The organism is Fictibacillus barbaricus, assembly GCF_014635025.1.
Classification (GTDB): Bacteria; Bacillota; Bacilli; order Bacillales; family Fictibacillaceae; genus Fictibacillus; species Fictibacillus barbaricus.
In genome coordinates, this window is sequence record NZ_BMCE01000001.1 from 461,372 (window position 1) to 519,042 (window position 57,671).

Consider the following 57,671-nt stretch of genomic DNA (forward strand, 5'->3'; position numbering starts at 1 on the left):
GGCATCAAATCCATCATCAAGCACGCTTATATAATAATAAGGTGTTGTGAATCCGGTGGAACGTACGTTTTGAATCGCTTCCTCTTGCATGCCTGTAACGGGTTGTTTGGATGTGAAATCCTCTAAGTAAGAATCAAGCTCCTTTAGTTGATCTTCATAAATCATGGCGTAAAGACCGCTTTTAATGGCGGCTTCCACTTGGCCTTCTTGTGTCCAAATGCCGTCTGTCATAACTTTTTCCTGACTGTCTATAGGAACGATTGCAAATGTATGAAAGTGGGGTTCTCCAACAGATTCTACGAAAACGGAAGCTCCGTCTTTATTGCCCACTATGTTATGTACGTTTACTTCTGTTTTATAGGTATCCAAAAAGAACTTCTTGGTTGCTTCGGTAATCTGATCACGGTTGGCTTCGGCGACTTTATCTGTCTTTTTGCCATTGGGAAGCTCATATCCTTCACCGTTATAATTATCAATGCTCACAAACGTGTTTGAAGGTTTGCTCACTTTTTCCTCACCACCCTTATTCGAGTCGCCATTTGTATTCGAGCACCCTCCTAATAGAAGGGCAGCACTTAGAAGTGTTCCGGTTATCAGCTTTGCTTTATCTGAGTTACGGCTGTTTGTATGCATAAGGGAGAACCTCCTTGGTTCAGCTCACTGTAAAATTAATCATCTGTCTTATTGTAATACCCCATCTAAATAAAGTGCCACTAGCTTTTTACCCAAAAAAAGTAAAAAAGTAACAAATCATAGGACGCCTAATGTGTAAGAAGTCCCGGAAAAAGATAGAAAAAGGAAATCACCTTCTTCACGGAAAGATTTGTAAGCTTTATAATAAAGGATACGTGAAAAAAAAAGGGACAGGGAAGCATGACAGACATCTTATGGACGATTTACTTAGGAATTTTAGGGGCATTTGCGATAGGTTATCTGATAAAAGGTGGTTATAAGACCCATTCAGCAAAACTAGATTTTGTAATCTCCATCTTTACTTGGATTGGATTATTCGGGTTTGTTACCGAAAAAGAGATCTTAACTCCATTTGTATGGAAGATCGTTTTTGTCGGCGGACTTGCTTGGGATCTCTTATATGGACTAAAAAAGTTCAACGAGGAAGCGGAAGAGGTTCCGAAGGCTGCTCGACCATTCGTTTTCGGAACAACAGTGCTTATTTTAATCGGCCCGCTTTATTACGGGTTGTATCAGTATGCATTTTAGCATGAATGAAAGGTAGATGTTCAATATAAACACAAACCAGAAAGCCATTGATCAGCTTGAAAAGAACAATTTGCAAGAAGCTATGAAACTTTTTAAAAAAGCTGTACTTGAAAGAAGAGATGTTCAATCGTTAACTAATCTTGCATGGATGTATCTTCATGAAGAAGAGGATGTTCAAGCTGCGCTGGTTCTTGTCACAGAGGCGATTGAATTAGAGCCATATTCTCATTTTCCCTATAGCTTATATGGTGAGCTCTTGTTGAGATACGAAAGATTTGAAGAGGCGTTAAAATATTTGCTCATCTCGATCTCGATTGAGCCAACGCCGGAAGCCTATCATAATGTTGGTGTGGCAAAATACTACCTTGGCGATTCTGCTGAGGCTGCAAAGTACTTTGGATTGGCGGCAGGGAAATCAGACTTTACGTTATATAACCAAGTTGAATGTTTGATAGATTCTGGTCAGACTGATGAAGCAAAACGTATACTCGGTACATTTGATGAAAATGATGAGGATTTTATCGGTGAGATCGATTTGGCTGAACTTTATGCTGAATTGGGGCTTTTTGAAGAAGCGATCATTTGGTTTGAAAAAGGATGGGAAAGTTATTATAAGACCCCCGACTGGATCGTGCGGTTCGTAAATGCTCTTTTTAAGACCAATCAATTAAACAAGGCTCAAATCCTCATAAAAGAAGCCATCCAACTGAAAGAAGAAGAGCTTTGTAAAGTTCGTGAAGATGAAACGGATGAAGATTGGACCGAACTAGACAAGCAAGAACAGGTTAGAGAGCTTATGGATGAGATCAAAGAATATGAATCTATGATAGAGCGGGTAACAGAAGGAGTCTTGCCCGCGTTAAAAATAGAACCTTCTATAGAGGGCGGCTGTTATCTCTTTGGCTGTCAGCGACATGAACATGATGAATATAAGCATATATAATGAAAAAGAGAGAGGCGAAAAATACTCTCTCTTTTTATTATTTACTTCCCAATTTATTGAACAGTCATGTACTCAACAATGAGCTGTGAAACATCACCGATGGCGAGACTAGCTTGGTTCAGTCGATCCACACACTGCATGATCAGATCATAATCCATTTTTTCAACAGCTGGGAGGTAGTTTTGAGCAACGAACTCAAAGTGATCCATTACTTCTAGATACTTATCTTGTATGTGAGCTGCATCCGCTGGCGGCTGAATGCTCCGCGCCTCTTTAATCAACGCGTTCATCTTATCGATGTGGACTTTTCCATCGGTTATAAATTGATCAGACATCATATAGTCAGGGTCGTTTGAGCCATCCATATTATATTGAGAAAAATCGATTAAAACCGTTGACCACTCATCTAGATTAGCGGCTAAAGCTTCTCCGTAAGCAGCTGTGTCTTCATTAACAGCGGGTTCTGCTGGCTCTGGTTCTGGAGCAGGTTCAGCTTTCGTTTCTTTATCCGTTTCTTTTTCAGTCACTTCCGTCTTCTGTTCCTTCTCCTTCTTTTCTGTCTTGGATTCAGCTTCACTGCTGCATCCTATCAGTAAAAACAACATCAAAGCAAACCACAAACCATTTTTCCAGACGCTCTTCATCATCCATCCTCCCAAGTATGTAAATTCATGCTGCCTTCTTAACCTATTCAGGGACTTTTGGAGGACATCCATTATTTTGAAATATTTTTTTATGGTAATTTTCCAATGCTGCAGGACAATCCGATAGAAAAACGTCATGTATCGGATAAGCTCTCCATATAGTAGTAGTAATCATCATACTAGTGGCTTCTTAAAATAGAATTGCCTTTGATTAGAGGAGGGATCGAATGCTTCATATTGTGGCTTGCATCAAGCAGGTGCCGGATACGAAGATCATCAAGATGAACCCGAAGACAAATACGATGGACCGGGCGAGTGCACCGGCCATTCTGAATCCGTATGATGCACATGCGGTGGAAGAGGCAGTACGTTTGAAAAAGCGTTATGGGGGAACCGTTTCCGTTTTAACGATGGGACCGCCGCCAGCGGTTAAAGCAATTAAGAAGTGCATCGAGATCGGAGCGGACGCGGGCTACATGATTTCAGACCGTGCTTTTGCGGGGGCAGACACGCTTGCAACGAGCTATGCGCTCACGAAAGCGATTGAGAAGATTTCAAAGATCAAGCCCGTGGACCTCATTATCTGCGGAAAGATGACCATTGATGGTGACACCGGACAAGTAGGTCCTGGTATCGCTCGCCGGCTAGACATGCCGCCACTCACCTCAGTAAATAAGGTAAAAGAGATCAACGTTAAAGAAGGGTATGCGGTCGTTCACCGGAAGCTTGAAGACGGGTACGAAGTGATTCAGTCTACCATGCCTTGTTTAATGTCGGTAGAAAAAGAAATAAACGAAGTGCCGTATTCATCGATGAGCAATATGCTGAAGGCTGCTCGTTATCAGCCGATTATCTGGGCGGTAGCGGACTTAGAGGATGTGGATCGTCCTCAGCTCGGATTGAAAGGTTCACCAACAATTGTTTCAAAAGTTTGGGCGCCAACGAAACCAAGTGGCGGCACGATGCTAGAAGGAGATGCGGCTCAGCAATCTCAGCAGCTTCTAAATATTCTGCTCGAGAAAAAAGAACTTTTTGCAGTGAAGGGAGGGTCTGGCGTTGAGTTTTGAGGATTATTCAGGCATTTGGGTGTTTATTGAAGTGAAGGACGGGGAGGTTGTTCCGGTTTCCCTTGAGTTGCTTGGAGCTGGAAAAGAACTTGCAGACAAACGGGGTACGGAGCTTGCAGGTGTTTTAATCGGAGAGAACGTGACACATCTAGCAGACTATCTTTATGAATATGGAGCGGACGCTGTCTATGTGTATGATGATGTGATTTATAAAAACTATCGAACAGAGTCCTATATGAAAGCTTTGCTGGAGTGCTGCCAGAAGTACAAGCCAGAAGTGATTCTATACGGTGCTACTTCAACGGGTAAGGACCTTGCGAGTGCAGTCGCAACTGACCTTCCAACAGGACTCACGGCAGACTCTACTATTCTAGATATTGAAGAAGACACGGGATTGCTGCTTGCGAGCCGGCCAGCGTTTGGCGGTAATATCATGGCTACGATTCTATGTAAAAAGTATCGTCCGCAAATGGCGACTGTCCGGCCTAAAGTAATGAAGGCACTTACCCCTGAACCTGGCCGAACCGGTAGATTGATAGAAGAAACAGCTTCTATTAAAGAAGATGATATTCGCACGAAGGTGCTCGAGATCGTGCAGCACACGACGAAAAAGGTCCGGATTGATGAAGCAGATATAATTGTCGCTGGCGGAAAAGGGTTGGGAAGTGCAAGCGGGTTTCAGCTTATTCATGATCTCGCTGAAACGTTAGGCGGAGCAGTTGGAGCCAGCCGGGATGTGGTTGAAGCGGGATGGGTGGAGCATCATCACCAAGTCGGACAGACCGGTGTGACGGTTACGCCAAAAATTTATTTTGCCATCGGAATTTCAGGAGCGATTCAGCATATCGTAGGGATGCAAAACTCTAGTCTCATCATTGCAATAAATAGTGATCCAGCAGCTTCGATTTTCCAGTCCAGTCACTACGGAATCGTAGGCGATGCTTTTGAGATCGTACCGTTGTTGATCGAGCAATTTAAACAAGCGTTTAACCAGGAGGTGATCGACCATGTCTGAGAAATTTGATTGTATCGTTGTCGGGGCAGGCCCTGCCGGAATTTCTTGTGCCTATGAACTCGCAAAAGCAGGCGTAAACGTTTTGCTCATAGAACGCGGTGAATATCCAGGCTCTAAGAATGTAATGGGCGGGGTGCTTTATCGCAAAATGATGGAAGATGTGATCCCGGATTTTTGGAAAGAAGCACCGCTCGAGCGTCCGATCGTGGAGCAGCGGTTCATGATGATGGATAAGGAGTCGGCGATCACGTTCGGATATAAAGGGATGGAATGGGGAAAAGAACCTTACAACAACTTTACGGTGCTTCGTGCAAAGTTTGATCAATGGTTTGCGGGGAAGGCTGTTGAACAGGGCGCTTTACTCGTGAACGAAACTGTTGTGCTCGAATGCATCGTGGAGAACGGAAAGGTAGTCGGAGTGCGGACGGATCGCCCTGATGGCGACCTTTATGCGGATGTAGTGGTTTTGGCCGATGGCGTAAATTCTCTTTTAGCCAAGTCGCTCGGCTTTCATAAAGAGTTCCGGCCGGATGAAGTCGCACTTGCCACAATGGAGATCATCAAGCTCGATAAAAAGATCATCGAAGACCGATTTAATCTAGAAGAGAACCAGGGTACGACGATTGAGCTTTTTGGAGATGCCACAAAGGGGATCCTTGGCACCGGATTCCTCTACACGAATAAAGACACGCTGAGTCTTGGTGTCGGTTCACTTCTATCTGGATTAATCAAGCATAAAATTAAACCATATGAATTGCTGGAATATGTAAAAAACCATCCGATGATCCGGCCGTATATCGCTGGGGGAGAGCCAGTCGAGTACTTAGCGCATATGATTCCTGAGGGCGGCTATAAATCGATGCCTAAAGTGGCAGGGAATGGGGTGCTAGTTGTCGGGGATGCTGCTCAGCTCGTGAACGCCATCCATCGTGAAGGGTCAAACCTGGCGATGACATCAGGACAGCTAGCGGCCGAAACGGTCCTTCTAGCAAAAGAACGAGATGATTATTCAGAGTCCACTCTCAACCATTACAAAACAAGGCTGATGAGCAGTTTCGTTGGGCAGGACATGAAGAAGTATAAAGATTCGACTCATCATTTTGATAAATTCCCGCAGTATTTTGATAAGTACATTCCAATGATGAACAAAGCAGCGAGTCAGATGTTCACAGTCGATGGTTCCTCCAAATGGGAGAAGCAGAAGAAGATTTGGCGTGATGTTGGATCAGCTGGTGAGAAAATTAAATTAGCTCGTGACGCATACCGGGCGTGGAAGGTGATGAAGTAAATGAGCGAAAAGAAGTGTCAGACAATCGAAGAAAAACAGTATCTCGTTCGTTTTAACGCAGACACAAAGTCACATCTCACCGTCATGGATGCCGATATCTGTTTAACGAAATGTCCTGATAAAATTTGTACGATCTTCTGCCCGGCAGAAGTGTATAAGTGGGAAGAAATCCGCATGCATGTAGGGTATGAAGGCTGCCATGAATGCGGAAGCTGCAGGATTGGGTGCCCGCATCAAAACATCAAGTGGGAATATCCAAAAGGCGGACATGGGATCGTGTTTCGGTTGGGGTAAGATGGAACATAAAAAAGGGGGACTCGGATGAGCCCTCTTTTTTTCTGTATATCGATTGAACGACTCTTAAGCGTAAGTTACTCCCATTTCGTACATCTTCTTAAGAGCTTCAATAGTTAAATAGTAGTATTTACTAGCGTTTTTATATTTTTGATGGCTCTCATAATATTTACCGATGATCGGATAATACTCTGTTAGGTGGATCCACTCATTTCTCTGTTCGAAGTATGGAATAAGTTCATGAACCATAAAGTGTATTTTCTCTTCTTCATTGTTCTCGGGAGCAAATACATGTTTGTAGTACATAAAATGCAGTTCGTATCCACGATACAATGGATTCTGCTCAGTTAGGTTAAGGCCTTCTTCTATAAGAGCCAATCCCTGTTTGGGACGGTTCGTCTTTTCGTATTCTTTGGCTAACGTAACAATCGTCGAAAGTTTAAAAGAATTTGGCTGGTTGCGCTTTGCTTGCAGACTCATTGCAAAAAGTTGGATTGCTGTTTCTGAGTCATCTTTTTTTGTCGCAATGATCCCTAAATTCTGATAGATAGCGCCTCTTAGCAGGTCATCATCAAAAGCGTTCGCGATGGTTTCAGCGAGCCCAAATTGATTGGTCGCTTCCTCCAAATTTTTTATCCGGAGATAAATGATCCCAAGAAGAATCCTGCAATCTGCGCTTCTCTTAAAGATATACGTCTTATCAAAAATTTCTAAAGCCTTATTTGTGTATTCCAGAGCGACAATATTTTTATAGAGCTGATTTGCTGTGAGTCCGATCAGGTACAACAGATATCCTTTTTCCCATTCCTGAAAACGGTTGTGCTCTAAGCGGGTCTCAGCTTCTAATAAATAGCCGAAAGCTCCCTTGTATTCTTTTTTATAATAGCTGAGAAGTCCTCTTGCAATAAAATAATAGAAGCCTTTTTCTCCTCTTATGACGTTGCCTATATATGCTACCTCATCCAGCAATACTTGAGCTTCCCTTGTTTCTTGTTTAGCCATTAATAGATAGATGCTTTTAAAGATCTTATGATAGATATCCTCATCTACATATTGGAAGGGTGATTTTGTGAGAAGCTTGAATTTTTGTTCAGCTAATTTATAGTCTCTTAGATAAAGTTGCTGGAAAAGATTTACGTATCGTTGAAGGATCTCTTTTTCGTTCACGGGACCTAATCCTATTTGCAATCGATTGGCTAGATGCTGCTGTATTTCCTCTGAGGGTTCGGTTACTCCATTTTCAATCTTGCTCAAATAGGGAACCGAACAAATCCCGGATGCAAGTTCTTGCTGAGATAAGTTTTTGACTCTTCGGAAGTAACGAATCCTTTCTCCTAGATTCATTGTTTCACCTCGCCTTTTTTCTTTGATTCTATCATTTGTTAGGGATGAATTCAGGTCAAGCTCTAATTACTTATCTAAATATACAAGAACTTTAACTGTGAGAGGAAACTAGTATTGAATTATTGAAGTTAGCACCCTAAAACGCTGCATGTTTCCCAATTTTCTATACTCTTTTTTTAGTTATAATTAACTATAGAAACTAACATCTAGGGTGAGGACATGACTATTGCAAGAGGTACTATCGTTACGTATCAAAACGAATTACATAAGGTACTTCACATCTATTCATCTGGCTTTCTTGAGATCAGGAAAGTGGATGAAAAATATTTGACGCGTGTTATTTTGGTCCATCAATCAGAGGTTGCAGCCTATCATTCTTAATACATGCTATCAGTACCAATATAACAAGACTCAAAAGTCAAAATAAACGCTTATGAGTCTTTTTTGTGTACATGGATGAAGGATCGAGTGCTGGAAAAGAGCAAGAAGAAACTTGGTTGTTCTTATTTCATCCATAAGTATCAGAATTTTTTGAAATCGATTATAATGGAAGTATTAAACGACAAGGAGGAAATGTACATGAAAAACATGACAACTCAAACCGTACAAACATATAAGGGTGGAACACGTTCTTAAATTGTAACGGTGTGTCCCCTTATGTGTGTCTAGTCAAAAAACACAAAAAGGGGTAAATCATGCATTTTCCAGTAAAAAGATTTCTCTCATACTACAAACCATATTTGCCGTTGTTTTTGATGGTTCTGGCAACAGCCATTATTGTATCTGGTGTGACGTTGGTTCTTCCGCTGCTTGTTCGGTATATTACGAAAGATGTGTTAGAAGGAGACTTATCCATTGCGCTCGACAAAGTGTTTAGAATTGGGGCACTCATGCTCGTTTTAGTGGCCATTCAAAATCTCGGAACCTACTTTGTCGACTATAAAGGCCATGAGGTCGGTGCGCGCATGGAAAGTGATATACGCAGCGAGCTGTTTCAGCACTTACAAAAGCTTTCTTTTGGTTTTTACGATAAAGAGAAGACCGGCCAGCTCATGTCTCGGGTAACAAACGACTTATTCTTGCTTGCAGAACTGTATCATCACGGACCAGAAGACTACGTCAAGTATTTCGTGCGCTTTGTAGGAGCCTTCGTGATTTTATTTTTTATAAACACTCCCTTAACGCTCGCCGTCTTCTTTTTCATGCCGATCATCGGTTTTCTTTCACTGTATTTTAATAAAAAGGAGAACGAAGCCTTACGGAGGAACAAAGAGCGTATTGCAGATATTAACGCACAGCTTGAAGATACGCTATCAGGTATCCGAGTCGTAAAGTCGTTTGCGAACGAACACGTGGAGATCGAGAAGTTTAACCGCGAAAATCTTCGGTTCTTAGATAGCCGAAGAAACACGTACAAGGTAGAAGCAACCTTTTTTAACAGCATTCAAACCCTTATCCAGCTGATTACGATCACAGTGGTTGTGTTCGGAAGCGCTAGTATCGTCAATCAAACGTTGGATCTCGCGGATCTGATCACATTCTTGCTGTATATCGGCTATATGGTTGAGCCCATTCAGCGGATGACTCATATGAGCACACAGTTTCAAGAAGGCATCACAGGTTTTCAACGCTTTATGGAGATCATGAATTTGAAGCCATCGATTGAAAATAAGCAAGATGCGGTGACTCTGCCTATGCTTCAAGGTGACATCGAGTTTAAGGATGTATCCTTTCGTTACGAGGAGCATTTGGTCCCTGTCTTTACAAACCTGTCACTTCACATACGACCAGGAGAGTTTGTTGCCTTAGTGGGTCCTTCGGGTGCTGGAAAAACGACGTTATGTTCGCTCATTCCTCGCTTTTATGATGTGACAGACGGGGAAGTGATGCTTGATGGCATCAACGTATGTAATATTGACTTGAATTCACTGAGAAATCACATTGGTATCGTTCAGCAAGATGTTTATCTGTTTGCGGGAACGGTTATGGAAAATATCCGCTACGGAAAACCTGGGGCGACCGATGAAGAAGTGATTGAGGCGGCAAAGTATGCAAACGCCCATGACTTTATCATGAGTTTACCAAACGGCTACCACTCTGAGATCGGACAACGGGGAGTTAAGCTGTCAGGCGGTCAAAAGCAGCGGCTCAGTATCGCTCGCGTTTTTTTGAAAAATCCGCCTGTACTGATTTTAGATGAGGCAACGAGTGCGTTGGATAACGAGTCTGAGAGCATCATCAAGGAATCGCTTGAATCGTTAGTGAAAGGGCGAACTACGATCGTAATCGCTCACCGACTCTCTACAATCCGTAACGCTGAACGGATCCTCGTTCTAACGAAGGACGGAATCATGGAAGAAGGGACGCATGACGAGTTGCTTGCGAGTAAAGGAGCATACGCTCATCTCTATGCCAAGCAGTTTGAAGTCCACATATAAGTTGGAAAAGGCTCTCTCTTTTTTAAGGGAGGGCTGTTTTTTTCTTTTTTAGTGGGTGTAACAATTGTTTTCTGAAACCGTCTATTTATTTGAGGGGGTAAGAAGATGAAAAAGTCTTTCGTTCTAGTTTTAATATTGCTTTTGAGTTTGTCAGCATGTTCAGAAACTAAAAGTAAAAGTAAGTTAGATGTTTCGAAACTTAAGCAGTCATCATTCGGCGAATTGCCTAATGCGATAACGGAGGAGAACAGCAAGATCGAAGTGAAAATTGAAAAGCAAACCTATAAAGAATCAGACAAAATTAATCTACTCCTTAAAAACAAAGGGAACACGAAGATTACCTTTGGATATCCTTATCAGTTGGAGTTCTTCAAAGGTGGTTCTTGGTATGAAGTGCCCCTTGACGAAGGAATCGATTTTAAGATGGTTGGTATCATTTTAGAGCCGAATTCCCTTCATATTGATGTAGTCAATTTAAAAAATCGTAAATATAAGATAAAAGCTGGGAAGTATCGTGTCGTGAAATCATTTAATTTAGATGGAACCGAAATAACACTAGCTGCTGCATTTTATTTAAAGTAATATTTTAAAAAGGTACAGAAAAACGGAAATGATTATTATCGTGCCTATTGTGTAGAGATAGATTATTCCGGTCTCTTCAAATTTTCCTTGCCCCTTTTTTATTCTAAAAAGTAACCACATATCAAACATCGCAAATAAAAGAGCAGACCCGCCTCCCAAAATTGCATATAGCCCCCACATACGAAAGATTAGCCTTCCTATGAAAAGTCCCGACACTCCATGCAATATTATGTACACAGGAACGCTGATTTTATAGTTCACTCCAATTTTACAGATGAAATATTCTATCATGGCTGAAGTTATAAGCCCCAAAAATACGATGGCTGCTGCCGCAATAAAGGCAGAAAAGATGGGAATCATGATAAACTCTACACCCATATCAGGAGAATTTTTTTCTAATCCTGACAGAAGTGTAAAAACTAGAGAAAAGGTTAGACTTGTCATGATCGTTGCAAAGATCTTACGCTTTCCAAATGCTTCTTCCATTGCAAGTACTCCTTTGTTTTTTGCGATTTCTTGATATATCTCCAGATTTCTTGATATCCGTATGCGAATTCTTGATATATCTCCAGATTTCTTGATATCCGTATGCGAATTCTTGATATTCGACAAATTTGTCTTGATATATGTAGTAGAAGTCTTGATATCTGCCTTCGCAGTCTTGATATCCCCACTTTCCTCTCTCGTAGCCTCGTTATCTAAAATAACTATAATAGAATTAGCCCGAATGACAGCAAAAAAACATAAAGAGGCGATGTCGAAAGGAGCAACGCAATAATTTCACTATTAATATATCTGCCTGAAAAGTAGTATACCAAGCTACCGACTGTTAATAATGGACTGATTAAGATCAAGAATCTAATATCTTTGTAAATTAGTAAATTAAAAAAAATACTAAGTATGACTGCAATAAGCAATAATAGAGATAGTTTGAATACGAGACTTTTATCGTGGAAGAACTGAAGGATCTTTTCAGCTAAGTAACAAATTACATAGATGAAGAACACGAAAAAAGGAATGAGGTTTGGGAGGCCATCAAATCCTCCTTCAAAACCTATGCTGAGGAAAAAGTAAAAAATGGTGAATAAAAATGTGGCACCAGCGCCGATGTAAAAGGGATTGCTTTTAAGTTTTGTAAGCATCTAAATCTCAACTGCTTTCTGTACTATTTAACCTTATTTTTGCTCTACCATCATAGAACTATTATTATCGTTTCAAAAAGCTTTTGTTTAAGGGTAACTTATATAAGAACGAGATGTTTTTAAGGAGTGGTAAGATGTACGGTTCACCGCAGATGGTATCAGTTATATTTTATGGAGCCTCACCAATGCACTCGCATCATCATAATCGAGCTGCGCTGCAAGCAGCGATCGCTGATGTTGATAGCAGGGGCAGGGGTGTAGTTTTTGTGCCTCCTGAAATAGATTACGGCTATAAAAGAGGAATACCAAGTACATATCCTGATTTTTCTGCAACATGCCATGACATTCTGATCCATGATTATTCTCTCAGTACTCGTTATGATGGGTGTGAGGGAGATGGCATGCAATACAGGATTATTACGAAGACGCACCATGAAACGGCTGGCAAGCATGACGGTAACACACAATGGCTGAATGGGGCATGGCATCCTGCTTTCATGTTAATGCATGATGGTGAGAACACGAACAATCGAAGAGCTACATATTTTACTGGAATCAAAGGAGAAGTTGCCTGGGGAGTAGGCCAAGGAATTAATACGGCGGGTGTTTCCAGCGGTGTGTCTAAGCACGCGACAGATGATGAGTTAGCGCATTTTAAAATAATCGGCAACAAAGTAGCTGGTGGCAAGGGACTCGAAACAATGCTGGCAATTAACAAAACAAATGGTTATTGGGGATTCGGCGGAATGGCGAATCCTGACAAAGAGTTTCACTTTAAGACAAAGCGCGGCTGCAAAGGTGAAATCAAGTTCCAGTCACATACGGACAACTTAGAAATCAGTTTTAGCACGCCGAAGAGAACGCGAAAATGGACAATTCGCGATGACAACGGAAGTCTGAACATTACCGATTTAAACGGAACCTCCAATGTTGTGACGTTTACGGATACAGGGGAAGTTATAGCGAGAGACGGAATAAATATAAACGTAGCGAGGTTACCCAAAAATCCCACCGCCGGAAGAATGGTTTTTTATAAAGGAGAGCTGAAGCTGTACACGGGTAGTTCATGGCGAACAATTTAGATTTCTCTTTAACTTTACATATCTATTAAATGAGTTTCTTTAAAGGAAACCCCATGCTTGATGGAAAATAGAATTGTAGATACAAAAAAAAGAGCTGTACATGCAGCCCTTTTTTAGTACCAGGAATTATCCTCGATATACAGCTCATAATCTTCTGCATCTACTTCGTTAAGCTTTTTCCCGTTAATGTAGATGTCGTTCCATTCATACATGTATTTGTCCAGATAAACATAGAATATGATACGGACGTCTTCTTTCTCGGTATAATCATAGCCTGTAAATTCCACGACATGGTGACGGCCGTCTTCGTTTACATACTTCCATTCAGGGTTATCCATAAATACTTCTAACGTTTCTGCTTCACCGCTAATTCGGACAACATCTTTAATATTCGTTTCTGTCGGTAACAAGGATAAACCAAAATCTACTGCAAAAAAGAGTGCAATTAGCAGTGCTTGCAGGCCAAGCATAATTCCGATGTGTGTTCCGCCTTTTGTCTGAATATAAGAATCTTGCACTGACGCCGGAAAAGCTCTAGCCTGTTTTAGAATATGAGTGGTATGGTTATAATACCAGCGATTTCCGTACCAACCTACGAGTAGAGAGATTGCAGCATAAAAGGGAAAATCTAACCATGCCGGCAGATCCACTAAATAAAAGGGAACGGCCCATAAGAGCTCAATGGCAGCAATAATAAAAAATGGCTTATACATTTTTCGATAGGCGAGCCAAAACGTAGAAAAGAAGAAAGCTAGCCAATTCCATGTGTTGTTGTTTACGGGATCTTTTACCAATCTCCATTTTAAGTCGTAATACGCTATGTTTTTCTGTACAACTTTATGTTGCTCCTCAAATGAGATAAGTTCTTCTTGGTGTGATTCGTTCATTGCTATTCTCTTTCTATTAAATTACTATTTTTTAAACAAATGTTTAATTTTCTTCATCATCGTAACAACTATATTCGGTGTCATCTAACTTGATTTGGTAGTACTTCTTTAACCGTTCCAAAAAACGATGTAGGACATCAAGATTTAGAGCTCTCAATAAGCCAACTCTTTTTATCTATGAGTTTTTTCATCCTACACCTCTTTTTCTTACTTAATGACAGGTTTTTCTTTTCCAGATAGAAAATCTTGGATTATCTCTAAATGATCTGTAAACAAATTCTCTGGCAGCTGATCGATAGGGAAGAACACGTTATCTATGGACTCCGAATTAGACGTAAGTAAATCACCTGTGAACTCATGACAGGTAAAAACATGGTTGACCATTGAAACTTGGTCTCCGTTTTGGAACGTTTTATCAAAGGTTGGTCCTGAATAAATACCAAACAGCTCGAGTTTGCCGAGCTTGAGTCCTGTTTCTTCAAAAACTTCTCTTCTCGCTGTCTCCTGCACGGTTTCTCCGAGTTCCATAAAACCGCCTGGAAGGCCCCATTGTCCGTTGTCACTGCGTTTTTGCAGCAACAACCGATTATTTTTATCAAAAACGAAAGCCCCGGAGACCATCATGATGACTTTTGCTTGTCCCACCATAGACCTTATATATTTTATGTAGTCCATTTACATCCTCATCTCATTATATTTCCTTATTTTTCTACTATACCTTTATTATGTAAGACAGTCTCTAAGTTTTTTTGAAAAAAGACATAATAAAAATGAACTGGTTTTGATCCACTTCATTGCATTAAAACTATGTAGTCATTGGAATTTATGTACACTATTTCACAATCCAGGGTAAAAAGAAAAGCGAGGGTAAATCGGGTCATGCTTCTCTTTGTAGGGTAGGTTCATTGAGTGTGCTCAGAAGATCTTCACGTGCTTTTTGGCTTAATTCATTTGAGTAATTAATTGCGTCATATATGGATGCAAAATGCTGTGATGAATAGTAGGGTGATTTATAGCAGTGCACTCTTTTTGTTTCAGATGGATATACAAGAACCTTCCAGTGATAAACGTCTGGTTGTTTTTCACTGCCTTCCATCGCGATAAGCCAATGTGTGGAACTTTCGACTGCTGCGTCTTCCTCCACTTTTCTTAAAAGGGCTGTACGATCATTCTCACCGATTAAAATGGGCACCTTTTCATAAAACTCCCTCAGGTTTGGGTAGCTGCTCATACCATCTCTCCTCTCAACATGATTTGTCCATTTCACAAAGTTCATGTTTTGTTATTAGGACATTATATGAAAGAAGAGAGGAAAAGATGATAGTTAACTTGTAAAAAGTAAGGCCATTTTTTTTGTAGAGCTATCATATTTACCCATTGAATTCACTTGTTAGCGTTTCTGATCCCCAAATGGCTAGCTGCATGGTAACAGCATCCTTAAAATGCCTAGGGTTATAACCAGTGTCTTCTACGATTTTATTCAGCCGGTACAGTAAGGTATTCCGGTGAATAAACAGTTCTTCTGCTGTCTGCTGAATATTGAAGTTGTTTTTAAAAAAACATTCAAGCGTTTCTTTGTAATTGATTAATGTTTCATGGAGAACTCTTTTGGAGAAACGTTCTGCGACTTCTTTATTTAGTTGATAGATCAGCGCTTTTGATTCTATATCTACATAGTAGATTACGAGTTCTTTTGGATCGCTGATCGCCAATGAAAGATCACAATCAATATAGGATTGGCTGAATTGATCAAAAGAGTCAAATTGCGTGCTGACACCAATTCTGAAATTGAGCTTAAATTGTTCAAATGCCCGTACTATTTCTTCTGTCTTTTTTAACAACTCCTTTTGTGAAATGCCAGACAATGCAATGAAAATACGGTTTATATTAATAAAACCTAAAATGCCATTTTGGCTTCCGATAATCTCCTCAAGCTTGCTGATTATGGTTTGATTTGAAACCGATCTTTCTGACATCTGTATGATCAATGTGGAATAAGGCGGATTTAAGTTTATATTCAGCAGATTGAGTCCCCGCTCGATGTTTTCATAGTTCGGGATGGTTTTTAATAATTCTTCGATAATCATTTCTTTTGTACGTTGTTTCCATTCAAGCTGTGAATATATATACTCCTGTTTAATCATCAATTCAGTTGTCATCTTTACAATTTCACCGATATCTGCTAATTCATCAGAATTTCCGGTAATGCCAAGAACACCGACTATTTTTTCTTGAAAAACAATCGGCAGATTAACTCCCGGCTGTGCACCCCGCCATTTTCCTCTTTCATCTTCCGTAATCCTTAGTGTTTCTCGGGTTCTTAAGACTTCAAGAGCTCCTTCGTGTATATCATCAACCCGTGAGTTGTCACATGAAGCCATGATGACTCCCTGGTTATTCATGATATTTATGTTTCTTTTAAGTTTAAAAGCAGTCTCTTTAACGATTGAATTGGCTATTTCCCTAGTTAACATAAAAAAACCCCATTTAGTCAAAATGTATAAAATTTTCTGATTTTTAATCTATTAATTTATACATTATATACGAAGATATTCTACGTCAAGTTCTGTATAGTGAAAATAAACATGAAAGCGTTTCCAGAGAGGGGTAATTATGAAGATTGTTATAGCACCGGACTCATTTAAAGGAAGCTTAAGTGCAGTAGAAGCAGCCAGGTCGATTGAAAGGGGAGTGAGTAAAGGTCTTCCGGAAGCAGAAATCATTTTAAAGCCAATGGCTGATGGCGGTGAAGGAACGATGGATACACTTGTCGCCGTAACAGCTGGCCAAAAGAGAAGAAAATGGGTTACTGGTCCTCTTGGCCAAAAGGTTGAAGCAGAATACGGCGTGCTGGGAGATGGCGAAACATGTGTAATTGAGATGGCCAGCGCCTCAGGTCTATCACTTATACCAAAAGATCAGCTTGATCCCTTAAAGGCTACAACTTATGGTACGGGAGAATTAATAAAGCAAGCATTAGATGACGGTTATACTTCTTTCATCTTAGCTGTTGGCGGTTCTGCAACAAATGATGGCGGAGTCGGAATGCTGCAAGCCTTAGGTTTAAAGATTCTCGATGCCGAAGGAAATCAGATTTTTTTTGGAGGAGCAGAGCTTAGGAAAGTTAAGTCAATAGATATGAGTGAGTTTGACAAAAGGATCAAGACAAGCCAGTTTCTCATTGCTTCGGACGTAGAAAATCCTTTAATTGGCCCACATGGAGCATCACATGTGTTTGGTCCACAAAAGGGAGCGACTCCCGAGATGGTTCTAGAATTAGATGCGTGTCTAGCTCATTGGGCAAATGAAGTTGAAAGAGTAATTGATGTTCATCTCCATGATTTACCAGGTTCTGGTGCAGCTGGTGGAATTGGTGGAGCATTTCAAGCTTTTTTTCCTTCTAGAATGAGAAGGGGCATCGATGTGGTTATAGAATATACAGGCCTTCAGACAGCTCTAGAGGGAGCGGATCTTGTCATAACAGGAGAGGGACAAGTAGATTTTCAAACTGCTTCAGGTAAGACGCCGATGGGAGTCGCCCAGGCGGCATTATTGAAAAATATTCCGACAGTCATATTGGCGGGTTCAGTAGGAAAAGGAATAGATGTACTTTATCAATTTGGAATTGTAAGCGTTCAAAGCATTATTAACAAGCCCATGGAGTTAAAAGAAGCTATGGAAACTGCTGGCGAATTGCTTGAAAAAGCTGCCGAACAAGAGGTCCGTTTATTTTTTTATCAACGAAATAAAATAGAACTTCCCACAGTTTAATAAAATTCGAAAAGGATTTTTACGGTTATTGCCCATTTTGTTAAAACAATAATGATTATTGAGAGGAGCTACACCGTTATGAAAATTAAAGCAACACTTGATAGAATTCCTGGGTCAATGATGCTATTTCCACTTCTCCTTGGTGCAACACTAAATACGTTATTTCCTGGAACACCTACTTACTTTGGTTCCTTTACTGGTGCCCTTTGGACAGGCGCTCTCCCAATTTTAGCTGTATTCTTTTTCTGTATGGGTACAACATTAAGCTTCAAAGCCACACCTTATATCATGAAAAAAGGTGGCGCGTTATTATTCACAAAGGTTGGCGTGGCTGCAATAGTTGGTATAATTGCGGCACAGTTCATAGGTACTGGAACGGTTCTTGGCGGATTGTCTGTACTTGCCATTGTTGCTGCTATGAATGACACGAATGGTGGTATGTACATGGCTCTGATGGGGCAATTTGGTAAGCCTGAGGATGCAGGTGCTTACTCAATAATGTCTCTTGAATCCGGTCCATTCCTTACAATGATTACTCTAGGTGTTGCTGGTCTTGCTGGTTTCCCTTGGCAAGCAATGGTTGGTGCAATTCTTCCATTAGTTTTAGGAATGATTGCAGGTAATTTGGATAAAGATCTCCGTGAATTTTTTGGAAAAGCTGCTCCTGTTCTAATTCCTTTCTTTGCCTTTGGTCTTGGTTGTGGTCTGGATTTCAAAAAAGTGGCTTCTTCCGGTTTGACTGGAATCTTGTTAGGAGTTGCTGTCGTAGTTATTACTGGTGCTGCTCTGTTTCTTGCAGACCGTTTAACAGGCGGGAATGGAATTGCAGGATTATCTGCTGCAACCACTGCTGGTAACGCCGCTGGAGTTCCTGCAGCTGTGGCTGCAGCAAATCCTGCCTATGCTGAAGTTGCGGGATCTGCAACAATAATGGTGGCTGCAAGTGTTATTGTTACAGCAATCCTATGTCCAATAATAGTTGCATGGTATGCAAACAGGCTTCAGCGACAAGGGAAATTAATCCTGAATGAGCGACAAGCAAGTTAAGATTTAACTAAGTAAATAATTTGTAAATTATGCCCCTGAGAGCATTTTCAGGGGCATAATCCTTAATTAATTGTAGTTATTAACATACTTAAAGTTGCAGTGTTTTTTTCTAAAATTACCTATTCATTAATATAAAAAAATGGAAAGAAAGTGATTGGAATGAAAACAACATTATTATATGGAAATGACGGATTAGAGCTAAATCTGCCGGACAATGCGTTTTTAGTCGAACCCAAAAACCTGCCAGGCTTAGAAGATGATAAGGAAGCAGTAATGAATGCATTAAAAAATCCGATTGGCTCAGCGCCGTTAAAGGAAATAGTTAAATCAACAGATACAGTCGCAATCGTGATCAGTGACATTACAAGACCAACCCCGAATCATAAGTTAGTTCCATGGCTTATCGAAGAGTTAGATCATGTTCCACACGAAAATTTTGTCATCATTAATGGTACGGGTACTCACCGTGACCAGACGCAGGAAGAGTTTGTTCAGATGCTGGGTGAGTGGGTAGTGAATAATATTCGCATTATTAACAACCATTGCCATGAAAAAGAAACATTAGTCAACCTTGGGGAGAGTAAGTTCGGTTGTGATGTTTACCTAAACAAGGATTATGTAGAAGCAGACTTTCGTATCGTCACAGGATTCATCGAACCGCACTTTTTTGCAGGGTTTTCAGGTGGACCTAAAGGGATCATGCCTGGAATAGCTGGTATTGAAACGATCATGACGTTTCATAACGCAAGAATGATCGGTGATCCAAGAGCAACATGGGGGAACATGGAGGATAATCCTGTCCAGGACATGACGAGAGAAATCAATCGTATGTGCAAACCTGATTTCATGCTGAACGTGACATTGAATAGAGAAAAAGAGATAACGGCAGTTTTTGCAGGTGAATTGTACGAAGCACATGATAGAGGATGTGCTTTTGCAAAAGAACATGCCATGATTCGCTGTGATAAACGATTTGATGTTGTGATTACCTCGAACTCAGGTTATCCGCTAGACCAGAACTTGTACCAGGCCGTAAAGGGAATGAGTGCAGCGCACAAAATTGTAAAAGAGGGCGGAGCTATTATTATCGCTTCGGAATGTTCAGACGGACTCCCAAGCCACGGGAATTATTCTAAAATCTTCGAGATGGCGAGCAGCCCGCAAGAGCTCTTGGACATGATCAACAATCCTGAATTCAAGATGTTTGACCAGTGGCAAGTTCAAAAGCAGGCAGTCATCCAGGTTTGGGCGGATGTGTATGTATATTCAAAACTGACGGAAGATCAAGTAAATGGAGCTATGCTGAAGAGTACTCAAGATATTGAACAGACGCTAGAAGAGCTGAAGAGTCAATTTGGAGAAAATATGTCAGTAGCCGTTATGCCATTAGGGCCATTAACAATACCATATGTTGAGGAATAGGACAGGGGAAGGCTCATTATGAAAAAGATGATCATGATAGCAGATGACCTGACAGGTGCTTGTGATGCTGGTGTACAGTTTACTCAGAAAGGCTTTAAGACAGTTGTCTGTTTTGATAAAGAATCAGCGAACGGAATTCAAGCTGACGTAATCGTGCTTGATACAAACAGCCGTGCTTTGCCGCAACATGAAGCATATTGTGCTGTCAAAGATACTGTTGCACATTTAAAAGCAGAGGAGTTAGGGTTGATCTATAAAAAGATTGATTCAACTCTTCGAGGCAATTTAGGCATAGAGTTAGATGCTTTAATGGACAGCCTTGCTTTCGATTTTGCGGTGATCGCACCTGCACTGCCTTCTCTTGGGAGAACTACTAAAGAGGGTATACATTACCTGCATGAAGTCCCAATCGAATTAACGGAGATTGCAAATGATCCGAAAACACCGGTCAAAGATTCTACAATTATAAACCTATTATCGATGCAATCACGGAGGGGGGCATCTTTATTTCCTAAGTACCTTCTAAAAGAGAACAAAAATAGCGTGCTCGATCACGTAATTGAACGTTTAGAAAAGAAGGATTCCTTGTTTGTATGTGATGCAGAAAGCGAAACTGATCTTAAGGAAATCGTAAATGCGTTCAGCAGGCTTCCCTATAAAATCTTATGGATAGGTTCTGCCGGATTAGCAGAATGGCTTCCGGCAGGTCAGAGACAAATAAGCCGTTCTCCAAACTTTGAACCAGACAAAAAACAGCTCCCTGTACTAGTCGTTGCAGGCAGCCGATCAGGTGTAGCAAAAAAGCAGGTTGATACACTATTACGTTCATCAGATATAAAGCAGGTTCTGCTTTCTGTTGAGATGCTGCCAGAGGAAGATAATAGAGATTCAGAGATATATAGATGTCAGGAAGAATTAAACCGTTATTTAATAAAGGGTCTTGATGTTGTTTTACATGTGGATCAGGGCAGCTCAGTAACAGATGATTTGCCATCATTGATCGAGGCAAGTTTAAGCCAGATAGTGTCAGTTGCCAGCAGAGATATAAAATTGAATGGAATTGTACTTACGGGCGGAGACACAGCAAAAGCGATTTGCAAAGAGCTTGGAGTAACAGGGATTGAGCTTATCGATGAAGTAGAACGAGGATTGCCTCTATCAAGGATGATAGGAGGTCCGGGATTGCTTACTGTAACGAAAGCAGGTGCTTTTGGTACGGATTCTTCTCTTCATCATGCTGTAAAACGATTAAAAGGAGACTTGTAAAATATGAGACCTGTTATAGCGATTACGATGGGAGACGCCGCTGGTGTTGGACCGGAAATTATTATTAAAGCTTTTGAAAATGAAATGGTCCAAAAAATATGCCGGCCAGTTGTGATAGGAGATTCCACGATTTTAAACCGTGCATTAAACTATGTAAATTCAAACCTTCAAATAAATTCGATTACAAGAATTAAAGACGCAGTATATGAGCAAGGAACGATAGATTGCTATGACTTGAACCTATTAGATGAACAGCTGCCAGTAGGAAAGGTTTCAAAAGAAGCTGGAAATGCGGCGTTTCATTATTTAGAGAAAGCAATCACTCTTGCGAAAGATAAGGCAATCGACGCCATCTGTACAGCTCCTCTGAATAAAGAAGCGCTTCATCTTGCAGGTCATATTTATCCTGGACATACCGAGATATTGGCTGAACTGACGGACACATCCGATTATGCGATGATGCTTTCTGCTCCAAATCTAAAGGTCATACATGTGACAACACATGTTGGATTAATTAAGGCAGTCGAACTTATTAATCCAGATCGTGTCTATCAAGTTATTAAGCTAGCAGATGAAACATTGAAAAAGGCAGGTATTCCTTCACCGAAGATTTCGGTGTGCGGGATCAATCCACATGCCGGTGAGAACGGTCTGTTTGGTAACGGAGAGGAAGAAGAGAAAATTGTACCTGCTGTTAAAAAGGCACAGGATGAAAAGATAGACGTTGTAGGACCGCTTCCGGCCGATACGCTATTTTTTAGAGCGACCCGCGGCGACTTTGATATTGTAATCGCCATGTATCATGATCAGGGGCACGGGCCAATCAAGGTGTTGGGATTAGAATCAGGCGTCAATATTACAGTAGGGCTTCCTATTATCAGAACAAGTGTTGACCATGGGACAGCTTTTGACATTGCAGGAAAAGGAATAGCAAGTGAAGAAAGCCTAGTAGAAGCGATCAGACAAGCTGTTGAGCTTGCTCCGAAAATCGAGGAAAGGGATGGTTTACAGTGCTGAACGCTAAATTTAAAAAACTTCAGGAAATCTTGACTGAAATGAAAACAGTCGTTATTGCCTTTTCTGGGGGAGTAGACAGCACTTTTTTATTGAAAGTCGCTGTTGATACGCTTGGGAGAGAAAACGTTCTTGCCGTTACAGCTGATAGTGAGACCTATCCGTTTGAGGAATTAGAAGAAGCCAAGAAACTGGCTGTTCAGCTAGGTGCAAGACACGAAGTAATCGAGACTTCTGAATTAAATATTCCGGGATACTCTGAGAATACCCCGAACCGATGCTATTTTTGCAAGAAAAGTCTGTTTGAACACCTTGTTCCAATTATGCATGCCCATCAATATAAAAACATCGCCTTTGGCTTGATCGCCGATGACCTTGGTGAGCATCGTCCAGGCACAAAAGCAGCAAGAGAATTCAATGTACGGGGGCCACTACAAGAGGCGGATCTTTATAAAAACGAGATTCGTGAATTATCTCAAGAGATGGGTATACCAACCTGGGACAAGCCCTCTTTTGCCTGCCTCTCCTCAAGGATTGCGTATGGTGAAAAAATTACGATGGAAAAGCTCAGAAAAGTGGACTTTTCTGAACAGGCGATCAGGGCTATCGGTATTCGTCAGGTAAGGGTCAGGACCCACGGGGAAATGGCGAGAATAGAAATTGAACCTTCAGAGATGCCAAAACTGATGGAACATCATCAAGAGATTACGGAAAAACTAAAAAGTTTTGGCTATACCTATGTAACGATGGACCTTACAGGGTATAAGAGCGGAAGCATGAATAAAGTACTTCAAGGAATTGAATTAGCATAGGCAGTTGATGCGGTTTCGTACAAATATAAACAAGTCAGCAGGTGATAGTGTGGAGAAATTTGAAGATTTAGGATTCAGTAAGGTTGATTTTGACAGAGAAAAACGAACAGGATATCCAGAAGTCATATATGGAGAAGGAAAAACAGCGGTTCAAATTCAACAGATCATGACTAAACTCATTGAAAAACACGGAAAAGTGCTTGTAACAAGAGTAGATGAAGAAAAAGGCAGAGCTTTGATTGAAGCTTTTCCCCTTGCACAATATGACTGTACCTCCCGGATTCTGCAGTACGGAGTCGCAAAACAGCAATATGGCGGAGAAGTTATGGTGTTATGCGCTGGAACATCCGATTTGTTCGTTGCGGAAGAGGCAGCCATTACGGCAGAGTGGATGGGCTGTAATGTAAAACGTTTATACGATGTGGGGGTAGCTGGAATAGACCGGCTGTTAGCCTATCGGGAAGAAATTACAAAGGCAAGCGTGCTTATCGTGGTGGCGGGAATGGAAGGAGCATTGCCGAGTGTAGTAGGAGGAATGGTGCGTCGGCCGGTTATTGCAGTCCCAACTTCTGTCGGATACGGTGCCCATCTTCAGGGCTTAACCCCTCTGCTTACCATGCTGACTTCCTGTGCATCGGGCATGAGTGTAGTAAATATTGATAACGGATTTGGGGCTGCCTATCAGGCTGCGCTTATCTTAAAGCTTGCTTCAGAGGGGGTTCATCATGAAGATCCTGTATCTTGATTGCCAATCTGGAATCTCGGGAGATATGACACTTTCAGCATTAATCGACCTTGGTGCAGACATTGATTATATCAGGGAACATCTAGAGAAGCTTCCGATCGATCCTTTTTCATTAAATGTAAAACAGGTCGATAAGAAAGGAATCTCTTCTAAGCAGCTGGTTCTTCACTTTGATGAACATGCTGAGCACCATCATTATGATCATAATGAGCAACATCATTACCATGAGCATGATCATACAGGCGGCGACCATACGCATCATCACCATCATGAACATGAGAATGAGCATCATCACCATCATGAGCATGAGAATGAGAATGAGCATCATCACCATCATGAACATCGAAAAGCTTCAACTATTTTGGAGATGATCGAGAACAGTCATCTGCCAATACGGGTGAAAAAAAGAAGTTTGTCTGTTTTTCAGGTTATCGCTGAAGCTGAAGGAAAGATTCACGGCATGGATCCAAAAGATGTCCACTTTCATGAAGTAGGTGCAATGGATTCTATTATCGATATCATTGGTGTTTGTCTAGCACTTGAAAGTTTGGGGGTAGAGAAAATAATCGCTTCACCCGTTCCAACTGGTCATGGAAAAATAATGATGGCTCATGGACTCTATCCAATTCCAGCTCCAGCAACTGCTGAGATTTTAAAAGGAGTTCCATTAGCTGATTTTCACGTTAAAGGAGAGTTGACCACCCCAACAGGTGCTGGATTTCTAAAAGCATTAGCACATGAATATGGTAATATTCCTCCTCTTGCAATAGAAAACATTGGGTATGGGGCAGGAAAAAAAGATTTTAAGCACCCCAATGTTTTGAGAGCTATCCTTTTCAATGCTGATGAAACAGAGAAGCGTGAACAAATCTCTGTCCTAGAATGCCAACTGGATGATTTCACTGGTGAGGCATTGGGCTATTTAATGGAAAAGTTGTTGAATCAGGGAGCACTTGATGTCTATTTTACCCCTGTCACGATGAAAAAAAGCAGACCGGGAACGCTTATCACGGTTTTGACTAAACCTGAAATGGTCTTATCATTAGAAGAGCTATTACTGCGTGAAACAAGTACCTTTGGCGTTCGAAAGTCCGAGTGGTCAAGACGAATTTTATCAAGGGAATTTAAAGAGATTGAAACGGTTTACGGAACAATAAATGTTAAAGTAGGAAAATTAGAAGGAAATATCATAAAAGTAATTCCAGAGTATGAGGATGTAAAAAAAGCTTCTTATCAGCATAATGTTTCGTTTGTTGACGTCTATTCGGAAGTAGAGCATGCGTCTAAAACACAAATAGGCCTATAATTTACCTTATATCCATCTGAGTTACGTATATTTTATAGCAGCAGTGGAGGTTCGTTAATGAACGAAATTGAATTAGTGTCCATACTTACTTTAGGTTTCATGCTTGGAATTAAACATGCGCTAGAACCCGACCATATAATAGGGGTATCAACGATTGCAAGCCAGAGCAAAAAGTTATCGAAGTCAGCATTAGCTGGTGTTTTTTGGGGTGTTGGACATACAGCGACCTTGCTTACCGTTGGAATGGGACTTATTTTTCTGAAAAGTGATGTTCCGGAAAAGTATGCTATGAGTTTGGAGTTTCTAGTTGGGATCATGCTTGTCTATTTTGGGCTCTCAGCAATTTATTCCCATAAGAACAAGACTCACTCAGAAGCTCATGGACGATCATTTGTAAAGTTTTCCTATGGAAAAGCATTATTTATGGGATTCATTCATGGATTGGCAGGAAGTGCAGCTCTCGTTTTGCTGACGATGAGTACGGTTGATAATCTTCTAGAAGGCGGTCTTTATATTGTCGTTTTTGGAGCAGGAACAGTAGTAAGTATGCTTTTCTTTACCACCATCATAGGGATCCCGTTCATAATGAGTGCAAACAAAAAGACTTTTCATAAACCGCTTATTCAACTTACAGGCGTAATAAGTACCTTATTTGGAATCTACTATATGTACAACCTAGGTGTTACTGAAGGATTGTTTAAACTTTGGATTTAAGTGTTATTCCAGTTAGGGCAATAATAAGAAAAAAGAGCCTGCAAGCTTCTTAGCTTGCGGGCTCTTCTTAATTTTTATAACTCATTACTATTTTCGCCGTATTCGGCAGGGTGTGTCTTCCGATTTTAAAACCGTCTTCTTTTGTTGCGAGGCTTGCGTCTTTTTCTAATAATCTTGATCTCTTTTACTTTAATGAACCTCACGCTAATGAATAAGAAATAAGTTAGGAGTGCGACATAAAAGAAGATCGGTACGCTTTCGAATTGATTCTTGGCAACCAGGTAAAACATATAGAATAAAAACAATGTGATGATCGTCCCGTATCTTGGCAATGGAATATCTTTTAAACTTGGAATCTTAATCGTGCTGACCATCAAGAGCGCCAATCCGTAAAAAATCAAAACGAACACCCATAACGGGATCATTTTAACAAAAAAGACTAAAAAGACCACGATGCCACCAGCTGGAGGGATTGGAATGCCCTTGAAGTATTTCATGGATTCTTCCGTGTCAGTGATATTAAAGCGCGCTAAGCGATAGGCGCCGAATAGCGGGAAAAGTCCGGCAAGAACATACCCCCACATACCTAGATGCACAAAGTAGGAATTGGCGGCAATAAAGGCAGGAGCTGCACCGAATGAAACGACGTCTGCGAGGGAATCCAGTTCCTTGCCAAGCGTGCCTGAAACACCTAATATTCTAGCGGCTCGACCATCAACAGCGTCCAGCATCATCGCGATAAAAATCAGCATCGCTGCATTTCGGAAATCGCCATGGGCAGCATATCCGATAGAAAGAAAACCACAAAACAAGTTCCCTAAAGTTAATAAATTTGGAATATGTTTTTTCATTGTACACGTCCCTTAAAAAAGTACTCTACCATCTATGATAGACCATTTACTGTAAAAACGTTAATCTTTTTCGTTAAATAATTAGCTTAACAAAGTTTGGGGAAAGAAAAAAGAGATTCTTTCAGCGTGAAATGTTCCTAAGGTGTGATTCGACGTGCGTGGAACTTGATAGATTTAGCGTAAAACGAAAGACTTTTGGAGTGAAAAATAGCTTTTTTTGCTTGAAACCTCCTACATTTTGAGCGAACGTGTAACAAATATATGAACACGTACCGTAAAATTCAAATAATGAAGAGAACTGACTCAATGAGCCAGTCTATTTAACACTTTTCTTCAAATAACTCTCGAACAGAAGATCAATCAGAAGCATCAGCGTTGACCGGGCTGTGATATCATACCCTGCGAACTTCACGCGATCGACGGTCATGCTTAAGTTGGTTTTGACCATTTTACCGAGTGTGGAATCTGACGAGTTCGTGATAGCAGCTGTATCTACAACTTTATAAGTTAGTTTTTCTGCGGCTTGCACCAGCGTTTTTGTTTCACCGCTCGATGAGATGAAGAACACCAAATCATTAGGCTCCACCATGTTTGGCAGCAGATCAATCATGTGTGATTCATATGTATAATGAGTTTGTTTGTTCGTCTGCATCAAAAGCTTACTAAAGTACTCGGCCATCATTTTAGACAAGCCGACTCCGACCACGATTACTCGTTTCGCGTTCACCATTTTCTCACTTAATTTTTCAAGCTCAGCCGTTTGAATCGTTTCGAAGGCTGAGACGAACTCCTCTTTATATCGGTCAACCGGATGGTCATTACGCAACAATTGCTGGTTTTCAATCGTCTTCAAAATAAACTTTAGCTCCGAAAAACCCTCTAAACCTAGTTTGTGAGACATCCGTACGATCGTGGTCGTACTTACGTTGTTTACTTTTGCGATCCCGGTCAATGAATGTTTTTTTGCTTCATCTAAATTCTGGTCGATATAATAAAGCACTTGCTTTTCAGTTGGTGTGAGCTCGGCTAAATGACTTCCGAACTGATCCAAGACTTTCCCCATGAGTAACTTCCTCTTTTCCGCACATATCTTTCCCTTAGTATAGCTGATTTTTCATTCTGTACAAATATACAGCGTCTGTACAAAGACAACGCTTACTTTTGTGTTACAACTTAGGTATAGAGAGTTGGAAGTGCTTTCATACTAAAGAAAGATTGGAGTGAACGTCATGGAACTTAGAAACATGACCCATCCGAATTTAGTGATGTTCGATGTGGATGCTCAAAGTAAAGAGCAAGTCATCCGGCAGCTAATTTCTAAAATAAAGAAGCAAGGTTTCGTAGAATCAGAAGACGCTTTTTTGGAAGCGGTTTTAAAACGTGAAGAGCAATCTCCAACAGGAATGGAGAGAGGCCTTGCGATTCCGCATGGTAAGTCTTCAACTGTTAAAGAAGCCGTTTTTGCGGCGGCACGTTTGAAGACACCTCTTGCTGATTGGGAAAGCATCGATCCGAACAACAAAGTTCAGCTTGTTTTCATGATCGCGATTCCAGAAAGCGAAGCAGGCACAACTCACTTAAAAGTATTGTCTACATTGAGCACAAACTTAATGCGCGACGACTACTTAGAGGGCTTGATGGCCGCAGAATCACCTGAAGAATTTTTAAACAGACTGGATGTTGAAGAGAAACCGGAAGCTCCAGCTGAAATAGAATTCACAAAAACTGTTGTGGCGATTACTGCTTGTGCAACAGGGATCGCGCATACGTACATGTCGGCTGAAGCTCTAGAAAAAGCGGGTAGTGAACTTGGCGTAAGAGTTCTTGTTGAAAAACAAGGAGCGAATGGAATCGAGGACGAGCTTACAGCAGATGTCATTAAAAACGCAGACGCAGTAATATTCGCTACTGACATCGCTCCTAAACGCTTAGATCGTTTTGCAGGGAAAGCTTATGTACAAACACGTGTCGCTGAGCCTCTTCGCAAAGGTAAAGAAATAATTCAAAAAGCAATAAACAATCCAGATGGAGTTGTTGAACAAGGTGACGAAGATGAGTCACCAACGACGTCCTCAAACGGCGGTGGATTCTTTAAAGATATGGTTCAAGCCGTAATGACGGGAATCTCGTACATGATACCGGTTATTGTTGCCGGTGGTCTGATGATGGGGATCGCGAAGCTTGGTGCAATGCCGTTCGGACTTGTAAACGAACTTGCAGATCCAAAATATGCAACACACTCAAATGAACTTTTCGTTATTTTGCATCACTTAGACAAATTGGGTGGACTGATCTTTAAGTTCATGTATCCGATATTTGCGGCGTTCGTGGCCTATTCACTGGCTGACCGTGTTGGTCTTGTTGCCGGATTTATCGGTGGAGCTTTTGCAGGAGGACTTCATTACACATTCTGGAACAATCCTGAAGGCATTCCGTCCGGTTTCTTAGGCGCATTGATTCTGGGTCTGGCAGCCGGTTATATAGCTCGTTTCTTGAACCAAAAGATTCAATTGAACAAGAACCTAGCTGCGATGAAGCCTATGTTCATCATTCCAGCGGTTTCAATTTTATCTATTTTCTTCTTAAACTTTTATATTGTTGACCCATTGTTTGGCGGGTTGAATGCTGTTTTACGCAACTGGATTGAAGCAGCACAAGGTACTGGCGATGTTGTTTTAGCATCAATCATCGCATCTGCAACTGCCTTTGACTTAGGTGGACCGATTAACAAAGCAGCCGGTGCGATTGCGATTGGACTTGCGGCTGACGAAGTGTATCCGTTGACGGCTCGTGTACTTGCAATTGTTATTCCACCGATCGGACTTGGACTAGCTGTAATCATTGATAAATATATTGTTGGACGCCGTGTGTTCCCGGCTGACCTTCGTATCACAGGTAATACTTCATTATTATTAGGATTCCTCGCGATCTCTGAGGGTGCGATTCCGTTTATGCTTCGTAACCCGTTGATCACGATTCCGATCAACATCATCGGTGCAATCCTCGGCGCAAGTACAGCAGTTCTTTTAGGAGCAGTACAATGGCTGCCGCTTCCGGCAATCTGGGGCTGGCCTCTAGTTGAAAACCTATGGGCATACCTTCTAGGACTCGTTGTAGGTGCAGGCTTTATCGCATTTGCAAACATCTTTATCCGTTTTGCGATTTTAAAGAAAAAAGAACGACAAGCATAAATTTAAAAGGGGCGCATCTTGAAAAAGGTGACCCCTCTTTCTATTAATGACAGTCAACTTTGGGAGGGAACCAGCATGAAACAGAAAAAAGTTTACGTTGTACCGCATTCGCATTGGGACCGCGAGTGGTATTTTACGATAGAAGATTCGAACCTTTTACTTGTTGAAAACATGGACCGACTCTTGGACGTGATGGATAACGACCCGGAATATACAGGATATGTTTTTGACGCGCAAAGTTCGATCATTGATGAATATTTGAAGATTCGGCCAGAGGAAAAGGAGCGTTTGTCCAAATTGATCACCGAAAAGCGTATCTTTGTTGGACCTTGGTATACACAAGCTGATTCCTTGCTTGTAAATCGAGAGTCGTTGATTCGTAACTTGATGTACGGAACACGAATCGCAGAAAAAATGGGGCATTCTATGAATGTTGGTTACCTGCCTGATATTTTTGGTCAGAACACGTATCTGCCGTCGATGTTTAAAGAGTTTGACATCGATTATAGTGTGTTGCAGCGCGGAATTTACACAGATCAGCTGAACGGTGATCTGAACTTTACGTGGAAATCTCCGGACGGTGAAAGCGTAAAGGCGAATAATATCTACTTCGGATACGGCCCTGGGAAGTTCTTAGCGGCTGATGACGAGTATTTGGAAGAGCGTTTGCTGCCGATTTTAGAAAAAATCGCAGATCTGAACGAGAATACAAATAACTTATTGCTGCCAGCGGGTGGCGACCAAGTGCTTGTCCGTGAACATTTTCCTGAAACGGTAAAGAAATTAAACGAAATCGATATGAAACATGAGTACATGCTTTCAGATTATGAAACGTTTATGAAGGATACGTGGGAGGAAGGTAATTTTGAGAACGTGATCGAAGGTGAATTAATCGCGACTCAGAAATCCCGTATCCACAACACGATTCGTTCACAGCGTTATAACATCAAAAAACTGAACGACATTGCAGAAGAGAAAGTGATCCATGAGCTGGAGCCTCTTGCAAGCTTAGCGAGTACGATAGGTTTCAAGTATCCCCAAAAGTGGATCGATGAGATGTGGAAGATGCTATTCGATGTACACGCTCATGACAGCATTGGGGGCTGTAACTCTGATGATACGAATCAGGAAATCATTAATCGTTTAACAAAAGTAATCCGAATCGCTGACGGGTGTTTGAATCTATTGAAAAAGCAGATGACTGAAGCGGTAAGCCGAAAGCTCGGCAAGGATTCTATTTTTATTGTGTTCCATCTGTTGCCGAAAGCTCTTGAAGGGTCACAAAAAGTGGTGCTTTTCACAAAGGAAAAAGAATTTGGTGTTCGTGATTTAGATGGAAAAATAGTTGCACTTGATGTTTTGAATCAAAAGTACATCTCTGGCGGTAAAACAATCGTTGTGACAGCAGAAGGAGAGAAGGAAGTTGAAGCGCCTGGTTATTACCGAAATGAAGTGATGCTTCGTGAAGTAAGGCTTCCTGCAATGGGTTATGAGACATTCGAAGTCGTTGAGGGCGGAGAAAATGACGTTTTATCTCATAAGTTTTTAAACAATCGTTTAATTGAAAACGAAAATTTTCTTATTTTTGAAGAGAATGGTGCTTTAAATCTTGTAGTGAAATCAACAGAACAAACGATTTCCGATTTTATGAGATTTGAAAATGTAGCAGATGCAGGGGACTCATATGATTTCTCACCCCTTGAGGGAGATAAAGGGATTTACTCGGAAAAAGTACTTTCTTGTTATGTTAAAGCAAGTGCTGGGACTGAATTCATGGAAGTCGTGCATGTGTTGAACGTGCCAGCAAACTTGGAAGACCGTAAAATCGTTAACATCTCAAAAGGACTAACCGTTGTAACACGTTTTGAGATTCGTAAAGGTGAGGATTTTATCCGTGTGACGCATGATATCCAAAACGATGTGAAGGATCACCGCGTTCGTGTGCTGCTGAAAACGTCTATTGAATCACCAGAACATTCTTTTGGCGATCAAGGATTCAGCTTGATCCAGCGTCCTACAGTTAATCCATATATGGAGAACTGGCGTGAACAGAAGTTTGCAGAAGCTCCTGTACCGATTTATCCGCTTGAAAACATGGCAGGTGCGACTGATGGTAAATTAACGGCAGCTGTTGTTACAAAAGGAATCAAGGAATACCAGCTGATCAAAGAAACAGGTGAACTGGCTCTGACGTTGTTCCGAAGTGTTGGTCTGCTTGGTCGTGACAACCTAGCTTGGAGACCTGGTCGGGCTTCCGGAATCAATAATAAAGTCGTGTATACGCCAGACGCTCAGATGCAAGGAAAGATGAAGTTTGAGTATGCGATTCATGTCGGAAAAGGTCATGATGTTAAACAGTTGTTTAAATTTGTGGATCAATATCGCGGTCACAGCGTGAGTTATCAGAAGCAATCACTGAACACATTTGAAGAAAGACTCGACCGTTTCGAGATTCCTTATCCGGTTGATGTATTGCCAGCACGATTCAGCTTGTTTGAATCAACGGGTGAAGTTTTCTTGAGCACGATGAAAAAAGCACATGACGATAATTCAGTAATTTTACGATTGTTTAATCCGAGTGAGGAAGAGCAAACAGTGACTTTATTAAGCGAATACATTCAATCTGTGTCACAAGCAAAACTGAACGAAAAAGGCGTGATCGATGTGAAGGACGAAGTGACGGTTCGACCTAAGGGGTATGTCACATTGAAACTATTTATGAAGGAGAATGTATTATGAGTTTTTCAGAAAAAGTAGAGAAGCTGTTAAAAACGATTTATGGTGAGGATTTTTTACCAGAATATAAAAGTAAGATCGTGAAACTTGCCGAAGAGTGGAAGCAGAAAAAGTGGAGTGAAACAGCTCCGCTTTCTGAGAAAAACGTGTACCTCATTACGTATGGCGACATTATTAAAGAAGATGGGGAGCCAACGTTAAAGACTTTAAATAAATTCATAAACGAGTATGCGAAGAATGAGATCACAGATGTTCACCTGCTTCCTATGTTTCCGTACACGTCAGATGATGGTTTTTCTGTCGTTGATTATCGTGAGATCCGTCCCGATCTTGGCGACTGGTCAGACATTGAGCGTTTTTCTGGTGATTACCGGCTCATGTTTGATTTTGTGGCGAACCATATGTCCAAGTCGAGCAAGTGGTTTCAAGGTTATCTAAAGGGTGAGCCGGAATACGCCGATTACTTTATTCCCCGTGCGGATGGATTTGATGCTTCAAACGTTGTGCGTCCTCGCACCTCACCGCTGTTTCATGAATACGCGGGCGGAAAGACAGCATGGACTACTTTTTCTGAAGACCAAGTGGACGTGAACTTTAGGCATTTTCCTGCACTGCTTGAGATGACAGATATCTTGCTAGAGTACGCATATCGAGGAGGAACGAGTATTCGTTTAGATGCGATCGGTTTTATGTGGAAAGAATCAGGTACGACTTGTATTCACCTTCCTCAAACACACGCGATCATTCAGTTATGGCGCGAGATTTTAGAAGAGCTGCAGTTAAACACATTACTTATTACAGAGACGAATGTTCCTCATAAAGAGAACATCAGTTACTTTGGTGATGGGGAAAAGGAGGCACATATGGTGTACCAGTTTTCGCTGCCGCCGCTCGTGCTGCATACCTTAACAACACATGATGCAAGCAAATTAACTGGTTGGGCGAAAACGATCAATAAAGTATCTGACTCTGCAACGTATTTTAACTTTTTAGCGAGTCATGACGGAATTGGTATGCGTCCGACGGAAGGGATATTAACGGAAGAAGAGCGTTCTTCATTAGCCGAAAAAGTTTTAGCGAATGGTGGGCGGGTTTCGTACAAGAGCAATCCGGATGGAACGGAATCTCCTTATGAGTTAAACATCAATTACATGGACGCACTAATCAATAAAGACGAAGATGTGAGTGAAGACGCACAAGTTCAGAAGATGCTTGCGGCGCATTCCGTTTTGTTTTCTGTGATGGGAGTTCCAGCGGTTTATTACCACTCGCTTTTAGGATCTCAGAACGATTATAAAGGACTTGAAGAGTCAGGGATCAACCGCCGAATCAATCGCCAGAAGTTTCAATATGAAGAATTGGTTTCGGAGCTGGAGAAATCTACTCGTCGTCAAAAAGTGTTCACTGGGTTAAAGAAATTAATCCGCGCGCGTCAGCAGGAACCAGCATTCTCTCCTTTTGCGGCACAGCTAATTTTAGAACTGGGAGAGCAGGTATTTGCGTTATTGCGAAGAAATGAAGAAACAGGTGACACGGTACTGTTCGTTATGAATGCAGCAAATGTAACGACATCTGTTGAGCTGCCGTTTGGCGGAGAAGACTTGTGGAGCGGGGAAACGGTTGAGAACTCAGTTGAACTCGCACCGTATCAGTTTATGTGGATCAAAAAATAAAGAAGGTGGACACAATGAAGATTGTCATCGCTCCCGATTCGTTTAAAGAAAGTATGACGGCAGCACAAGTTTGTGCCGCTGTTGAAACGGGATTCCGAAAAGTACTAGATGACGCAGAATATCTGCACGTTCCTGTAGGTGATGGAGGAGAAGGAACGGTTCAGTCTGTGGTGGATGCAACAAGCGGGGTGATCGTAGAGGTGTCAGTAACAGGCCCTCTCGGAAATAAGGTCGGTGCTTTCTACGGGATAACAGGTGACGGGAAGACGGCAGTGATCGAGATGGCTGCTGCTTCCGGCTTGCACCTTGTTCCTCGCGAGATGCGTAACCCGCTAGTGACCACAACTTACGGAACAGGTGAACTCATTTTAGATGCGCTGGACAAAGGTGTTGAGCGGATCGTACTTGGCCTTGGCGGCTCTGCGACAAATGACGGGGGAGCTGGAATGGCTTCAGCATTAGGGGTGAAATTTTTAGATATAAATGGTGAGGAGCTGCGCCCAGGTGGCGAAGCGTTGGGTGAATTGTTAACGATTGATGTTTCCCAAATGGATCCACGTTTGAAATCTGTAAAAGTAGATGTGGCTTGTGATGTTACCAATCCACTGACAGGTCCGCTCGGAGCATCAGCTGTCTTCGGAACGCAAAAGGGTGCAACTCCAGAGATGGTCGGAATCTTAGATGATTGTTTAAAAAGATATGCGGAGGCAATAGAGCGCAATCTTGAAATTGAAGTGGATACGGTGCCAGGAGCAGGTGCAGCTGGCGGACTAGGTGCGGGTGTCGTTGCGTTCTTAGACGGAAAACTTCAGAGCGGGATCGATCTTGTGTTAGATGTGATCGGGTTTGAAGAGGCTATACGAGATGCTGATTTTGTGATCACAGGCGAAGGCCGGATCGATTCACAGACCATTCATGGTAAGGCTCCTGTTGGTGTCGCGAAAAGAGCAAAGTCGGCAGCGGCTGACGTTCCTGTTGTGGCGATCGCAGGCAGCATCGGCCCGGATTATGAAGCTGTGTTCGAGCATGGAATCGATGCCGTGTTTAGTGTTGTGAATGGTGTTGTAACGCTGGAAGAAGCTTTAGCGAATGGAGCAGTCAACATAGAAAAGACAGCGGAAAACATCGCACGGTTATTAACCATAAAAGTAAAGTAAAGAAGCCCCTTGCTCTCAAGGGGCTTCTATTTTGTTCTGGCTAATCCTTTTACATTAGAAGAAACTTATCGTACAGTTGGGGTAGATTAAACATATGTTTAAAAAGTGGGAGGTCATGGCATGAGTGTTATTGATATTAACTGCGACATGGGTGAGAGTTTCGGAGCATATCGGCTCGGAACCGATGAAGAGATTCTGAAATATGTAACGTCTGCCAATATCGCATGCGGGTTTCACGCTGGTGATCCTGCAACCATGAGAAAGACGGTAAAGCTGGCACTGAATCATGGTGTTGGGATCGGGGTTCATCCAGGATTACCTGACCTTGCTGGCTTCGGACGACGCAACATGGACATCTCTCCGCAAGAAGCGTATGAGATGGTTGTTTATCAGATTGGTTCACTTTGGGCTTTTGTTAAAGCAGAGGGTGGAACGATTCAGCATGTGAAACCGCATGGGGCTCTTTACAATATGGCTGCTGTGAACAAAGAATTATCTGAAGCTATTGCCGAAGCTGTTTATAAGGTGAATCCAGAGCTGATTCTGTTTGGACTTGCTGGCAGTGAGCTTGTGAAGGCAGGCGAGAGGACTAAACTTCGCACAGCCTCAGAAGTTTTTGCTGACAGAACCTATCAAGAAGATCGTACGTTAACCTCACGTAAGTTGCCAAACTGCATGATTACAGATGACGATGAAGCGGTAGCACAAGTGATTCGCATGGCTAAAGAGGGGAAAGTCATGACACAGCAAAATGTTGAAGTTGATATTAAGGCAGATACGGTTTGTATTCACGGAGACGGAGCGCATGCATTGTCTTTTGCGAAAAAAATCAGACAAACCCTTGAGGATTCAGGGATTTCAGTACGAAAAATTTCAGAAAGCATTTAAAAAATAAAACTAAGCGGCTTAAAGATGCCACATCTTGAGCCGTTTTTTTTATGTTGTGGGTGAAAAAGTGCTCAGAGTGGGCGTAAAGTGCTTTTGTTTGGGTGAATTTTTGTCGAATCCGGGCAAAAGTATAGTTAGACTGGGCAGAAAAGAACAAAATCTGCGTGAACGCGTAATAAATAAGAGAACACGTACCGTAAAATCCACTGAAAAAGCAACTTGAAATCAAACCATACCGAGCCCCTTTATCAATAGTATAAAAAAAGAAGAGTGAGGGACTCCAGGGAATCCTCAATCTTCTCTTTAGCTAGACTAAAGCTTAATGCTCTTTACTGTTGAATACGAACTGTATATTTTTTTACCATTTACCGTTCGGTAAGCGCGGACTTTGTAGTAATATGTTTTTCCTTTAGAAAGTCCTTTGTTTGTATAACTTATGGTTGCACCATTGCTAATAGTCGCAACTCTAGTGTATGTTCCTGAACTTGCGGTAGCTCGAAACACTTCATAACCACTGGCTTCTGGTCCCTTCGTCCAGCTGATTTTTACGGATGTGCTTGTTATTTTAGTCACGTTTAAACCTGCTGGTGCAGCAAGGACAGGCTTTGCGCTTACAACTTTAGAATGCGAACTGTATACCTTGATGCCGTCTATTAACCGATAAGCCCTAACTTTGTAATAATACACCTTTCCTGTTGTCAGGCCACCGTTTATATAGCTGATGGTTGCCCCGCTTGTTAAGGTAGCAGCTTTCGTATAAGTCCCCGTGGGAGAAGTACTTCGATAGAGTTCATAACCAGTCGCTCCTGTAACTTTTGACCATGATACTTTAATTCTGCTGTACCCAGCAGATGAAGCACTAATAGTTGCCGGGGTAACTGTATTTTTAGCAAATTTAGCATAAAGCGTTTTATGGTTAGTGATAGTTTCGCTGTAGCTAAACTTCTTATTGAACCCTGCATCATGGTACCAGCCAATAAAGGTTTCACCTGATTTAATAGGGGTGTACGAAGCAATGCGTGCACCATGATTTATCTTGGCTGTTTTTAGCGTGGTAGAGCCATTTTTAAATGTTACCGTATACGTATTAATCTTATATAGGGCAGTAATTGTTAAATCCGTCATAACTTTGGAGAAATCTTTATCCCAACCAGTAAATGTATAGCCGGTACGAACTGGCGGGTTTGGTGAAAAGGCTCGAGAACCATAGACTACGCCAGTTTTTAGCAGTTCCTTACCATCCCAGCTTTTAAAAATAACTGTGTGTACCGTTTCATGATACTGTGGCTTGACTGTCAGATCAGATGTTACAGAATGAAGGAAATGATCCCAGCCATAAAACGTGTATCCTGTTCTTGCCGGAGCCTCAGGTGGTATTACTTCTTGACCGTATTCGACTGTTTTGGTTTCAATGAGTTTATCATCATGCGTCAAAAAGTTTACGGTGTATGTGTTCGGCTTATATTGAGCTGTAACTGTTGTATTTGCGGTAACAATACTGAAATCCTTATCCCATCCGGTAAAGGAATAACCTTCCAAAGCAGGGACTTCAGGTGCAATTGCTGATTCGCCTTCCAGTACTTTCTGAGTTTTTAAGACGTTTCCATAGATGTCTTTAAATATTACATTGTAAGTTTTCTTTACAGTAATCTGAAAAGACGTATATAAAGTGTCATATCGAACGGATACCCATGGGTTCCCTGGATATTTAGTATTATCTGAATAAATCATGCTGTTAGTGATAGGTGTTTCTGTCTCATTGCCCCAATTCGTTGTCAATGTTATCGCTGCGCCTGTCAAATCCATTTCTTCGCCGACGCCATACACAATTTTTGTTGGAGAAGACTTCATCTTCATCGAAACATTGTGTTCTGTTCCGGCAGCCCATTCATGACCTCGTAAAGTAGGGAAGGGGTATCCTGAAACATCTTCTATTGTCCAAACGGATTCAAAATCAAAACCTTCGTAGCTTTCCTGTCGTATCATATCTTCAAAAGAGATTTTAACCTCTGAGCTGGAATAGGAATTCCAATGATAGCTATTCGTTATAGTGCCAGAAAATTTTCCTGCAAATTCTCCAGCTGATGAATAAAAGCCATTAGGGGCATACACTCTTCCTACATTGTAAGTAAGCTGTATCGTGGAATCTGAACCATCCCCAACGATACCTCCTGCATAATAGCTAGCTGATATTGCTCCAAGGTTAAAAGCGTTCTTAACATGAGATTCAGAAGAATAGCCGATGATTCCACCTGAGTAATTACCGGAAATAATCCCAGAATTGTAGGATTCAATAACGATTGAAGCAGCTGTGGCTTGGCCGGTTATACCACCAGCATATGATCGGCTGTTTATGGTGCCTGAATTGTTTGAATGTGAGATCTTGGAATCATTGCTTATTGATCCTGCAATTCCCCCACCTTCTGCATAATCAGAGGTACTGGTAATATTGCCTCTGTTATAACTTTCTGTAATTGCTGATTTTGATGCGGAACCGACAATTCCGCCTCCTGATTCTCCTGATGCACCATATTCAATGTTTCCAGTGTTGTAACTGCTGCTTATCGAGGAATAATAAACATATCCGGCGATTCCCCCAGTTGTTTTGCCGTTGGTATTCCCTTTATTTATAGTTCCAGTATTATAAGTCTGGGAAATATCCGTGTATGAGGCACTCCCTGCAATACCTCCTGTGTAATTCTTTCCTATAATCTCACCGGTGTTGAAGCTGTTTGAGATCGATGAGCGAATAGAAGATGAATATAAGTTAGGAATATTACCGATGATTCCACCTGAATAACTTTTCCCATAGGAAGAGGTGTATACCTTATTTGTATTGTAAGAGTTGTCTATCTTGATATTAGATCCACTTCCGATAATACTGCCTGCTATAGCTTCAGAAACAGAAGAATCTATGGATTGGTTAATGGCGGTAATTTCCCCGCCCGTCATTCCAATATTCTTTATCGTAGCATTTTTTGCATATCCAATTAATCCTGCAAAAACTTTTTCTTCTGAAATAATATTAATCTTCATCCCAATTACTTGATATCCGTTTCCGTCCAGAATTCCTGTAAATGGGATGTTTTGGGTACCAATTGGTTCCCACCCAGCACCACTCCGGTAAAACTCTCCACCTTCACTCGTGGCTGTCGAAAGGTCAATATCGTTCATCAGAATATAATTGCCACTGAGATTATTTCGAATCTGATCCAGGTCCTGTGGTGTGTAGATACCCACATATCCATCTGGAACTTCTGAGAGATAAGAAGTTTTATTAGAATTAGTGCCGGTAGCTTCTACAGTAAATGCAGTAGAGTTTAAGAATAATATTGAAGCAAAAGTTAAAAACAATGTGTAAATAATGGCTCTCATTAGATTTTCTCCTTCTTATTAAGCAATTGTTAATTTATAGATACTAACCTATTATAATATACTTTTTACAAATAATGTTCATTTAAAAGTATTCCTAAATGTATCAAAAAACAGGAATATAGATACTAAGAAATAATTTCATAATATATTAATTTAGTAACCTGATTTGATAAATTTGGAGTTAACGGCTTCTAAGTATACTGAACATGTGCGTGAAACTACACAAAGTCTGCGCAAAAACGGGCTCCAACTGCTCGAAAAGTGAAAATCCTGCGCGAACGCGTAACAAATAAAAGAACACTTACCGTGAAACCAACAAACACTCTTTTCCCAGCACATTCCACACGTCTTCAAACTACCTATATCCGGCATAAACCAGTATAATTAGATAAAATATTTATTCTAAAGGCAGGATTACATAATGATGAATAATTTTAGATTCGGGATCCGCCAGAAAATTATAACTGGCTATATTGTCATCATTGTCTGCTTGATTGCAGCAATTCTTGCAGTAACCAAACAGCTAGACAATATGCAGAAAGAAAGAAACTTTATCATCCAGCATGATTTTGCTGTCAGAGATCTTACCAGTAACATTGAAAAAGATCTCTTGAAAATGGAATCGGGGCAACGCGGGTATATCGTGACAGGAGATGAAAACTATCTTCAGCCGTATAACGAGGCGCGCGAGCAATGGGGCAAAGACTTCAATGCTTTATCCAAGCTTCTTTCTGATTATCCGGATCAACTAAAAGAAATTACGGCGATCAACGAAAATATCAAAGAATGGATTGAAGTTGCAGGCGAGCCGTCTATTAAACTGAAGCAGCAGAATGATACAGCTGGCATCCGAGACTTCTTTCAAAAAGATCCAGGTAAAACAGAAATTGAGCAAACACTCCAGCAGTTTGACTCATTTCGAAACAATGAAAAAGAGCTCGTACAGCAGCGTGCGGATAACCTGAACAATCAGAATCAATACCTTGAGATCGGTCTTTTTAGTTTGCTTGCTTTTGTTATCCTCGCATCTATCGCACTTGCTTGGATTATTTCAGGTTCGATCATTAAGACAATCAAAGCCGTTGTTGAGACGATTCGTGCCATGACAACCGGTGGAAACTTAAGCAGCCGTATCCATGTGAAATCGAACGATGAGATTAGAGATCTTGGGTTCGCAACGAACGAACTCCTAGATTCATTTGAAGAACGTGATTGGCTGCAAAGAAGTGTCACGGAAGTAGTCAGCAAGAACCAGGGCATATCATCTCTTGAAAATCTAGCGGAGATCTTCCTTTCAGCAACCGCACAGATTACAGAATCCTCCTATGGGGCTTTTTATATTAAAGAAGGCAAAGAAAAGAACGTTCGTTTTGTGAAAAAAGGAGCTTTTGCTGATACAGCAGGAGACGTTGGACGAGACAGCTTTGCACTTGGACAAGGTCTGATCGGGCAATGTGCACTGGAAAAACGTGTACAAGTCATCAACAAGATTGAGGGAGATTATACTCTTATTTCTTCTGGTCTTGGTGAAACGAAACCTAGAAGCATCTTAATCGCACCGATCGTGCATGAAGAGGAAATCATTGCGGTGATCGAGCTTGCAAGTCTTGCAGAATATACGTCACAGCATCTCGCATTTATCGAAAAGGTACTTGAAACATTCGGCCTCACGATCAACCGAGTGATCGACCGTATTGAGATTGCAAGATTGTTATCGGAATCTCAAGCGATGACTGAAGAACTTCAGGCCCAATCTGAAGAGCTTCAAACACAGTCTGAAGAGTTGCAGATGCAATCTGAAGAACTGCAGATGATCAATGAACAGCTAGAATCTCGCTCACAAGACGCAGAGGAAAAATCAAAAGCGCTTGAGATCGCGAAAAAAGAGTTGGAAGAGAAGGCGAAACAGCTTGAAACAGGCTCTAAGTACAAATCAGAGTTCCTCGCCAACATGTCACATGAGCTTAGAACTCCGCTGAACAGCATTCTCATCTTATCTGAGATGCTCGCTGAAAACAGCAGCAAATCTTTATCAGAAGAAGAATTAGAGTTTGCGAGAGTGATACACTCATCCGGCCAAGATCTATTAAATCTGATCAATGACATTTTGGATTTTTCCAAAGTGGAAGCAGGGAAACTTGAAATCATGCTGAGTGAAGTGAATTTAAGTGAGTTCCCATCCAGCTTAGAACGTAACTTTACGCATATCGCGGATCAAAAAGGTCTTAACTTTACGATTAATATTGCGCCAGATGTGCCGACTATTCTGCAAACAGACGAAAAACGCTTTCAGCAGATCATTAAAAATCTGTTGTCTAACGCGTTTAAGTTTACGGAGAAAGGTTCCGTTTCGGTTCGCCTTAATAAAGTACCAGCCGATGTCACGTACGCTGGTATCGATTATTGGTTAGAAGTGTCTATCAAAGATACGGGAATTGGCATTCCAAAAGAAAAACATGAACTGATCTTCCAAGCATTCCAACAAGGAGACGGTGCTACAATCCGTAAATATGGCGGTACTGGTCTAGGCTTATCGATCAGCAGCGAGTTTGCTAAGCTGTTGGGTGGCAGGCTGCAGCTTCAGAGTGAAGAAGGAAAAGGAAGTACGTTTAAGCTCTTAATTCCGAGCATCTCTGATGAAAGTGTTTCTGTTCAAACGTTTGCTGGTGCTTCTGCCGAGGTGGCAACAGCACTCGAGCAATCTGCTAAAGTTATTGAAGATGCGCCAGCAACAGCAAAAATAGCACCTGCTGTACCTGAAACGGAACAACCGATCATGGTTGATCAAGAGAAGGTATTCTATGGCAAAACAGTCCTTATTACAGATGACGATAACCGAAATATTTTTGCGCTCAAAACAGCTCTTGAACAAAAAGGAATGAACGTTCTAAATGCCAACAACGGTATGGAATGTCTGGATGTTTTAGAGACGAACAAGAACATTGATCTCATTCTGATGGATATTATGATGCCTGAGATGGATGGATACGAGACCATGCAGCGCATTCGCGGATTGAATGAGTTTACGGATCTGCCAATCATCGCTTTAACGGCAAAAGCGATGAAGAACGACCGAGAAAAATGCCTTGAAGCGGGAGCGTCGGATTATATCAGCAAACCGCTTAAACTTGAGCAGCTGTTTTCTGTAATGCATGTTTGGATGACGAAGTGAGGATTGCATTAAAATGAAAGATTTGATTTGGAACAATGATGACAGTCAGGAAACGAACATTACAGAAACAATTGAGATGGAACTTTTATTAGAAGGTTTGTACCGGGTATCTGGTTTTGATTTTCGCCAGTATATGCGGTCTTCCATCCAGAGGCGTGTTCAAAACCGCATGCAGATCGAGCAGATCCAAACGATTACAGGGGTTCTTGAGAAAGTATTGCATGACCCTATGTTTATGAACAAACTGCTTAATGATTTTTCTATAAATGTAACCGAGATGTTTCGTAATCCAGAGTTCTTTAAAGTGTTTCGGGAAAAAGTGATTCCGGAGTTGAAGGAGTTACCCGAGATTCGCATCTGGCATGCTGGATGTGCAACAGGCGAAGAAGTATATTCCATGGCGATCCTTATGGAAGAAGAAGGGCTCATTCATAAGGCGAAGCTCTATGCGACCGACATGAACGAAACTGTATTGAATAAGGCTCGTTCTGGAATCTTGCCGTTAAGTAAAATGAGGACATATACGAAGAATTATATGTCTTCAGGCGGTACACGGGCTTTTTCTGAGTATTACACGACTGACGGCCATTTCGCTTATTTAAAGCCCTCACTATTAAAACAGATCAGCTTTGCTCAGCATAATCTCGTAACTGATCAATCCTTTAATGAATTTCATGTGATTTTATGCCGGAATGTACTTATTTACTTTACAACTGCTCTGCAAAATCAAGTGTATGAACTGTTCTATGAAAGCTTAAGTACGAAAGGATTCCTTGGGCTAGGAGATAAAGAATCCATCAAATTTGCAGAATGTGCGGATCAGTATGAGGAATTTGCTGAACTGGTTAAAATCTATCGAAAAAAATAAAAGCAGGATGAAGGGGACATAACCTCTTCTTCCTGCTTTTTTAATTCGCCTGAATCATCATGATGCACATATCATCGCTTTGTTCGGTCTGCTGCTCTTCTGGAATCACCAGGTGGATCGGTGAGCATATGTTGCTCCACTTTTCGGACGCGACAAACTTCAGCTTGTTGAGCATCAGCTCTTCGTCATCACCAGCTTCTAAAACTCCATCGGTAAACAACAACACTTGAATATTATCTTGATAGTGAATGACCGACTTCTTCACCTCGATATGGTCAAAGAAACCGACTGCATAACAACAACGTTCAATGGAACATAGTGAATTATCGACAAGCACATACCCTTCAGGGTGTCCTGCGTTCACATATTCAATCGTCTTTTTCTCTGTATCAATCAAAAGATAGATACCTGTGAAATAGTAGTTGTAATCGTTCTTTGGGTTGTGAAGAAGTGCCATATAGCGGTTTAACTCTTTGATGACAAGCTCAGGATCTTTCAGTTCTTTAATCGTATCCCTCATAACTGATGAGATGAACATGCAGACGAGGGAAGAGGAGATGCCGTGCCCCATCATGTCGAGAAGAATGATGCCATAGCGATGATCATCAAACTTATGCCAATAGTACATATCTCCTGCAAGTTTAAAAGAAGGCAAGTGAGATACATTTATGGTGATGTTGTCTTCTTTAAGGGGCGGATTTAACAGCCCCTTTTGAACCTGCATCGCGAGATCAAGTTCGTTTTGAATCTTTTGCTCCTGCTCTGCATGCCAGTCTTTTTCGTATTTTAGCCGAAGAGCAACTCGAATTCTTGCAAGGAGTTCTACTTTATTGATCGGCTTCGTGACATAATCCATCCCGCCTGCATCTAGCGCATCTGCTAGTTTACTAGAATCCTCAAGGGCGGTAATGAAAATAACGGGAATATCTTTGAAACCTTCATCTTGCTGAAGGCGTTGGCACGCCTCGATTCCGTCAATCTCTGGCATCATGATGTCGAGAAGGATAAGGTCGATTGCTTCTTGATTTAACTGGCCTCTGTTACGCTCCAGATAATCAAAAAGCTGGTGAGCGGATGATAAAGACGTACAGTTCTCATAGCCTGCGTTTTTCAATATTTTTTCAATCACAAATAAATTTACTGTATTGTCATCAACAATCAGAATTGACATTCAAACTTCTTCCCCTTATGTACCTTTTATTGTGTATATTAATAAAATTCAATCCTATACAACTAGTATACAAGTAAATTTAAAAACCTACTATTTTTAGGGCATTTAGGAAAAAAACAATTAAATTATAATAATGACTAACAACACTATGTTTATTTTAAACAAAAAGAATAAACATTGTTGACATTTATGTTCATTTAGAACAATATATAGAGTATAAAGTGTTTGAAATTAACAAAGGTGATGAAGATGATGCCTAAAGAACGCAGAGATCAAATTCTTAAACAGTTACACGCAAATGGAAAAATAGATATCGAGGATCTGGTAAACCAGCTGAATGTATCAGCGATGACGATTCGACGTGATCTTGCTTATCTAGAGGAGAACGAAAAAATTATCCGGACACATGGTGGTGCGATCTTAAACAAACCCTTAGTTGTTGAATCGTCATTCCGCACAAAAGAAGGGAAGTTTAATAATCAAAAGAAACAGATTGCGAATAAAGCAGTCGAGTTTATTCAAGATCATTCAACAATCCTCTTAGATTCAGGAACAACAACGTTAGAGATCGCCAAGCTGCTTAAAGACAAAAAAACAATAACGGTTGTTACGAATGATATTAAAATCGCAGCAGAGCTGATCGACACAGACGTGAAAGTAATCGTTACAGGCGGTGAGCTGCAAAATAATGTAGGTACATTATTTGGTCCTCTGACTGAACAGATCCTAAAGAACATTCATGTCGATCTCTTCTTCCTGGGAGCTCATGCGATTGATTTTAAGGCTGGTATTACTGCACCTACTTTTGAAAAGGCTTCCATCAAAAAGCTGATGATAGAAGCGTCTGAAAAAACATGGTTAGTAGCGGACTCAAGCAAGTTTGATCAAAAGTCACTCACAAAGGTATGTGACCTTACTCAGCTTTACGGGGTGATCACGGATCGCAACATAACCACAGAAATCGAAGAAAAGCTGAATGAATATCTGGAAGTTGTAACAGTTGAAGGCGGTGAACAACAATGAAAGTCGGCGTTATCGCAGATGATTTAACAGGAGCCAATGCAACTGGAGTCAAGCTTGTGAAGCAAGGATTTGAAGCAGCAACAATGGTCTATTATGATCAGCCGCCTGCATCAGGAAGCTACAATGCCGTCTGTATTGACACAGACAGCAGGTATGCGAGAAGAGACGTTGCAGAGATGCGTATCAAAAAGTCATTAGAGAACCTTCAACGGTGGGGTGCAGACGTGATCTGCAAGCGGATCGACAGTACCGTTAGAGGAAACATCGGAATTGAGATCGACACCGTTTTAAATGTACTCGGAGAACACTCGATAGCTGTTGTCGTAGCATCGTTTCCGGATTCAAGCCGCATCACGTCTGGTGGATATCTCCTAGTAAATGGAGTGCCCGTCCAAGCCACTGACGTTGCAAAAGACCCGGTCACTCCGTTGACTGAATCATACGTTCCTTCAATTATACGAAAACAAAGTGAATACCCTGTCGCTCACATTGGCCTTGAAACAGTTCTTCAAGGAAAAGAGACGATTTTAAATGACATGAAGCAGCAGATCCAAGAAGGAAATCGCATACTCGTTTTAGACGCAGTGACGGATGAAGAGATCGAAGACATTGCACATGCGATGGCATTGGTCGAGGAGTATAGACTCGTACCGGTTGATCCTGGTCCACTGACCGCTTATTACTCAAAAGCTTACACGAGCCAGCATTCACAAAGTAAAAAGATTATCGTCACAGTGGGCAGCGTGACCTCATTAAGCGCACAACAATTAAGTTACTTGATCGACAAAACCAATGCCAACCCGGTTTACGTGGAAGCTGAAAAGCTCGCGAGCCTTTCAGACAGCTGGGAAATAGAAGTCGAGCGCGTGGTAAAAGAAGCGCTGAAACAAATTGAACAGCAAGATATTTTAATCATCACAACAAACTCACCTTCAGCAAAGCGATTAGACCTTACACGTTTTGCAGAAGAACAAGGTGTAAGTCAAGAGCAACTAGCAAAACGGATTGCTGACGGATTAGGTAAGATCACCCGTATTGTGATTCAGTCTACGACTTACGAGATAGGCGGCTGCTTCTCGAGTGGAGGCGATGTAACAGCTTCTCTTTGCTCGGTAGGAAGAGCGGAAGGAATTAAGCTTAAAAATGAGGTGCTTCCCCTTGTTGCATATGGTCAGTTCATCGGAGGATATTTTGACGGTCTTCCACTAGCAACTAAGGGTGGTATGGTGGGCGACAAAAAAGCAATCTACACGATTGTTAAACATTTATTAGCCAACCAAACGTCAATGAAACAAGTAAATTAAGTTCAATAAAACTTTTAGATAGATAGATTACAAGGAGGAACAAAACATGACAACGCCAACAAATGAAAGAGCCATAATTGCTATTCCAATGGGGGATCCCGCAGGTATCGGGCCGGAGATCACAATGAAATCTCTAGCGAAACAAGAAATCTATGATGTTTGTAAGCCGTTGGTGATCGGGGATACGGCAGTACTTGAAAAAGCAATCACGATCGTTGGGGCAGACTTAAAAATTAATGAGGTAAACTCACCAGCAGAAGGAACGTATGAATTAGGAACCGTTGATGTGATCAACTTAAACAACATCAATATGACACAGCTTCAATATGGTGAAGTTTCTGCTCAAGGCGGACAGGGAGCTTTTGAATATATCAAAAAAGCGGTAGAACTTGCAGCGGCTGGTGAAGTAAAAGCACTTGCTACAACTCCGATCAACAAAGAATCTTTAAAAGCCGCAAACGTTCCATACATCGGACATACTGAAATGCTTGAAGCACTCGCTGGTTCAAACGATCCGTTAACGATGTTTGAAGTCAGAGGCATGAGAATCTTCTTCTTAACTCGCCACTTATCATTAAAAGATGCGATCGCAGCGATGACAAAAGAACGTGTGCATGATTACTTGATCCGCTGTGACCGTGCACTCGCACGCCTAGGTGTTGAAAACAGAAGATGGGCTGTTGCTGGACTGAACCCCCATAGCGGAGAAGGCGGCCTGTTTGGCTGGGAAGAAGTAGAACAGATCAAACCGGGTATTGAAATGGCTGTTGCTGACGGCATCGATGTGGTAGGTCCTGTTCCAGCGGACTCCGTATTCTTCCAGGCATTAAACGGAAAATACGATGCGGTTCTTTCTCTTTACCATGACCAAGGTCATATCGCTGCAAAAATGACGGATTTCCATAGAACGATTTCCATCACGAACGGTTTGCCATTCTTAAGAACATCTGTAGACCATGGAACAGCATTTGATATCGCAGGAAAGAACATCGCAGAAAGCACAAGCATGGAAGAGTGTATCAAGCTCGCTGCTCAATATGCACCAAAATTTACAGCACACAGCCTGTAAGGAATGTTTATCTCATAATGTAAAGGGTGTAAAAGCCCTTTACTATTATGGCAATAAAATAAAAGCGCTTACAATGAGGGGGTTATTTGAATGGAAGTATCAGGAGCACAAATGGTAGCAGGTTTAGTCCTTGGCGTTATTGCACTTATTTTTCTTGTACTGAAAACAAAGATTCATGCATTTTTGGCTTTAATTATTGCGGCTTCCATCGCTGGTTTAGTAGGCGGAATGGAACCAGGAAAAGTAGCGGACACCATTTCAGCCGGATTCGGCAGTACGCTCGCATCCATAGGTATCGTTATCGGGCTTGGTGTAATGATCGGAAGGATTCTCGAGGTTTCGGGAGCAGCAGAAACATTAGCTTATTCATTGATCAAGTTTGTCGGTAAGAAAAAAGAAGAATGGGCCATGGCAATTGCAGGTTACATTGTGTCCATCCCCATTTTTGTAGATTCAGCGTTTGTTATTTTAAATCCGCTTGTAAAAGCACTTTCTAAGAAAACAGGGAAATCAGTTATCTCTCTTGGTGTTGCCTTAGCAGTGGGACTGGTGATCACGCACTCCTTAGTACCGCCAACTCCAGGTCCGCTGGGTGTAGCAGGAATCTTTGGCGTCGATATCGGTCTGATGATCGGACTGGGTCTTCTATTTGGTATACCGATCATGATTGCAGGTGTTCTTTATGCAAAATGGCTAGGCAATAAAATCTATCAGGTGCCTGATGATTCAGAACTAGGGTTTTCAAGACCAAACAAACAAGCCGCTTATCAAGAGTTTATTGAATTAGCAAGTGCGAGAGAAGAGGCTCTGCCATCTCTTGGCCGCTCACTCGTGCCGATCGTTCTGCCGATTCTATTAATCTTTTTAAATACAACGTTAACCGCACTGGAATTAACATCAGGTTTTTATGGAATCTTGATCTTCTTAGGTAAGCCGATTATCGCAGTCAGCATTGGGTTGGTTGCAGCAATCTACTTCCTTGCAGGGAACTTAAGCCGTTCTGAATCGCTTGACCGAATGGAAGAGGGGATTCAAACTGCGGGGATCATCCTTCTGGTAACAGGAGCAGGGGGAGCACTCGGAAATGTATTGCGTGAGAGCGGGGCAGGAGATTATATTGCCAAAAGTATTGCAGACCTCCCATTGCCAGCGGTTTTGATTCCGTTCTTTGTAGCAACAATCGTTCGTTTGGTCCAAGGTAGTGGTACTGTGGCAATGATTACTGCCGCATCCATCTCAGCGCCAATCCTTTCCCAGCTTGATGTAAACATGGCTTTAGCCGCACAAGCTGCAGCGATGGGATCGATGATCTTCTCCTACTTCAACGACAGCTTGTTCTGGGTCGTTAACCGTATGTTAGGCATCAGAGAAGTAAAAGAACAGATCATGGTTTGGTCCGTTCCGACGACCATCTGTTGGTTCGTAGGATTGATCTCTCTTCTAGTTGCGAATATGTTTTTTTAAACAGATGTTTAAAAAGATGCTCAGAACTTCTACTGAGCATCTTTTTATGTATTACATCAAGTTTTTATCCACTTTTACTCGTTCGGTGGAATTAGCAGTATGTATTGGAAGTGTAATCTTAATCGTTGTTCCAGCATTTAACTCACTATCAATTTCAATTGTGCCTTTATGGTTTTGGATAATCTTAAAACAAACCATGAGACCAAGTCCTGTACCGTTAAACTTTGTTGTGTAAAAGGGTTCTCCGAGTCTCTTCTTTTGTTCGTCTGACATACCGATTCCGTTATCTCTTATAGAAAGTACAATTCTGCCGTTATTTTGCACGGCGGACAATTGAATGGTCCCACCTGTTGGCAAGGCCTCCATCGCGTTTTTTATCATGTTGATAATCACTTGTGTAAGCTGATTCTTCTCCCCGTAGATTTTTGTAATGTTCTCTTTATTATCAAACGTGAACATTACGTTCCTAAGGTTAGCTTCGGGCTGCATCAGATCAATAACGTTCTGAATGCTATCCTCGATGTTGAACCAGCTAAAATAAACGGCATGTGGTTTTGCAAGGACCATCAATTCACTTACGATAAAGTTAATCCGGTTGATCTCTGTCAGGATAATTTCTTTATAAAAATCGTTTTTCTCAGGTTCTGACTCATCAATAAGCTGTACGAGTCCTCCGATGGACGTAAGCGGGTTCCTGATCTCATGAGCGATGCCGGCTGCTAAGTCACCGATTAAGGAGACTTTTTCTGACTTTAGCAGAATTTCTTCTGTTTTCTTTTTTTCCGTTACATCGTATTGAATGGAGATATGCTGATAAGCTACTCCCTCTGGATCTAAGAACGGAATAATGGTTGTATCTACCCAGTAAAGAGTACCGTCTTTCGCTCTATTACAGATCTCGCCGTTCCAAACTCTGCCGGCTTTTATTTCTTGTCTAATATTTTCAAGGTATTCTTCAGAATGGACGCCTGAGACGAAAATTTTACCATGATCTTGGCCGATTAATTCATTGCGATCGTATTTTGTTAAGCGGCAGAATTGGTCATTGACCTGGATGATACAATTATCTTTATCCGTTATGGAGAAGATTGTAGCTTCATAGAGTGCGGTTCGAATATTGTTTAATTCCGCTAATGATATGTCCAGGTTCCGGTTCGAATGCTGAAGGGCTCTTTTCGTATTATTCATAGAATTTGTATAGTGAGTAACAATGGAACGAGCTGCAAGATCGATGAGTAAGTTAATTTTGTTGCTTCCTCTAGCAATTAACTCAGCTGAAATAGGATTATGAAAGAGCTCCTCCTCTAAAAACTCGCAAATAGCCATTCGTGAACCAAAGATAAAATGAAGTGCATAATCAAGTGGGATTTCACAATCAGAAGAACGTTGTCCAAACTCGTCAGCCCAGCGTTTGATCTTCCCCTCAACGGCATGAGAATCATCAGAAAGAGCTTCCCCTAAGTAAGAGAAAAGGGTTTCCATCCAGCTGGCTACTTTGTTCAAGTAGGCTAAAAAGGTATCCTCTAAATTCTCGATAGGCGATATTCTGTCTACGAGCCGTATACTATTCATACTTATTTTTCTGCCAAGATCTTTATAACTTTCCATCCGAGTGCCTCCTCGAGCAGATTCCGATTGTATACTAGAAATCTTTCGACGTTTCGACAAATATCCCTTCTAATGGAGATTGGGGGAATGTTAAAAATTTGTCACCTGAAAGTCACTAGTATCTTATATAGATGAAAGGGAGATAATGTGGGATGAAATAATCTTAGGAGTTGTATAAGGATGATCTATATCTATAATGATTACGGTGGTACACATACAACTGTTTTGGCCGCTGCATTCCACCTGAAAAAGCTGCCTCGAAACGTTGAACTTTCAAAAGAACAGATTTTAAACACAGCTTATTTTAATAAATTAAAAGCGTCTGATATGGGGAAAATAATCTTTCATGGAGTGGATGATGAAGGGCATTCCGTATACACGGTAGGACGGGGTAACTCTAAATTTTTTGTACCAGGGCTGAAAAATCTGTTTGAAATACTAGAGAAGGGGATAGGAACAGGTGAAAGGATCATTTTTTCTAATACCTCTCCAACAGTCCCACTTTCAATGACGTTCGGTGGATTGTTTTCCAGAAGGTTAGGCATTGATTTTATCGGGGTCCCCCTTTTAGTGAAGGGAGCAAAACAAGCGTCCGCACAAATTGTTCATCTCGTCGAACAAACAAAGGAAATTGCCAAACAATCTGATCAGACGGTCGTTGTTTTGGAGAACAAAAAGGATTTCCTATATTCGTAGAACTAAACCTTAAAAAGACACTTATCGCAAAAGGTTGCTGTGTCTTTTTATGAATAGAAGGTTTTCACTACTTATTCGAATGAATTACTATAATTTAACAAAAAAGACAGCGAATCCCGCTGTCTTTTCTTAATTTTGTTCACTAGGTGTTTCTTCTTCCTTCTTTCTCTCTTTAATGAAGAAAGAAATGATGAGTCCTATTAACGATAGTACGGATACGACGATAAATGCCATATTCGCCCCATACATGTCAGGATAGGAGATTTCAGGGTTTTGTACGGCTGTTTCTGCTGTCGTTGTCATGACTGTGACTAAAATAGCTGTACCCACCGATGCGGCAATCATTTTCATCGTGTTATCCATGGCTGCTCCGTGAGGAATCAATCGTTTAGGGAGCCGGTTTAATCCCGCTGTTGCAACTGGCATCATGACCATGGCCAGGCCTAACATACGTACTCCATACATAACCGTAATGAAGGTGAATGATGTTGAAGGGCTTAACGATGCAAAAGCAAAAGATGATCCTGTGATAATCATTAAACCTGTAAACGCGAGCCATCTCGCACCAAACTTATCAAAAAGCCTTCCTGTTATCGGTGATAAGAGACCCGTGATCAGTGCACCAGGTAAAAGTGCGAGCCCTGCTTCAAAAGCTGTAAAATCTCTCATGTTCTGCATGAATAGCGGAATGATCGTTTCAGCTCCAATCAATCCCATAAAGGTGATCATCCCAATAATGACCGTGAGCGGAAAAATAGAGTTAGCGAACACACGGAATTCAAGCATAGGCTGGGTTAAACGCAGTTGTCTCGTAATGAAGAAGAGAAGGGAAATCACACCAACCGTGAGCCATAATAAGGTGGTTGCAGCCGTCCACCCCTGGTTGCCTGCACATGTAAATCCGTAGAGCAGACCGCCAAAACCAAATGAAGAAAGGATGATTGATAAAACATCTACCTTTGTTTTTGCTGTTTCTGTTACGTTTTTAAGTGCAAAGAACGCCACGATGATATCGATGATCGCAATCGGGAGGATAATGAAAAACAGCACTCTCCATGAATAGTGAGAGGTTACCCATCCAGACAAAGCCGGACCGATTGCCGGTGCAAATGAAATAACAAGTCCGACTAGCCCCATCGCCGATCCTCGCTTGTTCACAGGAAAAATCATAAGGAAGACCGTTTGCATAAGAGGCAGCATGACACCGGCTCCACTGGATTGAATGACCCTTCCCATGAGCAGCATCTCGAAATTTGGTGCAAGGCCAGCTACCAGTGTTCCAAGAACAAATACACTCATCGCCGAGATAAATAGCTGTCTTGTCGTAAACCGTTCTAATAAAAAGGCGCTGACGGGTATCATGATCCCGTTAACGAGCATAAAAACGGTCGTCAGCCACTGTGCACTGTTTGCTGTAATATTCATCTCTTCCATAATCGGAGGAATCGCTGTTATCATCAGCGTTTGGTTTAAAATTGCAATGAACGTTCCTGCCAAAAGCAGAGCAACGATCGTTGACTGTTTATAATTTTGTGTCGTTTCCATCCAGCATTCATTCCCGTCTTCCAAAATAATGATGTGTACAGCTTACACGAATTCTTGGCTGATTCACATTAATTTGCCTCTATCTAAACACATTTATTATGGTTAAATATATTGATCAAAATCCATGTGATCATTGTGTTGAATGACGAAAGGTCGATGTGTAACTAAAGTTTTTTTATAAAACAATGATCTAAATGGACAACTTTTAACGTATGTATTATAGTTACAACTTTTAAGGAATGGCTTAGATATGAGGTGCTGCAGCATGAATATCGTTCAACTCCTGAATCAATTAAGCGATCGTTTCTTCAAGCTAAGGGTATATGACCTGTCGGCACAGATGGCGTATTACTTTTTGATGTCCGTCTTTCCGTTTTTGTTGGTGATCTATTCTTTGCTGACCTACTTGCCGCTCCGTGAAGAAAATATTTTAGAGTTGATCCAGCCCTATGCCCCAGACAGCACATATGCTTTGATAGAGAAAACACTATCGTATACGGTTATGAGGCAAGAGGGAAACCTGTTGTCCTTTAGTTTAATCATAACTTTGTGGCTTTCTTCCATGGGGTTTCAATGCATGAAACGCATTTTAAATGATGCGTATGAAGTGAGAAATGAAGAGAATATGCTGAAGCAAATTGCAGAAAGTTTGCTGTTAACGATCGGATTTATGATCGCTGTTCTGTTTTCCGTGATTGTTCCTCTATTCGAAAAAGTGCTGAGTGTGTACTTGGAAGGAATTTTCTCTAATGTGGCGTTTCAAAAGTTATGGATTATCGTGCAGTGGGGAATAGGGACAGTGTTTCTGTTAGTCTTCTTCATTGTTCTGTATTCATTTGCGCCTAGCATTAAGTTAGGCTTTAGGAAGGTGCTTCCGGGTGCCTTTTTTGCTACGATCGGCTGGCAGCTCGTATCGATGGGCTTCGCTTCGTACGTGGGCGGCAACAACTACTCTGCTTTGTATGGACAGGTTTCTGGGCTAGTCGTGCTAATGCTGTGGTTCTACCTGTCTGCCATGATGATTATTATCGGTGGACTATTGAATACAGTGGTTTATCCTGAAAAATAGAATATATAAATGTTATTGGGCTGATCTTGATAAAAGATCAGCCTCTTTTTGAATTGGGGAGGAGTAGGATACGGTACGCATTTTTTAATTTATTATGCGTTCGCCCACTTTTACTTTGTTTACATCCAGTTCAAGCTGACTTTTATCCGTATTAGACAAATTCACGCCCAACATCTGGTCTTTTTCAAACAATCCGTTAACGCCCAACTGATCATCTTCAGGCAGAAAAATATATAAAAAAATGAAATAGAATCTACAAAACGTAGATTCTTTCTTTATTTAAGCTGAAAAACTAGCTTTCTTATAAAACACCATACTTTTCGTCCCGCACATCGGTAATAAACATGTGACCGGGTGCATGGGTGATCATAATTTCCGGTTTCACATGCATGGCGACCGCTTGAGGCGTTACACCGCATGCCCAAAACACAGGAACTTCGCCTTCATAGATCTGGACGGGGTCACCGAAATCAGGTTGATACAAATCATTGATTCCGATAGCCTCAGGGTTTCCTATATGGACAGGAGCACCGTGAACAGAAGGGAAGCGGCTTGTAACCTGAACAGCCCGAACCACGTCTTTTTCTGGAATAGGACGCATACTCACGACCATCGGACCTTCAAAACGTCCAGCCTTTACACAATCAATGTTTGTTTTAAACATCGGAACGTTGCATTCACGCTCGATATGACGAACGGGAATACCGTTATTCATTAACGCATGCTCAAACGTAAAGGAGCAGCCGAGCAAAAAACCGACCATGTTTTCATCCCAAAGCTCAGTTATATCTTGTCTTTCTTCGACAAGTTCGCCACTGCGATAAACACGATACTTCGGAATATCTACACGCAAATCGGCGTCAGGCGCGACAAGGGCAGGAACCGCAGAACCAGGCTCCGTTACATCAAGTACTGGGCAGGGCTTCGGATTCCGCTGGCAAAACGATAGGAACTCAAAAGCCAACTCTTTAGGCAAGACGACTAAGTTTCCCTGCGTGTACCCGTTCGCAAGTCCGCTCGTTGGTTTCGTCCAATCTCCTCGTCTTATTAAATCACGAGCATCGGCGGCACTTATTCTATCTAGTGTGTTCATCATCATTTACCCCCTATATAGCTTTGCTTAAGTCTGAATTTTTTAAGCGAATAATTTAGGAATCCCAGTATATAACGAATAAACACTCATGATCGCCATGATCATCACAATAATCACACCAAAAATGGTCATCCAAACGGGATGTTTATAATCCCCGACAATATTTGGTTTGTACGCGGCAATGAGCATTACACCTAATGAAATCGGTAAAATAAGACCATTTAAAGAACCAACCAAGATTAAGATTTTAACAGGCTGTCCAATCAAAGCGAACACAAGCGTAGAGACCGCAATAAACCCAATAATGATCCACTTATGATATTTTTCTAAGGTAGAATTGAACGTACGGATGAACGAAACTGACGTGTAAGCTGCACCGACAACAGAAGTGATGGCAGCGGCCCACATCACAACACCGAACATTTTGTATCCGATGTTCCCGGCAGCAAGTTTAAAAACAGATGCTGGCGGATTTTCTGGATCTAATGTTAACCCTTGTGCGACGATTCCAAGCGCAGCCAAGAACAGGAAGATACGCATGATTGATGCAATCCCGATCGCAGAAACTGAACTTCTTGTTACTTCACTTATACTTTCTTTTCCTTTGATACCAGCATCAAGCAAACGGTGGGCACCGGCGAACGTGATGTAACCACCGACTGTTCCGCCAACCAGCGTTACAATGGCAAGAACATCAATCGTATCCGGCACAAATGTTTTTACAACAGCTTCTCCAACTGGTGGCTGAGCTGTGAACATCACATAAACCGTCAGCGCGATCATAACGAAGCCGGCGACCTGCGTAAAACGGTCCATTGCTTTTCCTGCTTCACGCACAACGAAAACCAATATTGCGATAACTCCGCTTAGGATAGCTCCCATTTTTGGCGAGACACCGAACAAGACGTTTAATCCAAGACCTGCTCCGGCAACGTTTCCGATGTTAAAAGCAAGCCCGCCCATCACGATCAAAATCGCCAGGAAGAAACCTAATCCAGGCAGAACGTCGTTTGCAATATCCTGCGCTCTTTTCTCAGAAACCGCGATAATCCGCCACACGTTCATCTGCGCACCGATATCAATGATAATGGAAGTTAAAATAATAAAACCAAAGCTTGCTGCGAGAATGGACGTGAAATGCGTCGTTTGTGTTAAAAATCCAGGTCCGATGGCTGATGTAGCCATCAAAAACGCAGCACCCAATAGAATACTTGCTTTTGATTCTTTCTTCATTATTTACCTCCTCGATTACTTGCGTATTTTTAGTGAGATTCCTTGTTTCAGCTGATGAATTTTCTTTTCTCGGTCTAAGTAGAGCTGTTGAGCGACTTTGTGTGATACCTCGACAAATTGTACTGTATCTCCAGGCTTAAGCTGAGCCATGATAGAAAGGTCAACTGTCGCAATCTGCCCGATCTTCGGGTAGCCGCCTGTTGTTTGACGGTCGGCAAGCAGAACGATCGGGTTTCCTTCAGATGGTACTTGAATGGTTCCGAAACTCACGGCTTCCGACAGCATTTCTTGCTCCTCTTCAAGCGAAAGTTCAGGCCCTTTTAATCGGTACCCCATCCGGTCAGACTGTGAGGTTACTTCAAAAGGTTCTGTAAACAGCTTCATCTGGCTGTCCGTCGTGAACCAGTCATATTGTCTGCCTTTCATGACACGAACGTCAGG

Annotated in this window: 49 protein-coding genes (2 of these 49 running past the window's edge); 32 read left to right on the top strand and 17 right to left on the bottom strand. The window is 41.5% G+C overall.

From position 1 onward, the window contains the following. Positions 1-633, bottom strand: partial view of a DUF1672 family protein gene (locus IEV52_RS02225; protein WP_188400896.1) — the 5' portion only. Its footprint begins 306 nt before the window's first position; the window shows 633 of its 939 coding nt (coding positions 1-633); it begins with the start codon at positions 631-633; its stop codon lies beyond the left edge, outside the window. A 240-nt stretch (positions 634-873) separates the two neighbouring features. On the opposite strand from IEV52_RS02225, the gene IEV52_RS02230 reads away from it, so the two are divergent. Both IEV52_RS02230 and IEV52_RS02235 read left to right on the top strand, forming a co-directional pair. Next, positions 874-1,221 (top strand): hypothetical protein, encoded by a 348-nt coding sequence (locus IEV52_RS02230; RefSeq protein ID WP_229754162.1) that lies wholly within the window; start codon positions 874-876, stop codon positions 1,219-1,221. A gap of 16 nt (positions 1,222-1,237) precedes the next feature. Then, positions 1,238-2,164: a tetratricopeptide repeat protein gene (locus IEV52_RS02235; RefSeq protein ID WP_188400897.1), complete on the top strand. Its 927-nt coding sequence runs from the start codon at positions 1,238-1,240 to the stop codon at positions 2,162-2,164. A 53-nt stretch (positions 2,165-2,217) separates the two neighbouring features. Here IEV52_RS02235 and IEV52_RS02240 read toward each other — a convergent pair whose 3' ends face one another. Continuing rightward, entirely contained in the window at positions 2,218-2,808 is a 591-nt protein-coding gene (locus IEV52_RS02240; RefSeq protein ID WP_188400898.1) for a hypothetical protein, read from the bottom strand. Between the two features lie 227 nt (positions 2,809-3,035). Here IEV52_RS02240 and IEV52_RS02245 point away from each other — a divergent pair, with 227 nt between their 5' ends. From IEV52_RS02245 to IEV52_RS02260, 4 genes are read left to right on the top strand one after another with little or no spacing between them, the layout of a single operon-like run. Then, complete coding sequence (locus tag IEV52_RS02245) at positions 3,036-3,875, top strand: electron transfer flavoprotein subunit beta/FixA family protein (protein ID WP_188400899.1); 840 nt, start codon at positions 3,036-3,038, stop codon at positions 3,873-3,875. Beyond that, positions 3,865-4,890 carry an electron transfer flavoprotein subunit alpha/FixB family protein gene (locus tag IEV52_RS02250; protein WP_188400900.1) on the top strand — a complete coding sequence of 342 codons (1,026 nt, stop codon included), beginning with the start codon at positions 3,865-3,867 and terminating at the stop codon, positions 4,888-4,890. Before IEV52_RS02245 ends, IEV52_RS02250 begins: the two co-directional genes overlap by 11 nt. Beyond that, positions 4,883-6,178 (top strand): FAD-dependent oxidoreductase, encoded by a 1,296-nt coding sequence (locus tag IEV52_RS02255; RefSeq protein ID WP_188400901.1) that lies wholly within the window; start codon positions 4,883-4,885, stop codon positions 6,176-6,178. Before IEV52_RS02250 ends, IEV52_RS02255 begins: the two co-directional genes overlap by 8 nt. Further along, complete coding sequence (locus tag IEV52_RS02260; protein WP_188400902.1) at positions 6,179-6,472, top strand: ferredoxin family protein; 294 nt, start codon at positions 6,179-6,181, stop codon at positions 6,470-6,472. Between the two features lie 66 nt (positions 6,473-6,538). Here IEV52_RS02260 and IEV52_RS02265 read toward each other — a convergent pair whose 3' ends face one another. Further along, positions 6,539-7,816: a helix-turn-helix transcriptional regulator gene (locus IEV52_RS02265; RefSeq protein ID WP_188400903.1), complete on the bottom strand. Its 1,278-nt coding sequence runs from the start codon at positions 7,814-7,816 to the stop codon at positions 6,539-6,541. A gap of 219 nt (positions 7,817-8,035) precedes the next feature. Here IEV52_RS02265 and IEV52_RS02270 point away from each other — a divergent pair, with 219 nt between their 5' ends. The 3 genes from IEV52_RS02270 to IEV52_RS02280 all read left to right on the top strand — a co-directional run bounded on the left by IEV52_RS02270 (position 8,036) and on the right by IEV52_RS02280 (position 10,836). After that, on the top strand, positions 8,036-8,197 hold the full coding sequence (locus tag IEV52_RS02270; protein WP_188400904.1) for a hypothetical protein: 162 nt from the start codon (positions 8,036-8,038) through the stop codon (positions 8,195-8,197). Between the two features lie 314 nt (positions 8,198-8,511). Next, a complete protein-coding gene (locus tag IEV52_RS02275) occupies positions 8,512-10,254 on the top strand; it encodes an ABC transporter ATP-binding protein (protein ID WP_188400905.1) in 1,743 nt (580 codons plus the stop codon). A 105-nt stretch (positions 10,255-10,359) separates the two neighbouring features. After that, entirely contained in the window at positions 10,360-10,836 is a 477-nt protein-coding gene (locus IEV52_RS02280; RefSeq protein ID WP_188400906.1) for an immunoglobulin-like domain-containing protein, read from the top strand. Here the strand turns inward: IEV52_RS02280 and IEV52_RS02285 are convergent. Further along, complete coding sequence (locus IEV52_RS02285) at positions 10,828-11,322, bottom strand: hypothetical protein (protein ID WP_188400907.1); 495 nt, start codon at positions 11,320-11,322, stop codon at positions 10,828-10,830. The two genes, IEV52_RS02280 and IEV52_RS02285, sit on opposite strands and share 9 nt — an antisense overlap. A gap of 790 nt (positions 11,323-12,112) precedes the next feature. Between IEV52_RS02285 and IEV52_RS02290 the strand changes: the two genes are divergently transcribed. Beyond that, positions 12,113-13,060, top strand: a complete 948-nt coding sequence (locus tag IEV52_RS02290; RefSeq protein ID WP_188400908.1) for a hypothetical protein — start codon at positions 12,113-12,115, stop codon at positions 13,058-13,060. Positions 13,061-13,173: 113 nt separating this feature from the next. Here the strand turns inward: IEV52_RS02290 and IEV52_RS02295 are convergent, their stop codons facing one another. The 4 genes from IEV52_RS02295 to IEV52_RS02310 form a co-directional block, all read right to left on the bottom strand. After that, positions 13,174-13,947 carry a DUF2628 domain-containing protein gene (locus IEV52_RS02295; RefSeq protein ID WP_188400909.1) on the bottom strand — a complete coding sequence of 258 codons (774 nt, stop codon included), beginning with the start codon at positions 13,945-13,947 and terminating at the stop codon, positions 13,174-13,176. Between the two features lie 207 nt (positions 13,948-14,154). Then, positions 14,155-14,622 carry an NUDIX hydrolase gene (locus IEV52_RS02300; protein ID WP_188400910.1) on the bottom strand — a complete coding sequence of 156 codons (468 nt, stop codon included), beginning with the start codon at positions 14,620-14,622 and terminating at the stop codon, positions 14,155-14,157. A 202-nt stretch (positions 14,623-14,824) separates the two neighbouring features. Continuing rightward, entirely contained in the window at positions 14,825-15,178 is a 354-nt protein-coding gene (locus IEV52_RS02305; RefSeq protein ID WP_188400911.1) for a hypothetical protein, read from the bottom strand. Between the two features lie 139 nt (positions 15,179-15,317). Next, positions 15,318-16,421, bottom strand: a complete 1,104-nt coding sequence (locus IEV52_RS02310) for a CdaR family transcriptional regulator (RefSeq protein ID WP_188400912.1) — start codon at positions 16,419-16,421, stop codon at positions 15,318-15,320. A gap of 139 nt (positions 16,422-16,560) precedes the next feature. Between IEV52_RS02310 and IEV52_RS02315 the strand changes: the two genes are divergently transcribed. The 9 genes from IEV52_RS02315 (at position 16,561) to IEV52_RS02355 (ending at position 26,044) form a co-directional block, all read left to right on the top strand. After that, complete coding sequence (locus IEV52_RS02315) at positions 16,561-17,718, top strand: glycerate kinase (RefSeq protein WP_188400913.1); 1,158 nt, start codon at positions 16,561-16,563, stop codon at positions 17,716-17,718. 78 nt (positions 17,719-17,796) lie between these two features. Then, positions 17,797-18,765: a 2-keto-3-deoxygluconate permease gene (locus IEV52_RS02320; RefSeq protein ID WP_188400914.1), complete on the top strand. Its 969-nt coding sequence runs from the start codon at positions 17,797-17,799 to the stop codon at positions 18,763-18,765. A 159-nt stretch (positions 18,766-18,924) separates the two neighbouring features. Further along, positions 18,925-20,187 carry a nickel-dependent lactate racemase gene (larA, locus tag IEV52_RS02325; protein WP_188400915.1) on the top strand — a complete coding sequence of 421 codons (1,263 nt, stop codon included), beginning with the start codon at positions 18,925-18,927 and terminating at the stop codon, positions 20,185-20,187. Between the two features lie 18 nt (positions 20,188-20,205). Beyond that, positions 20,206-21,453, top strand: coding sequence for a four-carbon acid sugar kinase family protein (locus IEV52_RS02330; protein ID WP_188400916.1), 1,248 nt, complete (start codon positions 20,206-20,208; stop codon positions 21,451-21,453). Positions 21,454-21,456: 3 nt separating this feature from the next. Beyond that, positions 21,457-22,470 (top strand): 4-hydroxythreonine-4-phosphate dehydrogenase PdxA, encoded by a 1,014-nt coding sequence (gene pdxA / locus IEV52_RS02335; RefSeq protein WP_188400917.1) that lies wholly within the window; start codon positions 21,457-21,459, stop codon positions 22,468-22,470. Then, positions 22,464-23,279, top strand: a complete 816-nt coding sequence (gene larE / locus IEV52_RS02340; protein ID WP_188400918.1) for an ATP-dependent sacrificial sulfur transferase LarE — start codon at positions 22,464-22,466, stop codon at positions 23,277-23,279. The genes pdxA (IEV52_RS02335) and larE overlap by 7 nt, the downstream gene beginning before the upstream one ends. Positions 23,280-23,286: 7 nt before the next feature. After that, positions 23,287-24,024 carry a nickel pincer cofactor biosynthesis protein LarB gene (gene larB / locus IEV52_RS02345; RefSeq protein WP_188400919.1) on the top strand — a complete coding sequence of 246 codons (738 nt, stop codon included), beginning with the start codon at positions 23,287-23,289 and terminating at the stop codon, positions 24,022-24,024. After that, a complete protein-coding gene (gene larC, locus IEV52_RS02350) occupies positions 24,005-25,330 on the top strand; it encodes a nickel pincer cofactor biosynthesis protein LarC (RefSeq protein ID WP_188400920.1) in 1,326 nt (441 codons plus the stop codon). Before larB ends, larC begins: the two co-directional genes overlap by 20 nt. A gap of 57 nt (positions 25,331-25,387) precedes the next feature. Beyond that, positions 25,388-26,044: an urease accessory protein UreH domain-containing protein gene (locus IEV52_RS02355; RefSeq protein WP_188400921.1), complete on the top strand. Its 657-nt coding sequence runs from the start codon at positions 25,388-25,390 to the stop codon at positions 26,042-26,044. Positions 26,045-26,169: 125 nt separating this feature from the next. Here IEV52_RS02355 and pssA read toward each other — a convergent pair whose 3' ends face one another. Next, a complete protein-coding gene (gene pssA, locus IEV52_RS02360; RefSeq protein WP_188400922.1) occupies positions 26,170-26,895 on the bottom strand; it encodes a CDP-diacylglycerol--serine O-phosphatidyltransferase in 726 nt (241 codons plus the stop codon). A gap of 316 nt (positions 26,896-27,211) precedes the next feature. Beyond that, the gene (locus IEV52_RS02365; protein ID WP_188400923.1) at positions 27,212-27,958 is read right to left on the bottom strand and encodes a MurR/RpiR family transcriptional regulator; all 747 of its coding nucleotides are present in this window, start codon (positions 27,956-27,958) and stop codon (positions 27,212-27,214) included. A gap of 166 nt (positions 27,959-28,124) precedes the next feature. On the opposite strand from IEV52_RS02365, the gene IEV52_RS02370 reads away from it, so the two are divergent. The 5 genes from IEV52_RS02370 (at position 28,125) to IEV52_RS02390 (ending at position 36,540) form a co-directional block, all read left to right on the top strand. Continuing rightward, entirely contained in the window at positions 28,125-30,086 is a 1,962-nt protein-coding gene (locus IEV52_RS02370) for a fructose-specific PTS transporter subunit EIIC (RefSeq protein ID WP_188400924.1), read from the top strand. Between the two features lie 75 nt (positions 30,087-30,161). Then, positions 30,162-32,825: a glycoside hydrolase family 38 N-terminal domain-containing protein gene (locus IEV52_RS02375; protein ID WP_188400925.1), complete on the top strand. Its 2,664-nt coding sequence runs from the start codon at positions 30,162-30,164 to the stop codon at positions 32,823-32,825. Beyond that, the gene (locus tag IEV52_RS02380; protein WP_188400926.1) at positions 32,822-34,495 is read left to right on the top strand and encodes an alpha-amylase family glycosyl hydrolase; all 1,674 of its coding nucleotides are present in this window, start codon (positions 32,822-32,824) and stop codon (positions 34,493-34,495) included. Before IEV52_RS02375 ends, IEV52_RS02380 begins: the two co-directional genes overlap by 4 nt. Before the next feature lie 14 nt (positions 34,496-34,509). Next, positions 34,510-35,652, top strand: coding sequence for a glycerate kinase (locus IEV52_RS02385; protein WP_188400927.1), 1,143 nt, complete (start codon positions 34,510-34,512; stop codon positions 35,650-35,652). A gap of 120 nt (positions 35,653-35,772) precedes the next feature. Further along, positions 35,773-36,540, top strand: coding sequence for a LamB/YcsF family protein (locus tag IEV52_RS02390; RefSeq protein WP_188400928.1), 768 nt, complete (start codon positions 35,773-35,775; stop codon positions 36,538-36,540). Positions 36,541-36,852: 312 nt separating this feature from the next. On the opposite strand, the gene IEV52_RS02395 is transcribed toward IEV52_RS02390, so the two are convergent. After that, on the bottom strand, positions 36,853-39,915 hold the full coding sequence (locus IEV52_RS02395; RefSeq protein ID WP_188400929.1) for an InlB B-repeat-containing protein: 3,063 nt from the start codon (positions 39,913-39,915) through the stop codon (positions 36,853-36,855). 421 nt (positions 39,916-40,336) lie between these two features. Here IEV52_RS02395 and IEV52_RS02400 point away from each other — a divergent pair, with 421 nt between their 5' ends. Next, on the top strand, positions 40,337-43,087 hold the full coding sequence (locus IEV52_RS02400; RefSeq protein ID WP_188400930.1) for a CHASE3 domain-containing protein: 2,751 nt from the start codon (positions 40,337-40,339) through the stop codon (positions 43,085-43,087). Positions 43,088-43,100: 13 nt separating this feature from the next. Further along, positions 43,101-43,955, top strand: a complete 855-nt coding sequence (locus tag IEV52_RS02405; protein ID WP_188400931.1) for a CheR family methyltransferase — start codon at positions 43,101-43,103, stop codon at positions 43,953-43,955. Between the two features lie 40 nt (positions 43,956-43,995). Here the strand turns inward: IEV52_RS02405 and IEV52_RS02410 are convergent, their stop codons facing one another. After that, the gene (locus tag IEV52_RS02410; protein ID WP_188400932.1) at positions 43,996-45,126 is read right to left on the bottom strand and encodes a SpoIIE family protein phosphatase; all 1,131 of its coding nucleotides are present in this window, start codon (positions 45,124-45,126) and stop codon (positions 43,996-43,998) included. A gap of 225 nt (positions 45,127-45,351) precedes the next feature. On the opposite strand from IEV52_RS02410, the gene IEV52_RS02415 reads away from it, so the two are divergent. The 4 genes from IEV52_RS02415 (at position 45,352) to IEV52_RS02430 (ending at position 49,986) form a co-directional block, all read left to right on the top strand. After that, the gene (locus IEV52_RS02415) at positions 45,352-46,149 is read left to right on the top strand and encodes a DeoR/GlpR family DNA-binding transcription regulator (protein WP_308464558.1); all 798 of its coding nucleotides are present in this window, start codon (positions 45,352-45,354) and stop codon (positions 46,147-46,149) included. Next, entirely contained in the window at positions 46,146-47,453 is a 1,308-nt protein-coding gene (locus IEV52_RS02420) for a four-carbon acid sugar kinase family protein (RefSeq protein WP_188400933.1), read from the top strand. The genes IEV52_RS02415 and IEV52_RS02420 overlap by 4 nt, the downstream gene beginning before the upstream one ends. A 46-nt stretch (positions 47,454-47,499) precedes the next feature. Then, the gene (gene pdxA, locus IEV52_RS02425; protein ID WP_188400934.1) at positions 47,500-48,522 is read left to right on the top strand and encodes a 4-hydroxythreonine-4-phosphate dehydrogenase PdxA; all 1,023 of its coding nucleotides are present in this window, start codon (positions 47,500-47,502) and stop codon (positions 48,520-48,522) included. Between the two features lie 90 nt (positions 48,523-48,612). Then, entirely contained in the window at positions 48,613-49,986 is a 1,374-nt protein-coding gene (locus IEV52_RS02430) for a GntP family permease (protein ID WP_188400935.1), read from the top strand. Positions 49,987-50,037: 51 nt separating this feature from the next. Here the strand turns inward: IEV52_RS02430 and IEV52_RS02435 are convergent, their stop codons facing one another. After that, positions 50,038-51,594 (bottom strand): ATP-binding protein, encoded by a 1,557-nt coding sequence (locus IEV52_RS02435; RefSeq protein ID WP_188400936.1) that lies wholly within the window; start codon positions 51,592-51,594, stop codon positions 50,038-50,040. A gap of 180 nt (positions 51,595-51,774) precedes the next feature. On the opposite strand from IEV52_RS02435, the gene IEV52_RS02440 reads away from it, so the two are divergent. Next, the gene (locus tag IEV52_RS02440; protein WP_188400937.1) at positions 51,775-52,290 is read left to right on the top strand and encodes a DUF3189 family protein; all 516 of its coding nucleotides are present in this window, start codon (positions 51,775-51,777) and stop codon (positions 52,288-52,290) included. 129 nt (positions 52,291-52,419) lie between these two features. Here IEV52_RS02440 and IEV52_RS02445 read toward each other — a convergent pair whose 3' ends face one another. Further along, positions 52,420-53,835: a DHA2 family efflux MFS transporter permease subunit gene (locus IEV52_RS02445; protein ID WP_188400938.1), complete on the bottom strand. Its 1,416-nt coding sequence runs from the start codon at positions 53,833-53,835 to the stop codon at positions 52,420-52,422. A 265-nt stretch (positions 53,836-54,100) separates the two neighbouring features. Here IEV52_RS02445 and IEV52_RS02450 point away from each other — a divergent pair, with 265 nt between their 5' ends. Beyond that, positions 54,101-54,904, top strand: coding sequence for a YihY/virulence factor BrkB family protein (locus IEV52_RS02450; RefSeq protein WP_188400939.1), 804 nt, complete (start codon positions 54,101-54,103; stop codon positions 54,902-54,904). Between the two features lie 301 nt (positions 54,905-55,205). On the opposite strand, the gene IEV52_RS02455 is transcribed toward IEV52_RS02450, so the two are convergent. The 3 genes in view from IEV52_RS02455 to IEV52_RS02465 are tightly spaced (at most 42 nt apart) and all read right to left on the bottom strand, a layout consistent with a single transcriptional unit that may run on beyond the window. Beyond that, positions 55,206-55,997, bottom strand: a complete 792-nt coding sequence (locus IEV52_RS02455) for a putative hydro-lyase (protein ID WP_188400940.1) — start codon at positions 55,995-55,997, stop codon at positions 55,206-55,208. Between the two features lie 42 nt (positions 55,998-56,039). Continuing rightward, positions 56,040-57,230, bottom strand: a complete 1,191-nt coding sequence (locus tag IEV52_RS02460; RefSeq protein WP_188400941.1) for an NRAMP family divalent metal transporter — start codon at positions 57,228-57,230, stop codon at positions 56,040-56,042. Between the two features lie 15 nt (positions 57,231-57,245). Then, positions 57,246-57,671: the 3' end of a 5-oxoprolinase subunit C family protein gene (locus IEV52_RS02465; RefSeq protein ID WP_188400942.1), read on the bottom strand. It continues 579 nt past the right edge of the window; 426 of the gene's 1,005 nt are visible here — the last part of the coding sequence; the start codon falls outside the window, past its right edge; it ends in the stop codon at positions 57,246-57,248.

Coding starts and splice junctions, on each gene's coding strand:
- pdxA (WP_188400934.1), top strand. CDS start 47,500: ATGACAACGCCAACAAATGAAAGAGCCATAATTGCTATTCCAATGGGG.
- pssA (WP_188400922.1), bottom strand. CDS start 26,895: ATGAAAAAACATATTCCAAATTTATTAACTTTAGGGAACTTGTTTTGT.
- IEV52_RS02265 (WP_188400903.1), bottom strand. CDS start 7,816: ATGAATCTAGGAGAAAGGATTCGTTACTTCCGAAGAGTCAAAAACTTA.
- IEV52_RS02300 (WP_188400910.1), bottom strand. CDS start 14,622: ATGGACTACATAAAATATATAAGGTCTATGGTGGGACAAGCAAAAGTC.
- IEV52_RS02295 (WP_188400909.1), bottom strand. CDS start 13,947: ATGAACGAATCACACCAAGAAGAACTTATCTCATTTGAGGAGCAACAT.
- IEV52_RS02455 (WP_188400940.1), bottom strand. CDS start 55,997: ATGAACACACTAGATAGAATAAGTGCCGCCGATGCTCGTGATTTAATA.
- IEV52_RS02315 (WP_188400913.1), top strand. CDS start 16,561: ATGAAGATTGTTATAGCACCGGACTCATTTAAAGGAAGCTTAAGTGCA.
- IEV52_RS02375 (WP_188400925.1), top strand. CDS start 30,162: ATGAAACAGAAAAAAGTTTACGTTGTACCGCATTCGCATTGGGACCGC.
- IEV52_RS02320 (WP_188400914.1), top strand. CDS start 17,797: ATGAAAATTAAAGCAACACTTGATAGAATTCCTGGGTCAATGATGCTA.
- IEV52_RS02400 (WP_188400930.1), top strand. CDS start 40,337: ATGATGAATAATTTTAGATTCGGGATCCGCCAGAAAATTATAACTGGC.
- IEV52_RS02410 (WP_188400932.1), bottom strand. CDS start 45,126: ATGTCAATTCTGATTGTTGATGACAATACAGTAAATTTATTTGTGATT.
- IEV52_RS02290 (WP_188400908.1), top strand. CDS start 12,113: ATGTACGGTTCACCGCAGATGGTATCAGTTATATTTTATGGAGCCTCA.
- IEV52_RS02385 (WP_188400927.1), top strand. CDS start 34,510: ATGAAGATTGTCATCGCTCCCGATTCGTTTAAAGAAAGTATGACGGCA.
- pdxA (WP_188400917.1), top strand. CDS start 21,457: ATGAGACCTGTTATAGCGATTACGATGGGAGACGCCGCTGGTGTTGGA.
- IEV52_RS02390 (WP_188400928.1), top strand. CDS start 35,773: ATGAGTGTTATTGATATTAACTGCGACATGGGTGAGAGTTTCGGAGCA.
- IEV52_RS02235 (WP_188400897.1), top strand. CDS start 1,238: ATGTTCAATATAAACACAAACCAGAAAGCCATTGATCAGCTTGAAAAG.
- IEV52_RS02440 (WP_188400937.1), top strand. CDS start 51,775: ATGATCTATATCTATAATGATTACGGTGGTACACATACAACTGTTTTG.
- larA (WP_188400915.1), top strand. CDS start 18,925: ATGAAAACAACATTATTATATGGAAATGACGGATTAGAGCTAAATCTG.
- IEV52_RS02395 (WP_188400929.1), bottom strand. CDS start 39,915: ATGAGAGCCATTATTTACACATTGTTTTTAACTTTTGCTTCAATATTA.
- IEV52_RS02380 (WP_188400926.1), top strand. CDS start 32,822: ATGAGTTTTTCAGAAAAAGTAGAGAAGCTGTTAAAAACGATTTATGGT.
- IEV52_RS02240 (WP_188400898.1), bottom strand. CDS start 2,808: ATGAAGAGCGTCTGGAAAAATGGTTTGTGGTTTGCTTTGATGTTGTTT.
- IEV52_RS02365 (WP_188400923.1), bottom strand. CDS start 27,958: ATGGGGAAAGTCTTGGATCAGTTCGGAAGTCATTTAGCCGAGCTCACA.
- larB (WP_188400919.1), top strand. CDS start 23,287: ATGCGGTTTCGTACAAATATAAACAAGTCAGCAGGTGATAGTGTGGAG.
- IEV52_RS02245 (WP_188400899.1), top strand. CDS start 3,036: ATGCTTCATATTGTGGCTTGCATCAAGCAGGTGCCGGATACGAAGATC.
- IEV52_RS02445 (WP_188400938.1), bottom strand. CDS start 53,835: ATGGAAACGACACAAAATTATAAACAGTCAACGATCGTTGCTCTGCTT.
- larC (WP_188400920.1), top strand. CDS start 24,005: ATGAAGATCCTGTATCTTGATTGCCAATCTGGAATCTCGGGAGATATG.
- IEV52_RS02430 (WP_188400935.1), top strand. CDS start 48,613: ATGGAAGTATCAGGAGCACAAATGGTAGCAGGTTTAGTCCTTGGCGTT.
- IEV52_RS02270 (WP_188400904.1), top strand. CDS start 8,036: ATGACTATTGCAAGAGGTACTATCGTTACGTATCAAAACGAATTACAT.
- IEV52_RS02330 (WP_188400916.1), top strand. CDS start 20,206: ATGAAAAAGATGATCATGATAGCAGATGACCTGACAGGTGCTTGTGAT.
- IEV52_RS02310 (WP_188400912.1), bottom strand. CDS start 16,421: ATGTTAACTAGGGAAATAGCCAATTCAATCGTTAAAGAGACTGCTTTT.
- IEV52_RS02230 (WP_229754162.1), top strand. CDS start 874: ATGACAGACATCTTATGGACGATTTACTTAGGAATTTTAGGGGCATTT.
- IEV52_RS02460 (WP_188400941.1), bottom strand. CDS start 57,230: ATGAAGAAAGAATCAAAAGCAAGTATTCTATTGGGTGCTGCGTTTTTG.
- IEV52_RS02420 (WP_188400933.1), top strand. CDS start 46,146: ATGAAAGTCGGCGTTATCGCAGATGATTTAACAGGAGCCAATGCAACT.
- IEV52_RS02275 (WP_188400905.1), top strand. CDS start 8,512: ATGCATTTTCCAGTAAAAAGATTTCTCTCATACTACAAACCATATTTG.
- IEV52_RS02435 (WP_188400936.1), bottom strand. CDS start 51,594: ATGGAAAGTTATAAAGATCTTGGCAGAAAAATAAGTATGAATAGTATA.
- IEV52_RS02305 (WP_188400911.1), bottom strand. CDS start 15,178: ATGAGCAGCTACCCAAACCTGAGGGAGTTTTATGAAAAGGTGCCCATT.
- IEV52_RS02280 (WP_188400906.1), top strand. CDS start 10,360: ATGAAAAAGTCTTTCGTTCTAGTTTTAATATTGCTTTTGAGTTTGTCA.
- IEV52_RS02260 (WP_188400902.1), top strand. CDS start 6,179: ATGAGCGAAAAGAAGTGTCAGACAATCGAAGAAAAACAGTATCTCGTT.
- IEV52_RS02355 (WP_188400921.1), top strand. CDS start 25,388: ATGAACGAAATTGAATTAGTGTCCATACTTACTTTAGGTTTCATGCTT.
- IEV52_RS02285 (WP_188400907.1), bottom strand. CDS start 11,322: ATGGAAGAAGCATTTGGAAAGCGTAAGATCTTTGCAACGATCATGACA.
- IEV52_RS02405 (WP_188400931.1), top strand. CDS start 43,101: ATGAAAGATTTGATTTGGAACAATGATGACAGTCAGGAAACGAACATT.
- IEV52_RS02450 (WP_188400939.1), top strand. CDS start 54,101: ATGAATATCGTTCAACTCCTGAATCAATTAAGCGATCGTTTCTTCAAG.
- IEV52_RS02255 (WP_188400901.1), top strand. CDS start 4,883: ATGTCTGAGAAATTTGATTGTATCGTTGTCGGGGCAGGCCCTGCCGGA.
- IEV52_RS02370 (WP_188400924.1), top strand. CDS start 28,125: ATGGAACTTAGAAACATGACCCATCCGAATTTAGTGATGTTCGATGTG.